Here is a 57,671-nt window from a genome sequence, read left to right as displayed (position 1 = left end):
CGAGCGGGATGTCCTCGCCCTGCGGCTCGGGATCCTCCGGCTCGGGCATGGTCAGGCTCAGGCGGTCGCCCTCATGCACCTTGTGCTTGGGCTCTTCGACGGTCTTGCCGTTGACCTGCACCTCGCCACCCTTGATAAGGGCCTGTACCCGGTTGCGGCTGAGGCCTTCCAGCCTTGCGGCCATGACGGCATCGAGGCGCTTGCCTGCATCTTCTTCAGAAGCGATAAAGCCGGATGCCCCATCCAGCCCCTGCGGCGCCTGAGGAGAAGTATCGTTCATGACCAATTCCGCCTTCAAAGACCGGGATGTGGAGACCAGCACACATGAGGAGGAAGCTCCTCTGGACCCTGCCGTGCTGCGGGTTCAGACGCGCCTGCGCCGCCTCATGGCGGGCTCCACGCTGATCATGTTCGCCGGATTTGCCGCTCTCTTCGCAGTAATCGTGTACAAGGTCAATTCCGTGGGCAAGGAAAACAGCGGCGTTGCCCTGCCGGAGACGGTGAAACTGGGGGCAGGGGCCGAGGTGCTGGGCCTTTCGCCGGGGGCGGATGGCAGCCTCATCCTGCTGGTTCAGCAGGAGGGCGCGTCCCAGTTGGTGCATCTGGACGCCTCATCCGGCGAAATCCTGGGCCGCACGAAGCTGCTGGCGGAGTGAATGCTCCGGTCCGGAAGCCGGGGAAGGTGTTTTTCCCCGGCGGATCAGAACTTTGCCCTTGCATGGCTCTGCTGTTGAGCCTATATGAGCGGCCTCGCAGCACGATTGCTGCTGGCGCTCCCATCGTCTAGCGGTCAGGACGCCGCCCTCTCACGGCGGAAACAGGGGTTCGATTCCCCTTGGGAGTACCAAACTCTTCCCTCACATGATGGATATGAGACCACACAGCGTTACGCGCTGCGTGCGGGCTTTGGCGTGTTTCATCCGGGGATGTCAGTTTCCAGATCTGAACAGCAAGGCAGGCCAGAGGCTTGCGGCATGCTGCCTTCGCCTCAGGCGACCACCTTCTTTTGCGGGTCTGCCGGGGCAGATGCAGGCGTTGCCGTGACGGCTGACGGTGCTGCTGCCGCTGCCGCCTGTGCTGCCTGCTGCTGGCTGGCGGCAGCGGCGGCGCTGGCACGCACGATCTTGCCGGCCAGCTGCGCCGGGCTGAGCTGCGTTGGCTGTGCCGGCTTGGCGGCTGCCTTCTTGCGCGTCTTGGCCGGCTGGGGAGCGGCCGGGGCTGGGGCTGGGGCTGGGGCTGAGGTTGGCCGCGCTGCGGGCGCCGCAGCCGTGCCGCCCGTCATGGCCTTGGTGATGGACTTAAGCTCGCTGCGAAGATCCTGGACCGTCGTGCTGGACGCCAGTTCGCTGCGCAGCCGCAGGTTCTCGCCGCGCACGCGGGTGAGTGCGCGCTCCTGCGCCGCCGTGCGGGCCGCCAGCCTGGCTTTCTCCGTCTCTGCCGCCTGAAGTTCGCTGTCGAGCCGTGTCATCAGCGTCTCGGGCTTTGCGCCGGCCATGTCCAGATGCAGGCTCAGGCGCGCAATGTCGGCCTGGGCGGCGATCAGATCGGCTTCCTTGTCGAGAAGGCGGGCTTCCAGCTGGGCAATCGTCTTGCGCAATGCACTGCCGTCGGCATCCGGTTCCATCTGGCTGGCGAGTGCGCCGCCCCGGAAGGCCTCAAGCTGGCGCTTCATCGTGGCAATCTGCGCTTCCAGCGAGGTGATGGTGGCGAGCGCTGCTGTATCTGCCGTGCCGGTCAGTTCGGGCGCTTCGGCCTCGAAGGTCTTTTCCAGAAGGGCGGAGTAACGGGCGCCCAGTTCGGAGAGGGTGTCCTTCAGGCGGGCTGAATCGCGGCGTTCGGCCTCAAGCTGCTCCTCCAGCGCCTTGTCCTGGCGCAGCTGGGCGTGATGCTCGCGCTCCAGCGCCAGCTGGGCGGGCAGTGCGCGTCCGGCCTCGGCTCGGAGCCGGGTGCTTTCTTCCTTGAGCCTTGAAAGTTCCCGCTCCAGGCGGCGCAGCTCCACGGCATGTTCGGCGCGCAGCGTGTCGCGGGCGGCCATGATCTCGCGGTAGCTGGTTGGCGTGGTGGCCAGCACCGCTTCACGTGTCAGGCGCACGGCGCGTTTCCACACGGCAGACAGAACAGCAAGGCCCAGCAGACTGGCTGCCAGGAACCCCAGAAGTCCATACATTGCCGCTTCGATCACACGCCGTCTCGCTGGTTCTGAAGTCTGTTCTGCTGCCAGTTACCTTCATCAATACCGCAGCAGAAAGGGCAGGCCAAGAGGCCCGCCCTGAAAAGCTGCCGTTCAGATAACTTCCGCAGATCAGAAAGGATTCCAGGTCGGGCGCTGGGTGAATTTGAGGTAGCCCATGTTGACGCCGAGGCGGGCGCCGACGCCGGCCCGCACGGGCACGACATAGATGTTGTTATAGGCAAGCACCGTCATGCCGAAGCCGCCGACGAGATAGGCCGAGCCATTGACGCCGACATAGCGGCGGTAAATGTCCTCCACCACCGGCAGATTGTAGATCAGCATCATGACGCGGGCGCCGTCGCCGCCGAAGTCCCAGCCGATCGACGGGCCCTGCCAGAAGATCTTGTGATTGCCTGCATTGCGGGTGTAGAGGTCGCCCTCGCCGTAACGCGCACCGGCAACGATCGCGCCAGACCCTTCCTCGCCTAGAATGTAGCCGTTGGGCTCGCCATACTGGCTGATGGCCTTCTCAATGACCGAGGCAAGGCCGCCAGAGATTTCACCGAAGAAGCGATGGCCGGCGTCCAGAATTTCCTGCTGGTTATAGCTGCCGCCCGGAGGTGAACCCTGGGCCAAAGCGGCCCCTGAGCGGCCCATGAGGGCAGCACTCGCGACCGAGCCGAGCATGAAGCCCATCAACGCGCGCCGGCTGATCGGGCGGCCTTCGCTGGAGCTGGTTCCGGAAGCCTTGTTGTCTGCCATCTTGGTGTTTCTCCAAACTTAAAATTCACAGCCATGCGGCTGAAGCTATTCTCTCTTCAAAGCCTGACCTGACGCTTGCGCCGCACACGGCATGCGCGGGGGGAGAGGGGCAGGCGCCATACCGGACAAACGCGCAATCACCTTTGCAGTTCCAGGTTCATTGTCCGTGCCGCCCGTCACTGTTTTCACTTTGCCTCACCCCGGACGTGTCCCGGTTGGAACGGAACAGGCATTTCGTAGTATGAAGACCAAGCGCTCGAATCATGGCAGCAGGACCCGAATCAATGTCAGAATTTACCTTGAATCTGACAAGGTTATGGCTTCCGGCCAAGCAATTCGCCATGGCGGCCGTTTTCTTTGCGCTCAGTGCCGGTGGTGCTCCTGCCCGCCCGGATTTCTATCTGGCCGATCCGGTCACGGCCTATGCCATTGGCGGCTATGATCCTGTCGCATTTTTTGTCGACGGCTATCCGCGGCTTGGCGACCGCCGGATCGAATTGTCCTGGCGCGGCGTGCGGTGGCTGTTCGTCAACGAGGGCAACAAGGCTGCCTTCGAGCGCGATCCGGAGGTCTATGCCCCGCAATATGGCGGCTGCGGCGCCTATGCGCTGGTGGAGGGCTATGCGACGGCAGGCAATCCGGCCATCTTTGCGGTGGTTGAGAGCCGGCTTTATTTCTTTCATACGGCGGTGAACCGCTACCTGTTCCTGACCTCTCTCGAGACCTCCGTCGAGGCAGCGGCGGCAAATGCCCTTAAAACTGGCTGTTTGCTGCCCTGAAAGGACTGCATTCCCTTGGCAGGGCCTGCCTGCCTGTGTAACGCTTTGGTACATTTTCTCGAATCATGTCTGCAGCTGGCCAGATCTGGAGCTTTGTCCGTCCATGTCCGAAATGAAAGATCTCACCTCCCTCGACCTCTCGGCCTTGGTGTCCAGCCGTATCTGTCACGACATCATCTCGCCGGTGGGGGCTATCATCAACGGGCTTGAGGTGCTGGACGAGGACGGCTCCGGCGACATGCGCGAATTCGCCATGGAACTGATCCGCAAGAGTGCGCGTCAGGCCTCCGCAAAGCTGCAGTTTGCCCGCCTTGCCTTTGGCGCGGCTGGCTCTGCCGGGGCAGAAATTGATCTGGGCGATGCCCAGTCCGTGGCGGGCGCGCTCATGGAGAACGAGAAGTCAAATCTCAACTGGCAGATTGACCGGCAGCTGATGCCGAAGAACTTGGTTAAGCTTTTGCTAAACTTGCTTCTGATCGCCAATCAATGCGTGCCGCGCGGGGGCGAGATCACCGTTTCGATGACCGGCCAGCCTGCCAGCCCGTCCTTCGAATTGACCGCAAAGGGCGTGAATCCGCGGATTCCGCTGGGCATGCAGGCGACACTGTCGGGCGAAGAGCCCGAGCGCGTCGATGCGCACTCCGTGCAGCCGATTTATACTGTTCTGCTGGCGCGTGAATGCGGCATGAAGATTGATATTGTCAAAGACGACGAGGGCGTAAGGCTTACCGCAACTCAGGTATAGAAATCACTGGCAGGAAGCTGAACCCGCTTCAGTCTATCTTAACTGTTTAGGGCCAACCTCACGACATGGACATCCCGGTCCAGCCGTCCCTTCGGGGGCGCGGAACCAGTAACTAGTCGGGTGAGTGCAGGCCATGGACGACCTCCTCAGGGAATTTCTGACCGAGACCAGTGAGAGTCTCGATGTTGTGGACGTTGAGCTCGTCAAGTTCGAGCAAGAGCCAAACAACGCGACCATCCTGGACAACATTTTCCGGCTGGTTCACACCATCAAGGGCACGTGCGGCTTCCTCGGGCTGCCGCGCCTTGAAGGGATTGCCCATGCTGCCGAAACCCTCATGGGCAAGTTCCGTGACGGCGTTCCGGTGACGCCTGAAGCGGTGTCGCTCATTCTCAGCTCGATCGACCGGATCAAGGAGATCCTGGCCGACCTGGAAGCTGCAGAAGGCGAAGAGCCGCAGGGCGATGACAGCGATCTGATATCCGAGCTGGAGCGGATGTCGATGAGCGCGCAGACACCTGCGGCCGCGGCAGCTCCGGAGCCGGAGCCGGAACCAGCTGCCGAAGACATGCCGCTGCAGATCCTTGAGCGCCCCCTGCGCCCCGGTGAAGTTTCCCTTGATGAACTTGAGCGCGCATTCCGCGAGACCGAGACCGAGGTCGAGGTTGCTGCGGTTGAACCCGAGCCCGCCCCCGCACCCAAGGCCCCGGCTGCTGCTGCACCGGCTGCCGCCGAAGCCAAGCCTGCCAAGGCCCCGCGTGCGCCTGTTGCCCGTGATGACGACGGCGAGGACAAGGCTGACAAGAAGGCTGCTGCCGGCGGCGGTGTCTCCAACCAGTCCATCCGTGTCGCGGTTGAAACTCTTGAACACCTGATGACGATGGTGTCCGAGCTGGTGCTGACCCGTAACCAGCTGCTGGAAATCGTCCGCCGTCACGAAGACAGCGAATTCAAGGTGCCGCTGCAGCGTCTGTCCAACGTGACGGCCGAGCTGCAGGAAGGCGTCATGAAGACCCGCATGCAGCCGATCGGCAACGCCTGGCAGAAGCTGCCGCGCATCGTGCGCGACCTGAGCCAGGAACTGGAAAAGCCGATCGAACTGGAAATGATCGGCGCCGAGACGGAACTCGACCGTCAGGTCCTTGAGATGATCAAGGACCCGCTGACCCACATGGTCCGCAACTCCGCCGACCATGGCCTCGAAATGCCTGCGGCCCGCCGTGCAGCCGGAAAGCCGGAAAAGGGTATCATCACCCTGTCCGCTTACCATGAAGGCGGCCACATCATCATCGAGGTCAAGGACGACGGCCGCGGTCTCGATGTCGACAAGATCAAGGCAAAGGCAATCGAGCGCGGTATTTCGACCGAAGCCGAACTCGACAAGATGACCGATGCGCAGATCCATCGCTTCATCTTTGCCGCCGGCTTCTCCACGGCCGCTGCCGTCACCAGCGTCTCCGGCCGTGGCGTCGGCATGGACGTGGTGCGCAACAACATCGAGCTGATCGGTGGTACGGTTGACCTTCGCTCCACCCCGGGCAAGGGCTCCAGCTTCATCATCAAGATCCCGCTGACGCTCGCCATCGTCTCGACCCTGATCGTCGAGGCCAGCGGTGACCGTTTCGCGATCCCGCAGCTCTCCGTGGTCGAACTGGTCCGCGTGCAGACCAACTCCGAGCACCGTATCGAACGCATCAAGGACACGCCGGTTCTGCGCCTGCGCAACAAGCTGCTGCCGCTGCTGCATCTGTCGCAGCTGCTGGGCATCTACGAGGGCGAAAACGCAGAGAAGGCCATCGACGAGGACAACGGCTTCATCGTTGTCATGCAGGTCGGCAGCCAGACCTTCGGCGTCGTGGTGGATGGCGTCTTCCACACCGAGGAAATCGTGGTCAAGCCCATGTCCTCGATGCTGCGCAACCTCAACATGTTCTCCGGCAACACCATTCTGGGTGACGGCTCGGTGATCATGATCATCGATCCGAACGGCATCGCTTCGGCCATGGCCAGCCACGCTTCCAGCGCGGTTGCCGAGCAGAACGAAGAGCAGGAAGACGCACGGAGCCGTCTCGGCGAAGGCCAGAAGCCGATCTCGCTGCTGCTGTTCCGTGCAGGGGCTCCCGAGCCGAAGGCCGTGCCGCTGTCGCTGGTCACGCGTCTGGAAGAGTTCGAGGTCTCCAAGATCGAGCGTTCCAACGGCCGCGATCTGGTTCAGTACCGCGGTGCCCTCATGCCGCTCGTCTATGTCAACGAAGGCGACCACCACAAGACGGAAGGCACCCAGCCGATGCTGGTGTTCTCCGACAGCGGCCGCTCCATGGGCCTCGTCGTCGACGAGATCGTGGACATCGTTGAAGACCGCCTGAACATCGAGGTTGGCTCGGAGCGTCCGGGCATCCTGGGCTCGGCCGTCATCAAGGACCGCGCAACCGAAATCCTCGACCTCGGCTACTACCTGCCGCAGGCCTTCGAGGACTGGTTCATGCGCAAGGAGATGGACATCCGGTCGCTGACCAAAAAGATCCTCTTCGTCGACGACTCGGCCTTCTTCCGGAACATGCTGACGCCTGTCCTCAAGGCCGCCGGCTATGACGTCACCACCTGCACCGGTCCGGACGAAGCGTTCGAACTGCTGGAGAGCGGCGTCGAGTTCCAGGCCATTGTCAGCGACATCGAGATGCCGCGCGTCAACGGCTTCGAGTTCTGCGAAGCCCTGCGCCGCGATCCGCGCTTCCGCAAGATCCCGATCCTGGCCCTGTCGGCCATGGTCACGCCGGCATCCATCGAGCGCGGCCGTCAGGCAGGCTTTGATGACTATGTGGCAAAGTTCGACCGTCCGGGCCTGATCGCGGCCCTCAAGGATGTGTTCTCTGGTGAAATGGGAGTGGCCGCATGAGTGCCGTTGACCACAATCTCGCCGGTTCCGGCAGCGACATGATCCAGTACGTCACCGTGGTGATCGGTGGCCAGCTGTTCGGCCTGCCGATTTCCCAGGTGCATGACGTGTTCGTGCCGGAAAGCGTCACCCGCGTGCCGCTGTCTGCTCCGGAAGTGGCCGGTGTGCTGAACCTGCGCGGCCGGATCGTCACCGCCATCGACATGCGCCGCCGCCTGCATCTGCCGCCCCGTCAGGACGGCCAGATGATGGCTGTCGGCATCGAATACAAGCACGAATCCTACGGGCTTGTGATCGATACGGTGGGTGAGGTGCTGACCCTGTCGGCCAAGACGGCGGAGCCGAACCCGCAGAACCTCGACAAGCGCTGGTCGGAAATCTCGGGCGGTGTGCACCGCCTGGATGGCCAGCTGATGGTGATCCTTGATGTAGAGCGCCTGCTCGGGGCGATGATGAGTGAGCCCATGGCCGCTTGAGGCCATGGATGCTCAGAACCCGGGTACTATGGAGAACAGGCAGATGAAACAGTGTCTTGTAGTGGACGACTCCAGCGTGATCCGCAAGGTCGCACGCCGGATTCTTGAGGACCTCCATTTCGAGATCACCGAAGCCGAGGATGGGCAGCAGGCGCTGGACGCCTGCCGCAACCAGATGCCTGACGCCATCCTGCTCGACTGGAACATGCCGGTCATGGATGGCCTCGAGTTTCTGACCAGCCTTCGCCGCGAGCCCGGCGGCGACAAGCCTGTCGTGGTCTTCTGCACGACGGAAAACGATGTAGCGCACATTGCCCGTGCCATCCGGGCCGGTGCGAACGAATACATCATGAAACCCTTCGACCGGGAAATCGTCGAGGCGAAATTCCAGGAAGTCGGTCTGATCTAACCCTTTCACAGGGCAGCCAGGATGGCATTTGCACAGACAAATCTTACCACGGGATCGACACCAAACACCGACCCCATCCGCGTGATGGTGGTTGATGATGCGGTGGTCATCCGTGGACTTCTCGGCCGTTGGCTGGATGCGGACCCGGCACTCGCCGTCGTCGCATCGCACCGGAACGGCAAGCTGGCTGTTGATGATATTCTGCGCAGCAACCCGGACGTTGTTGTGCTTGATATTGAAATGCCGGAAATGGACGGTCTGACGGCGCTGCCGCTCATGCTGGCCAAGAAGCGTGATCTTATCGTGGTCATGGCCTCAACGCTGACGCGCCGCAACGCCGAGATCTCTCTCAAGGCGCTGTCGCTGGGTGCTGCGGACTATGTGCCCAAACCGGAAAGCACTTCGGAGCTGACCACTTCGGTCGACTTCCGCCGGGAGCTTCTGGACAAGGTCAAGGCGCTCGGAGAGCGTGCCCGCCGTATCAACAGCCGCGCCCGCGTCATGCGTGCAGAAACGGCCGCTGGACGTACGGCTTCGCAGGCGCCCGTGGGCGCGCTGGCGACCCGCCCGGCACTGGCAACCCGTGCTGAAGCACCGAAGCAGGGCCTGCAGACCAAGCCCTATTCGTCGGCCCGCCCGCGCATTCTGGCGATCGGCAGCTCGACCGGCGGCCCGCAGGCGCTGCAGCAGGTCATGCGCGATATCGGCCCGGTGATTGGCGACATTCCGGTGGTCGTGACGCAGCACATGCCGCCGACCTTCACGGCCATTCTCGCCGAACACATCGGCAAGGCCGCGATGCGCCCCTCCAAGGAAGGGCAGACAGGTGATGTGCTGCAGCCGGGCCATATTTATGTGGCGCCGGGTGGCAAGCACATGATCCTGGAAAAGGACGGGGGTGCGGTAAAGATCCGCCTGACGGATGATCCTCCGGTGAATTTCTGCAAACCTGCCGTCGATCCGATGTTTGACAGCGTTGCCAAGGCCTATGGCTCGGCAACACTGGCGCTCATCCTGACGGGTATGGGCTCGGACGGCGCGAATGGCGTGAAGACCATTTCCGCCGGTGGCGGCAGCATTATTACTCAGGACGAGGCTTCCAGCGTTGTCTGGGGCATGCCTGGGGCAGCTGCCAACACGGGCCTGTGCAGCGACATTCTGCCGCTCATGGAAATTGGACCCAAAATTGTGCGCGTGTTGAAGGGGACTATCCGATGACACCGGCCGAATATGAATTCCTCAAGCGCTTCCTGAAAGAGCGGTCCGGTCTGGTCTTGTCTGATGACAAGCAGTATCTGGTCGAGAGCCGTCTGGTGCCGGTGGCGCGCAAGAATGGCATTGACGGCCTGTCCGCGCTGGTGGGCTCGCTGCAGCGCGGCGGCAACGCCATGCTGGCCAATGCCGTGGTGGAAGCGATGACGACCAACGAGTCGTTCTTCTTCCGCGACAAGACGCCGTTCGATCATTTCACCAACATCATGCTGCCGGCGATGCTTCAAAACCGTGCCAGCAGCCGCAGCGTGCGCATCTGGTGTGCGGCTGCCTCCACCGGTCAGGAACCCTATTCCCTGGGGATCTGCCTGAAGGAGAACGCGGCCAAGGTTGCCGGCTGGCGGTTCCGCATCCTCGGCACCGATCTGTCCACGGAAGTGCTGGAGAAGGCCAAGACCGGCATCTACAGCCAGTTCGAGGTGCAGCGCGGCCTGCCGATCCAGATGCTGCTGAAGTATTTCTCGCAGCAGGGTGACCTGCGGCAGATCAACCCGGATCTGCGTGCCATGATCGAGTGGCGCAAGCTGAACCTTCTGGAGAATTTCAGCCACCTCGGCGAATTCGACATCGTGTTCTGCCGCAACGTGCTGATCTATTTCGACCAGCAGACCAAGGTGGATATCCTGCACCGCATCGCCAAGATGATGCCGGATGACGGATATCTGGTGCTTGGCGCCGCCGAAACCGTGGTGGGCCTGACCGATGCCTTCCAGCCGGTGCCGGGCCAGCGTGGCCTCTACCAGCTCAAGCAGGCAGCCGCAAAGCCTGCGTCCCGCTTCGCCGCCGCTGGTGCAACGTCTGCCTTTGGCCTGAAGTAATACCAATGCTCGATGAGCTTGACTCATCGAGCATTGGGTAAGCCCGTGCGGCGCTTGAGCATTTTCAAGGCGTGATGCGTCAGCATCTCAGCGCCTTGGTATAAGCTGCCCGGATATCTCTTGTGCTGATGGCCGCCCAACCAGGGCGGCCATTGGCTTTTCGTCTTCACGATCGCGTCAGATCACGGCGTTCTGCTTGATCTCAACCTGTGGTGCTCCAGTTTGTCAGGCGAGGCTTGGCACATTCAGTCTCAGGCCATGAACGACTGATCATTTGGAGAACCGGGATGATGGATCAGCCAGTTTCATTCAATCGCCGCCATATTCTGGCCGGAGGCGCCGCGGGGCTGACGGCCGCAGGCGCAGCGGGCCTCGGTCTGGGTCTTGCGCCGCTTCGCGCGCAGGCCGCAGCACCCATGCAGACGGAAGCCCTTCTTTCCGTCTCCCGCTTCAAGGTGGGCGCCTTCGAGGTGACGGCCCTTCTGGACGGGGCTGCGGTGAGCGAGGAGCCGCAGAAGACCTTCGGCATGAATGTGCCTGCCGAAGAGTTCAACGCGGTGTCCGAGGCCAATTTTCTGCCGGTGGACAAGTTCCGCAATTCCTTCACCCCGGTGCTTGTGAATACCGGTGACAAGCTGGTGCTGTTCGATACCGGTGTGGGTGAGGGCGGACGCCCGGACCGTGGCAACATGCGGGCGGCACTGCAGGCCGCAGGCTACAGCCCCGAGCAGGTGGATATTGTGGTGCTGACCCATATGCACCCGGACCACATCGGCGGCATGCTGGAGGGCGGCAATCCCGCTTTCCCGAATGCGGTCTATGTTGCGGGTCAGGCCGAGTATGATTTCTGGGCCGCGCAGGATCCGGCCAGCAATGGCGTGGCCAAGCTGATGGAAACCCACGTCAAGCCTTTCGCCGAAAAGATGACCTTCATTGGTGACGGTGGCGCCGTGGTTTCCGGCATCACCGGCATGGATGCTGCCGGGCATACGCCGGGCCACATGATCTACAATCTGGAATCGGAAGGCCGGCGCCTGGTGCTGACCGCCGACATGACCAATCATTTCGTCTGGTCACTGGCCCATCCGGACTGGGAAGTCCGCTTCGACATGGACAAGGCCGCCGCAGCGGAAACGCGCCGCAAGGTGCTGGGCATGATTGCTGCCGACCGGGTGGCCTTCGCCGGTTATCACATGCCGTTCCCCACCGTCGGCTTTGTCGAGGCCAATGGCGATGGGTTCCGGTACGTGCCGGCCGCCTATCAGTTCAGTCTCTGAACCTTCGGCTTCTTTGCGCAATGCAAGAAACCCGCATCCGGTTGCCGGATGCGGGTTTCTTGCAATTTGCGGCTCAGATTGCAAAAAAACCCCCGGCCTTGCGGACGGAGGTTCTCCTGAAGCGGATGAAGCGGGGTGGCTGTCTCAGGCAGCCACTTCCATGTCGGGTTCACGCAGCACATAGCCACGGCCCCAGACCGTTTCGATGTAGTTCTTGCCGGAGGTGGCCGATGCGAGCTTCTTGCGCAGCTTGCAGATGAACACGTCGATGATCTTCAGTTCCGGCTCGTCCATGCCGCCATAGAGGTGGTTCAGGAACATTTCCTTGGTCAGGGTCGTGCCCTTGCGCAGGGACAGGAGTTCCAGCATCTGGTACTCCTTGCCGGTCAGGTGGACGCGCTGGCCAGCGACTTCCACCGTCTTGGTGTCGAGGTTGACGCGCAGGTCGCCGGTAACGATCACGGACTGTGCGTGACCCTTCGAGCGACGGACGATGGCGTGGATACGGGCAACCAGTTCGTCCTTGTGGAACGGCTTGGTCATGTAGTCGTCGGCGCCGAAGCCGAGGCCACGCACCTTGTCCTCAATGCCGGCAAGGCCGGAGAGGATCAGGATCGGTGTCTTGACCTTGGAAACGCGCAGTGTCCGCAGGACTTCGTAACCTGACATGTCCGGCAGGTTAAGATCCAGCATAATGATGTCGTAGTCGTACAGCTTGCCGAGGTCGATGCCTTCCTCGCCAAGATCTGTCGTGTAGACGTTGAAATTCTCGGACTTCAGCATCAGCTCGATGCTCTGCGCAGTGGCGCTATCGTCCTCAATCAACAATACACGCATGTCAATCCCCTTGTGCTGCCTATTCTGGGCAAATCGCAACAGTTCAGCCGGTGCGCGCGCTACGTAGGACTGATTGTCAACCCCGACTCACTTCGTGAATTATGGTTAACAAATTCTGATTCCCCGCAGCAAGCACCAATAGTCTGAAACTGTGAAAAAACGCCCAGTCATGTGAGAGCCCGGGCAATCGGGGCTTCCATATGCGTTAACGTTTCACATCAGGAAATCAGGCTAGCTGATTCCAATCAGACTCGTTTGACCTTACCATCACGCCCTGAAATGGCTTTCGCCTCTCAACGCTTCGTTCATTAACATTAAGCAGAGATGTAAACGTTCGGTTACCAGCGGCCCACGGATCGAGAGGAAGTTTGGTGTGAAGGCACTTTTTGCAGAGATCGAATCGTTGATGCCCGCTCAGATATGGGGCCGGGTTGTGGCGGTGCAGGGTCTGCTTGTCGAAATTGCCGGTCCCATTCACGAGATGAGCGTTGGTGCCCGGCTGGCCATCGACATTGGCGATGGCATCCCGCCCGTCTATGCCGAGGTGGTGGGCTTCCGCTCCGGTCATGCGCTGTGCATGCCGTTTTCGGGCCTCGAAGGTGTACGCATGGGGTGCCGGGCGCTTGTCGCTTCGCGTGACAGTGTCGTGCATCCGGCGGCCCGCTGGCTGGGCCGCGTCATCAACGCCATGGGCGAGCCGATCGATGGGAAGGGACCTCTGCCCGGCGGCGAGGCGGCGAAACGTTTGCGCACCGCGCCGCCCCCGGCCGCCGACCGGGCCCGCGTCGGCCCGCCGCTGGATCTGGGGGTGAGGGCGCTCAACACCTTTATCACCTGTTGCGAAGGCCAGCGTATCGGCATCTTCGCCGGTTCCGGCGTGGGCAAGTCGGTGCTCATGTCGATGCTGGCACGCAATACGGATTGTGATGTGTCGGTGATCGGGCTCATCGGCGAGCGCGGGCGCGAGGTGCAGGAATTCATCGAGGATGACCTGGGCGAGGAGGGGCTCGCCCGCTCGGTCGTCGTGGTGGCCACGTCGGATGAAAGCGTGCTGATGCGCCGTCAGGCGGCCTATCTGGCCATGACGGTTGCGGAATATTTCCGTGACGAGGGCAAGAAGGTGCTCTGCATGATGGATTCGATCACCCGCTTTGCCATGGCACAGCGCGAGATCGGCCTGTCCATCGGGGAGCCGCCGACCTCCAAGGGCTATACGCCGACCGTCTTCACCGAATTGCCGCGCCTCCTGGAGCGGGCCGGTCCCGGCAAGGTCGACAGCGGTTCGATCACCGGCCTGTTCACCGTGCTGGTGGAAGGCGACAACCACAATGAGCCCGTGGCCGATGCGGTGCGCGGCATTCTGGATGGGCACGTGGTGATGGAACGGTCGATTGCCGAAAGAGGGCGGTATCCGGCCATCAATGTGCTAAAGTCAGTTTCGCGAACCATGCCGCGCTGCGTTCCGCAGGACTATCTCCCGGTGCTGCGCAAGGCCAAGGCGCTGATGGCGACTTTTGCGGACATGGAAGAACTCATTCGCCTTGGTGCCTACCGGCGCGGGTCGGACCCCTTGGTGGACGAGGCGATTTCACGTCATGATGCGCTTGAGACATTTCTGACACAGGGCAAGGGCGAGGCGACGCCTCTGGATGAGGGCTACATGCAGCTTGCCAACCTTTTGGAAATGACTCCGGGTTAGAGTGCGCCTTGTAAGGGGAGTACCGAGTAATGAAGTCCCGAGAAAGCCTCATTCGTCTGAAGCGGTTCCAGGTGGACGAGAAGCGCCGCCAGGTTACCCAGATTGAATCGATGATCGCCGAATTCCACCGCATGGCGGATGAACTCGACGACCAGATCCGGACCGAGCAGGAGCGTGTCGGCATCACCGACGTCACGCATTTTGCCTATCCGACCTTTGCAAAGGCCGCGGCAACGCGGCGCGACAATCTGCGCAACTCCGCGCATGAGCTGGATGACCAGCTGGAAAAGGCCCGCGACGAGCTGAGCGAAGCGATTGAAGAGCTGAAGAAATTCGAGCAGCTCGAAGAGCGCGACCATCAGCGGGAACGGGAAGCGCAGGAGCAGGCAGAGCAGGATCAGCTGGATGAAGTTGCAGGACGCGTACGCGCCCGCTGATCGGAATTTTCAGAACGGACACGGGGCTCGCGTGGATGCGCGGGCCTCGTGCCGTTTCAGCATGCACTGATGTGCTGTCCGCAGGTCATGATGATGGGGTTTCGGAAGGCGGTCGGCGCGGACGGTGTGCTGCAAAGTCGCTGCGGGCACGCTTGCGTTCCAGCTCGCTGGGGGTCTCGCTCGCAAAGCGTTCGATGAGGGCTTCTGCATGATCTGGCTGGATATGCATGTGCTTGGAGCGCGCGCGGACAAGATGGGCGAAGCTAGAGACGGACAGCCCGGCGAGGCGGGCGAAGTGCAGCAGCCTGTCACCTTCGACGCTGAACACGGCGGAGCGTACATGCGCTTTGTGGGTGTTGCAGGCCAGGGCGATGAGATCGGCTGCATTGGTCAACCGGTCATCTTCGAGCATGAGCAGAATGACATCGTCCAGCAGGGCAGAGCCGAGGGTGATGGCGCGCCAGAGCCGACCGGTGTTGGATGTATCCAGAAGCGTTCCCAGCTTGCGCCGGATCTTGCGCCGGCGGGCGATTCCCTCCAGATCTTCGGCTGTCAGCTTGCCGGCTGCCAGTTCTTTCAGGCGCTCCTGGGTTTCCTTGCCGACGAAAGGGATCAGGCTGCGGCAGATGCGGGGTGTCAGGTCGGCGCGCAGCGTCATTTCTTCCCTCAGCGCAGCATCATCCTGGGCTGCTTTTGCGAGGCTCGCCAGTGCGCCTTCCGAGAGCCTGATGCGGCGGTTGCCCGCAAGGCGGCGCCAGACCCGGACCTGACCGCGCCGGACCAATGTGTCTGACACGTCCGCCGGCAGATCACCGCGCCGGGTCATGCATTCAAGGTGATCTTCCCCGAGATCCTCTGCAAGGGCGGCCAGTTCCTGCGGGCCAAGGGCCGGAGAGTGTTCCAGAACCGGGCGGGCGACCTGAAGCTCGTCCTGCGCCAGCCGGACGGCAAGCCCGGTGGGTGTTCCTGCAAAGGGACCGATCTTTTCAGCAAGGCGCACCCGGTCGTCCAGCGGGCTGTCGTCGAGCAGGCGCTGAATCACCTGGTCGAACAGCTGCAGTTCCTCGACGGAGTTTTGGTCTGCCCGAAGCAGTAAAATGTCTGCCAGCTTCTGCATCAGCTCGCTGCGAGCATCCGCGGAAGGGTTCATGGCTAGACTAATCAGCTCTTCGGCCATGATTTTTCCGTCTGTTTCCAAGGGCAATTTAGTGTTCTTACTGTTAGCAAAGGGTTATCAGCCTGCCTTGAAGGTTCTGACCTTTTCTGTACGGGAGATCGTCTCAGTCAAGGGAATTCCGGGATTGCCTAATTTGGTTGCCTGCACGGAAAAACTCCATCTGCTATCTCTGTCATGCTGCCAGTCTGGATATTGCCGTATTGTTTGCTATGACTTAGCGCATGAGATGCACAACCGCCCGACTCACAGCTTCGCTCGGCCGCTTTTGCGGTCCCCTGTTGGCCGTTCTGCTGGCGGCTGCGGCGCTTAGCCCGGTTGCTGCACAAAATGGCGCTCCGCTGAGCGTGCCTGCGGCCCAGCAGGATCAGCCGCAACTGCAATCCCGGCCAGCTTCCGAGGCTTCGAGGCCGGGGCAAACTCCAGCCCAGACATCAGCGCAGTCCAGTCAGGCTTCCGGATCGCAGGGTGCGCCTCAGACCCAGGCACAAGGGGCGCAGCAGGCGGGCGCGGCCGCCGTCACCACGGCCGCCGGTGAGCGGCAATCCATGGCCGAGGCCCGTGATGCACTGGTCAAGGTGCTGCAGGATCCCGCTGGCCGGGCCGCGCTGATCGGGCTTCTGGAAGGGCTGGGGCAGGCGGAACAGGCAGGCGGCGCAGCTTCCGGTGCTTCGAATGGTGCTGCCGCACCTGCGGCGCCTGCTGCAGCCGAGCCGCAGGATGACACCTTTGCGGTCAGGGTAGGGGCCTACACCAAATATGTGATCGACGACTTCATCAATGTTGCCGAGCGCATGACGATTTCCCTGCGGGGGTTTCACTTGCTCGCGACCGGAGAAGTGACGGTCAAATGGGACCGGATCCGCCACACCGCGCTTGAGTTGCTGGTTGTTTTTGCCTGCGCTTTCGCCGTTTACTGGCTGCTGCGGCAGTTTGGCCGCCCGGTGGCCGACAGGCTCGAGAAGCAGGCAGGGCAGCGCGGCTGGCTCTGGCGCGCAGGTCTGCTGCTGTTGCTGGCATTGGCAGACGTGGTGGCCCTTCTGCTGGGGGCCGTGGCTGGTTATGCGGCGGCGCTGATCCGGCTTGGGCCGTTGCAGAGCGGTCTTTCCCTGTTTGAGACGCTGGCGCTCAATGCCTTTGTGATCACCGGGCTTGCCCGGCTGGCTCTTCGCATCACCTTTTCACCTGCGCGCGAAAAGCTGCGCCTGCTGCCGATGTCCAATACGCATGCGCGCTACTGGTCGCGGCGGCTGGGGTTTGTGGTGTCATTCCTTGGCTATGGGGTGATGCTGGCGGTGCCTGTGGCAAACCTGACGATTTCGATCGCAGTGGGCAATGCCTTGCGGGTTCTGGTCGTGCTGCTGGCAACGGCGATTGCGGCCATCATCGTCCTGGTCAACCGCAATGATGTCAAAACCTCCATGGCGGCCTATGCCCATTCGCTGGAAGGGGAAATCGGGCGCCATGCCTTGCTCGCGCTCTCCCGTGTGTGGGCGCCGCTGGCCCTGCTCTACATCCTCGTGGTGTTCGGTATCTGGATCACCCGTCCGTTCGAGGCGACCCGTGTGGTGGTGACCGGCACCGGCCTGACCATGCTGACGGTGCTTGGCGCCATGCTGCTGTCGCTGATGATGACAAGGGCCATTTCCGGAGGCATCCGCCTGCCGGAGGACCTGAAGGAGACGTTGCCCGAGCTGGAGGGCCGGGTGAACCGGTTCATTCCTCATGTGCTGCAGGTGCTGCGGGTGCTGGTTGGCCTGCTGGCGGGTGCCATCCTGCTGCAGGTCTGGTCGGTGCTGGATGTGACCGGCTGGCTCTTTGAAGGGGCCGGCGGCGGACTGATGGGCCGTCTTACTTCGGCCTTGGTGATTGTGCTCATCTGCTTCGGTATCTGGCTGGCGGTCATGTCCTGGACGGATCTGCGCCTCAAGGGGCGGAATGATTCCATCATTTCGTCGCGCGAGCGGACCTTGTTCCAGCTGTTCCGCAATGCCTTCACGGTGATCGTGATCATCATGGCTGCCCTGCTGGCCTTGTCGGAACTGGGCGTCGACATCGGCCCGCTGATCGCTGGTGCCGGTGTTCTGGGCCTTGCTGTTTCCTTCGGTGCGCAGACCCTGGTGAAGGACATCATCACCGGTGCCTTCATCCAGATCGAGAATGCCATCAATGAGGGCGATGTGGTTACCGTCGCCGGGATTACGGGTTCGGTGGAACGGCTGACCGTGCGCTCCGTGCGCATGCGCGATGTGAACGGCACCACACATATCATCCCGTTCTCGTCGGTCGACATGGTGTCGAACTTCATGCGCGACTTCTCCTTCCATGTGGCGGAGATCGGCGTTGCCTACAACACGGATATTGCCAAGGCGAAGGCGGCGATGAAGGAGGCGTTCGACCGGCTGAAAGGTCTGCCGGCCGGCGGCAGCATCATCGGCGATCTCGACATGCACGGTGTCACGGCCTTCGGTGATTCCGCCATCACATTGCGTGCCCGCATCAAGACCTTCCCCGGCGCCCAGTGGGCTACGGGACGCGCCTATAACGAGCAGCTCAAGATCGCCTTCGACGAGCATGGCATCGAGATTCCGTTCCCGCAGGTCACCTATCATGTGGCCGAGGGACGCCCGCCGATGCTGACGCAAGAGGATCAGTCCAAGGGTAGCGGGCCCGGATCTGCCTCTGCGACGTAGCGCCTTCGCACAAGATTGCCCCGGCCTGCCGGGCTGTGCCGGGTGCAAAACCGGCTGGCCATAATTTTTGTACAAATGGTCAAAGTCTTCTATATGCGGTCAACCGTGGTCTGTCAGACTAACGAATAATACGACTTATTCGTGTGGCTTGATGTTGGTGTGTGTTCGATTTTTTTCTTTTTTGACTCTTGGCTGCCCTCCGGATCCGAAAGGAACTCGGGATCGTTTTTCATATATTGGCTTCAGTTTAGCTTTGTCTTTTTGTTCTGCGGAGAGAATTGGAAAAATCCTTCCAGATCCGCGGAGAAGAAGAAATAATTTGGCGGTTGATTTCAGGCCAAAAAGCGGCCTTATTTCGCTCAAGGCCGTGTTCCAGCCCGCCAAACATTAACGGCGGGGTCGCGGCCCTTTCATCAAAGGGGAGAACAGTTTGATGATGATGCGTAAAACCCTCAAGGCTGCGCTTCTGGGTGCAACCCTCATTGGCGTTGCTGCAACCGGCGCGCAGGCAAAGACGCTGGTCTATTGCTCCGAGGGCTCTCCGGAAGGCTTCGACCCGGCACTCTACACGTCCGGCACCACGTTCGATGCGTCCTCCAAGACCGTCTACAACCGTCTCGTCCAGTTCAAGCCGGGCACCACGGAAGTTGTTCCGGGCCTCGCCGAAAGCTGGTCCGTATCCGACGACGGGCTGGAATACACGTTCAACCTGCGCAAGGGCGTGAAGTTCCACACCACCGACTATTTCACCCCGACGCGTGAGTTCAACGCTGACGACGTTCTGTTCTCCTTCAACCGTCAGGGCCAGAAGGACAACCCCTGGAACCAGTACACCGCTGGCGCTTCCTGGGAATATTATGACGGCATGTCCATGCCGGAGCTGGTGAAGGAAATCGTCAAGGTCGACGATTACACCGTGAAGTTCGTCCTGACCCGTCCGGAAGCGCCGATGATGGCGAATCTGGCCATGGACTTTGCCTCGATCCTCTCCGCCGAATATGCCGACCAGCTCGACAAGGCCGGCACCCGGGATCAGCTGAACCAGCAGCCGATCGGCACCGGCCCGTTCGCCTTCGTCGGCTACCAGAAGGATGCGGTGATCCGCTATCAGGCTTTCGCCGACTACTGGGACGGCAAGCAGCCGGCCGATAACCTCGTCTTCGCCATCACCACGGATGCGGCCGTGCGCCTGCAGAAGCTGAAGGCCGGCGAGTGCCATGTGATGCCTTATCCGGCCCCGGCCGACATTGAGGCCATCAAGGCAGATGCCAACCTGCAGCTGATGGAACAGGAAGGCCTGAACATCGGCTACCTGGCCTACAACACCCAGCTGGCGCCGTTCGACAAGCCGGAAGTGCGCAAGGCCCTCAACATGGCGATCAACAAGGACGCCATCATCTACGGTGTGTTCCAGGGCTCCGGCCAGAAGGCCACCAACCCGATCCCGCCGACCATGTGGTCCTACAACACCTCCATCCAGGACGATCCGTACGATCCGGAAGCGGCCAAGAAGATGCTTGAAGAAGCAGGTGTGACGGATCTGAGCATGAAGGTCTGGGCGATGCCGGTGCAGCGTCCCTACAACCCGAATGCCCGCCGTATGGCCGAGCTGATCCAGGCTGACTTCGACAAGATCGGCGTCAAGGTCGAGATCGTTTCCTACGAATGGGCCGAGTACCTGAAGCGCTCGAGCGATGTGCAGCGCGATGGCGCCGTGCTCCTCGGCTGGACCGGTGACAACGGCGACCCGGACAACTTCCTGGCCGTTCTGCTGGGCTGTGACGCTGTGGGCGGTGCAAACCGTGCCCAGTGGTGCAACCAGGACTTCGACGCGCTCGTGAAGAAGGCCAAGACTGTCTCCACCAAGGAAGAGCGCACCAAGCTTTATGAAGAAGCTCAGGTCGTCTTCAAGGAGCAGGCTCCGTGGGCAACCATCGCTCACTCCGTCGTGTTCATGCCGATGTCGAAGAATGTCTCCGGCTACGTCATGGATCCGCTCGGCGGCCATTCCTTCGTTGGTGTCGACATCGCTGAATAATCGATGACACTCGCGGGGCAGCGGAGCCAACTGGCGCCGCTGCCCTTTGCTGTTCCCGGGTGGCGGCGCGCTGGCTCAGTCAGGCGTGCCGCTGCCCCTCATCCGGAACCGGACCATGATACGATTTCTCCTGAGCCGTCTCGGCCTGCTCATTCCGACCTTTCTCGGTGTGACGCTGATCTCCTTCAGCTTCATCCGCCTGCTCCCGGGTGATCCGGTTGAGCTTCTGGCGGGGGAGCGCGGCATTGATCCCGAGCGCAAGGCGCTGATTTTCCAGCAGCTGGGCTTCGACAAGCCACTGTGGGAGCAATATCTCGACTTCCTCGTCAAGATTTTTCACGGCGATCTGGGCGTCTCTTTCGCCACGAAGAAGCCGATCCTGACCGAGTTTCTGCAACTCTTCCCTGCGACGGTGGAACTTGCCTTCTGCGCCATTCTCATTGCCGTGCTGCTGGGCATCCCGCTTGGCATCTTCGCGGCAGTCAAGCGCGGCACGGTGGCCGATCAGACCATCATGGGCACCGCGCTCGTCGGCTATTCCATGCCGATCTTCTGGTGGGGTCTGCTGCTGATCATCCTGTTCTCGGTGACACTGCAGTGGACACCGGTTTCGGGCCGCATCTCGCTGATGTATTTCTTCCCGCAGGTGACCGGCTTCATGCTGATCGACAGCCTGCTGTCCGGACAGAAGGGCGCGTTCCTGTCTGCCGTCCGCCATCTGATTCTTCCCTCGATTGTGCTGGCGACCATTCCGCTGGCCGTTATTGCCCGGCAGACCCGCTCGGCCATGCTGGAAGTCATGGGTGAGGATTATGTGCGCACGGCCCGGGCCAAGGGGCTGCCGCCGCTGCGGGTGATTGGCCTGCATGCGCTGCGCAACGCGCTGATCCCCGTCATCACCACCATCGGCCTGCAGGTAGGTGTCCTGCTGGCAGGCGCGATCCTGACCGAGACGATCTTCTCCTGGCCCGGCATTGGCAAGTGGCTCCTCGATAGCGTTCTTCGAAGAGACTACTTCGCCGTACAGGGAGGGCTGCTGCTGGTTTCTGGCATCATCATGCTGGTGAACCTGATCGTTGACGTGCTTTACGGGCTCATCAACCCGCGTATCCGGCACAACTGAGCGCGGAGGAAAAACCATGACAAAAACCTCAGAGGCCGCACCCGTTTCGGCCGAAAAGCTCGCCCAGGAAAGCCGCAACGCCACCCGCGCCATGCTGGCCGAATTCTGGTACTATTTCTCCCAGAGCCGCGGTGCCGTTATCGGCCTGGCTGTGTTCGCACTCGTGGTGCTGATGGCCATTTTCGCACCGCTCATCGCCCCGCATGCGCCGCAGGTGCAGTACCGTGACAGCTTCCTCGTCCCGCCGGCCTGGGTTGAAGGCGGCGATTGGCGCTTCCTGCTCGGTACAGATGCTGTGGGGCGTGACATCCTTTCAAGGCTTATCTTTGGTGCGCGGTATTCTCTGTTTATTGGCGCGCTGGTGGTGACCATCGCGTCCTCTGGCGGGATCGTGCTTGGCCTTGTCGCCGGCTATGCCCGTGGTGCCGTCGATACGTTCATCATGCGCGTGATGGATATCATTCTGGCGTTTCCGTCCCTGCTGCTGGCGCTGGTTCTGGTCGCGATCCTTGGGCCCAGCTTGACCAATGCGATGATCGCCATTGCACTGGTGCTGCAGCCGCATTTCGTCCGCCTCACCCGTGCGGCGGTCATGGCCGAGCGCAACCGCGATTATGTGGTGGCGGCGCGCGTGGCCGGTGCAGGGCACTTGCGGCTGATGTTCAAGACCATCCTGCCGAATTGCGTTGCGCCGCTGATCGTGCAGGCAACGCTCTCCTTCTCCAACGCCATTCTCGATGCGGCCGCTCTCGGCTTCCTCGGCATGGGCGCTCAGGCTCCCACCCCGGAATGGGGCACGATGCTGGCGGAGGCGCGGGAATTCGTCACGCGCGCCTGGTGGGTCGTCACCTTCCCCGGTCTTGCCATCCTCATCACGGTTCTGGCCATCAACCTGGTCGGCGACGGCCTGCGTGATGCGCTCGATCCCAAGCTGAAGCGGAGCTAAGCCCATGGCGCTACTTGAAATCCGCAACCTCCGGGTCGAGTTCGACACCGCCAAGGGCCCGTTCCGCGCGCTGGACGGCGTGGACTATACGGTCGAGGCCGGTGAAGTGCTGGCCATCGTCGGCGAGTCCGGTTCGGGCAAGTCGGTTGCCATGCTGGCCACCATGGGCCTTCTGCCCGATACGGCCACCATCACGGCGGACAAGATGGAGTTTGAAGGCCGCGACATGCGCAAGCTCTCGGCTGTTGAGCGGCGCAAGGTCATCGGCAAGGACATCTCCATGATCTTCCAGGAGCCGATTGCCAGCCTCAACCCGTGCTTCACCGTCGGCTTCCAGCTCAATGAAGCGCTGAAGGTGCATACCGATCTTTCCGGCAGCGCCCGCAAGGCCCGCGTGCTGGAACTGATGAAGGCGGTGGGCATTCCCGAGCCGGAGCGCCGGGTCAATTCCTTCCCGCACCAGATGTCGGGTGGCCAGTGCCAGCGCGTGATGATCGCCATGGCCATCGCCTGCGCCCCGAAGCTGCTGATCGCCGACGAGCCGACGACGGCGCTCGACGTGACGATCCAGAAGCAGATCCTCGACCTGCTGATGAAATTGCAGAAGGACAGCGGCATGGCGCTGATCATGATCACCCATGACATGGGTGTCGTGGCTGAAACCGCCGACCGGGTGATCGTGCAGTATCAGGGCCGGAAGATGGAGGAGTCCGATGTGCTCTCCCTCTTCGAGGCGCCCAAGCACCCCTACACCCGTGCGCTGCTGTCGGCGCTGCCGGAAAACGCCACCGGCGACCGGCTGCCGACCGTGAGCGACTTTGCCAAGACCTTTGCAGCGCAGGAGGCCGGCGCATGAGTGACGCAATCCTCAAGGTGCGCGATGTCACGCGCGAATATGTCATCGGCGGCGGCCTGTTTGCCAAGCCTCGCGTGCTGAAGGCGGTGAAGGGCGTCAGCTTCGATGTGGAGCGCGGCTCCACCCTTGCCATCGTCGGCGAGAGCGGCTGCGGCAAGTCCACCCTTGCCCGCATTCTCACCATGATCGACCCGCAGACCTCCGGCTCCATCGAGATCGACGGCCTGTCCATCGACATCGCCAGGACCGGCATCTCCCGCGAAATGCGCCGCAAGGTGCAGATCGTGTTCCAGAACCCCTATGGCTCGCTGAACCCGCGCCAGAAGATCGGTCACGTTCTGGAAGAACCGCTGCTGCTCAACACGGATATGTCCGCTGCCGAGCGGCGCGATGCGGCGCTGTCCATGCTGGAAAAGGTGGGGCTGAAGCCGGAGCATTACGGCCGTTATCCGCACATGTTCTCCGGCGGCCAGCGCCAGCGCGTGGCCATTGCCCGGGCGATCATGCTGAAGCCGAAGCTCCTGGTGCTGGACGAGCCGGTCTCCGCGCTCGACCTCTCGGTTCAGGCGCAGATCCTCAACCTGCTGAAGGACCTGCAGGACGAGATGGGCCTCACCTATGTGTTCATCAGCCACGACCTGTCGGTGGTGCGTTACCTCGCCGACAAGGTGATGGTGATGTATTACGGCGAAGTGGTGGAATACGGCACCCGTGAAGAGGTGTTCGACAACCCGCAGCACGAGTATACCCGCACCCTCTTCGGGGCGACGCCGAAGGCCGATGTGGACAGCATCCGTGCCCGCCTCGCGGCCAAGGCTGCGGCGGCCTGAAGCCGAACTCATTGAGGATATGCCCCGCGAGGCCGCCAGCCGGTCTCGCGGGGTTTTTGTTTTCGAGCCTTGGTGATGCGGTAAAAACCCGCTATTGCCTTGAGCGAACGAAACGGGAATCGCACGGATGCTCTGGTCGCCCCAGCAGGAAAAGGCCTTGTCGGATGCCGCGCGCTGGCTGAAGCGCGGCGACAAGCAGGTGTTCCGCCTTTTCGGCTTTGCCGGAACGGGCAAGACGACGCTGGCCCGCCATCTGGCGGAAGGGATTGATGGCGACGTGTGCTTCGGCGCCTTCACCGGCAAGGCCGCGCATGTGCTGCGCCAGAAGGGCTGCACGGATGCCGGCACCATCCACTCGCTGATCTACCGGCCGCGCGCGGCCAAGGAAGAGGAGATCGTCGAGGAGGGCGAGGACAGCGGTCCGCAGTTTGCTCTGAAGCGCGACAGCGATGCAGCGCGGGCGTCCCTCATCGTCATCGACGAATGTTCCATGGTGGATGAGGATCTGGGCCGCGATCTTCTGTCCTTTGGCACGCCGGTGCTGGTGCTGGGAGATCCGGCGCAGCTGCCGCCGGTGAAGGGCGGTGGCTATTTCACCGAGGCCGAGCCGGACGTGATGCTGACCGAGGTGCACCGGCAGGCGCAGGACAATCCGATCGTGCGCATGTCCATGACGATCCGCGAGGGTGGCAGCCTTGATTACGGCACCTTCGGCGCCAGCCGCATCATCTCCCGCCGGGAGATCGACAAGGAACAGATCCTGGCCGCCGATCAGGTGCTGGTCGGCACCAACCGCACCCGCCGCCTTTACAACAACCGCATCCGCGAGCTGAAGGGCTTCCTCTCTCCCATGCCCGCCGTGGGCGACAAGCTGGTGTGCCTCAGAAACGACAAGACCCGCGGCCTGCTCAACGGCGGGTTGTGGCAGGTGAAGCGGCAGAAACAGTCCAAGGGCAACACCCTGCGCTATGACATCATGCCCGAGGACGAGCCGGGCAAGCAGTCGGTGGAAATCAAGGTCATGCCGGCGCTGTTCGAGGAAGGCGCGGAGCAGATCCCCTACGCCCTGCGGCGCAAGTCCGACGAATTCGATTTCGGCTATGCCCTCACCGTGCACAAGGCCCAGGGCTCGCAATGGGACCGCGTCGTCCTCTTCGACGAAAGCTTCGCCTTCCGCGAACACCGCGACCGCTGGCTCTACACCGCCGTCACCCGTGCAGCGGAGAGCATTACCGTGGTGCGGTGAAGGGGCGGCAATCCGTAAGTGCCACTCCCTGTGTGAAACCCTGCATTTCCGTGGACTGTGGCGGGGTGTCTCTTTATCGCCGCCTTTGCGGGCTCTATCGTCCGCGCTCCCTTGCCGGCCTGCGGAAGGCAGGGGCTATCCGATCAATTTGCGATGGAACGACCCCATGTCCGATCTTTCCGACCTGAGCCCCGAGACCCCCGGCTTTGCCGCGACGCCCGCCACCGGCAAGAAGGCGCAGGTCTCCCCCGAAGTGGCGCTCAGGATTGCGCGGCGGATTGCGGAGGAGATCGGCTGTCAGCCGAACCAGGTCAATGCCACGGTGCAGATGCTGGATGAGGGTTCGACGGTGCCCTTCATCGCCCGCTACCGCAAGGAAGCAACCGGCGGGCTGGATGACACCCAGCTGCGCAAGCTGGAAGAGCGGCTGATCTATCTGCGCGAGATGGAAGACCGGCGTGCGGCCATCGTGCGGTCGATCGACGAGCAGGGCAAGCTGACGGACGAGTTGGCGCTGAAGATCGCGCAGGCCGACACCAAGGCGGTGCTGGAAGACCTTTATCTGCCCTTCAAGAAGAAGCGCCGCACCAAGGCGCAGATTGCCCGCGAGGCAGGGCTGGAGCCGCTGGCCGATGCGCTGCTCACCGATCCGCGCAAGGTGCCGGAAACGGAAGCTGCCGCCTTTGTCAGCGAGGAAAAGGGCGTGGCCACGGTGAAGGACGCGCTGGATGGCGCACGCCAGATCCTGATGGAGCGCTTCTCCGAAAACGCCGAACTGGTCGGCCGCCTGCGTGAGTATCTGACCGCCAAGGGCGTGGTCGTCTCCAAGGTCATCGACGGCCAGCAGGAGCCGGGCGCCAAGTTCGCCGATTATTTCGATTATTCCGAGACCTGGGCCAAGATCCCCAGCCACCGGGCGCTGGCGCTGTTCCGTGGCCGTAACGAGGGTGTGCTCTCCGTCGAGCTGACGGTGGACACGGATGTGACCGAGGGGCTGAAGCCCGTCGAGCGCATGGTGGCACATGCGGCCGGTATCTCCGAGCAGGGCCGCCCGGCTGACAAGTGGCTGATGGATGTGGCCCGCTGGGCCTGGAAGGTGAAGCTGGCGCTGCACCTTGAGCTTGACCTGATGGGTGACCTGCGCGACCGGGCCGAGGAAGAGGCCATTCAGGTGTTCGCCCGCAACCTCAAGGACCTGCTGCTCGCCGCCCCCGCTGGTGCCCGCGCCACGCTGGGGCTGGATCCGGGCATCCGCACGGGCGTGAAGGTGGCGGTGGTGGATGCCACCGGCAAGCTGGTGGAGACGGCGACCGTCTATCCCTTCCAGCCGAAGAACGACATGGCCGGTGCCCGCAACACGCTGCTGGCGCTGATCGCCCGCCACAAGGTGGGGCTGATCGCCATCGGCAACGGCACGGCAAGCCGCGAGACCGACCGTCTGGCCGCAGAGGTTCTGGCCGGCATTCCGGTCGCGGCGCGGCCCATCAAGGTCATCGTCAACGAGGCGGGGGCTTCGGTCTATTCGGCCTCGGAACTCGCGGCCAAGGAAATGCCGGATGTGGACGTGTCCCTGCGCGGGGCGGCCTCCATCGCCCGCCGCCTGCAGGACCCGTTGGCCGAACTCGTCAAGATCGAGCCCAAGTCCATCGGCGTCGGCCAGTATCAGCATGACGTGAACCAGACCCGCCTGGCCCGTGCACTCGATGCCGTGGTGGAAGATGCGGTGAACGCGGTGGGCGTGGATCTCAACACCGCCTCGCCCGCGCTGCTCGCCCGTATTTCGGGCTTGGGCGAAAGTCTTGCCAAGGCCGTGGTGGAACACCGCGACAGCATTGGCCGCTTCACCAGCCGCAAGCAGCTGATGGATGTGCCGCGCCTTGGCGCCAAGGCCTTCGAGCTTTGCGCCGGTTTCCTGCGCATCCGCGATGGCAGCAATCCGCTGGATTCGTCCTCCGTGCATCCGGAAGCCTATCCGCTGGCCGAGCGCATCGTGAAGGCCTGTGGCCGGGACGTGCGCCAGATCATGGGCGACAGCGCCTTCCTGAAGACGCTGAATGCGGCCCAGTTCACCGACGAGCGGTTCGGCCTGCCGACGGTGCGCGATATCATCGCCGAGCTGGAAAAGCCGGGCCGCGACCCGCGCCCGGAATTCAAGACCGCAACGCTGCTGGATGGCGTGGAAGAGATTTCAGACCTGCGCGTGGGCATGAAGCTGGAAGGCACGGTCACCAACGTCACCAATTTCGGCGCTTTCGTCGATATCGGCGTGCATCAGGACGGCCTTGTCCACGTGTCGCAGCTGGCCGACAAGTTCGTCGATGATCCGCACAAGGTGGTCAAGGCCGGTGATATCGTCTCGGTGACGGTGCTGGAGGTGGATGCCAAGCGCAAGCGCATCTCCCTGACCATGAAGAAGGCCGCCGATTATCAGGCCGCGCGCGAGCGGACCAGCCAAGATGGCCCTCGTGACCCGCGTGGCCCCCGTCCCGGCGGCGGTGCCCCGCGTGGTGGCGGTGCACCCCGTGGCGGTGGCGCTCCGGCCCCGGCCAGCGGCGGCAACAGCGCCATGGCCGCAGCTCTCGCTGCTGCCATGAACCGCAAGGGCAAGTGAGCGGGGGCTGATTTTCCGAGGGGGAGCTACTGCATGCACACATCGTGCCTGAGGCCGAAGGCAGCTTGGGTAAAGCCTGCAGTTTGGTCACTTGGGCACGGTCTTTCAGCCCCCCTCCCCCTGGTGGGGAGGGGTGAGGGGTGGGGGAAAGTCTTTCCGGCTGGCAGAGTGTTCATTGGTTCCGGACAGCCGTTCTTCTTGATGTCTCTTCAGGCATCTATCTGTCTTTCATATAGTTTTCGCCTCAGAGCCCCCCACCCCTTACCCCTCCCCACCAGGGGGAGGGGGCGGCAGGCGTCCTCCCGAAACGCAAACGCCTCATTGCGGGCAGTTTCCGAACCTGATGTGTGAATCCGTTAGCTCAAGGGGGGAGAGGGGGCGCTGCGGCAAAAGGAGAGTGCCCTCCGCCCGAGCTCTCACGCAAAACGGGGCGGAGGGATAGGGTCAGTGGCTGATGCCGCTGCCGCCGGTGATGGCGATGGTGTAGGGCTGGCCTTCCACCGGGATTTCGCCGGTCTGCTTCAGGTCAGCGGTGCTGATGAGGCGCAGGAGGCCCTTGTTCGGATCGGTCATCACCACTGTATCCCCAGCCACGGCAAGGCGCGGGCGCGGGTCGCGCCAGTGGCCGTCCATGCTGTAGGGCTCGCTCACCTTGCCGGACACCTCGATTTCGCCCGACAGGATGTTCAGGCGGTGCAGCGTGCCGTCTTCGGTCAGCACATAGGCTGCCTGCGGCTTGGCCGGATCCAGCACGAAGTCCACCCGGCGGAAGGGCAGGGTGACGCGGGTGAAATGCGGCGCATCGGCCGGATCCACCACAACAAGGCCGTCAGCGCCATAGTTGCCGAGGAAGGCCTGCATGCCCTTCACGCCCAGCAGCGTGCCGGTCTTGCCCTTCGGGAAGTCGGCAGGATAGGGCAGGAGCGAGAACTCGGGCTTTGCCTTGTCCGTCTTCACCGTCAGGATGCCGTCTTCGCAGCCCGCCGCCAGATAGGCGCCGGAGAAAGCCTCGCCATGAATAGCGGGGCAGGAGGCCAGGTCCGACACCGGCTTACCATCGGCCGAGAAGGCCTGCAGCCCGAGGCGCGGCAGGCTGGAGGCGCCTTCCGGCTTTTCCTTGGCAGACACGGTCGAAAGCACGTAGTCACCAAAAACGGCGACGAAGCCATGGTGCGCAATCTCCTGCGGGAAGTCACGCATCTGCGGATCGCCGCCAAGAAGGCCCTTCACATCGGCAAGTGTGGCCTTGGCATCCTTGTCGAAGTTGATGGCCAGCACGCCGGAGTGCTCCACCACATGCACCGGATTGCCGCCCTCCATGGAGGCGCTGAGCAGGGCCGGGTCGCTGACCTCAAGGTCGGCATGGTCGCCGTGGCTTTCCAGGATGATGCCGCTCTTCAGGAAATCGGCACGGTCCGCTTCAGCCTGCACCACGGCAATGCCTGCGCCATCACCGAAGGGATAAAGCCTTGCGTGGCTCTTCACCTCGAAGGACCAGCGCTGGTCCGGCTTGTCCAGATCGATCGCCGTGATCTTGCCGGTGGAATGATCGCCAACGAAAACACGCCAGTGGCTCTGGGCTTCGTCCGCCCGCACCATTGTTCCGCCTGCGGCCAGCGCCATCATCGCCAGCGCAAGGGCCGTCGTCTGCCTGAGCATCTCAAACTCCTGTAATGTTATCTTATAACATTGCTACTTAAGCTAGGCCACGCCTGTCTGGCAAGCCTTTTTGGACCTGAATCTCAGCCTGCCCCCCGCGGAATTTTGTCAAAATGCATGGCCGGTAAGAACTCATTAACCATTGCCAGATGACGTAAGGGGATCAGAGGGGGCTGCTATGGATGAGATTCTGGCGCCGGAAGGCACTGTTTCCCGGCAAGGGAGCACGTTGCGCGGTGCTGGCTGTTCCAAAATCCATCCAGTGGGGCGCGTTGAGGCCGGTTCCTGCAAATGGCGGAAGCCCCTGAGACTGGATCTTGCCATTCCCGCTGCGGTTCTTCCCGTGTTGCTGTTGCCTCTGGCTGCTACATCCGCAAGCGGGCAGGGGGCCTTTTTCCCGGTGGTGACGGTTGCCGGATGTGATGCGCCGTCCATGGCGGCCCTCGGTGTCTTTGCCACGGTTGCTGATTGTTATGGAGACACATCGGGCAACCCCGGGCTTGGCGTCACTTCAACTGGCTTTGACGGACAGCACGGGGGCGGTGCCGGCTGGGGCGGAGCTTCAGGTGGCGGGGCTGGCGGCGGCGGGCTTTCGCTGCGGATCTCCAGTGCTTTCGACTATGTCCAGTACAATGGCGGGCCAGCAGCCTTCTCGCTTCTGAGCATGGGCGGCAGGGGCGGTCATGGCGGCGATGGCAACATCATTCATGACGGGGCGTCCGGCGGCCAAGGAGGTGATGGCGGATCGGTGATCTTCATGCTGGAGCCCTCCGGCAGCATCGAAACCGGGACCATGGGAACCATCGGCATCCTTGCGGTCAGCAAGGGTGGCCAGGGCGGTGACGGTGGCGAGGGCCATGGCGCGTCAGATGGCGGCACCGGTGGCCTCGGCGGCAATGGCGGTTCTGTCTCTGTCATCACCAGTGCCGGCTCGAGCATCTCAACCGCCGGCAACTATGCAGCTGCGGTGTCTGCTCTCAGTGAAGGGGGCTATGGCGGAGCGGGTGGGAGCGGCGGCTTCTTCTTCGGCCGTGGCGGCTCGGGCGGACAGGCCGGAAACTCCGGGTCATCGGTCAGTGTTGGCAATTCGGGCACGCTTTCAACGCTTGGCGTCATGTCGCATGGCGCTCTCGCCCGCAGTGTCGGCGGCAATGGCGGAGAAGGCGGGGTCACCACCGGCACAATCCTCGTCCTTGGCGGCAATGGCGGCGCAGGCGGCAACGGAGAGCGTGTCGCGATGATGAACCTGGGCCGTATTACAACGGCCGGGGATCATGCGCGTGGCCTGTCGGGCCTGAGCATTGGCGGCGGTGGCGGCGATGGCGGGCAGGCCTTCGACTACAGCTCCTTTTACGGCGTTGCAATCGGTGGAAATGCCGGCGGCGGCGGCGACGCCGGCATGGTGACGATCGACAACTCCGGAACCATTCTCACAGCTGGGCGCTACGCAACTGGCATGGTTGGGCGGTCGATTGGCGGCGGTGGCGGTGAGGGCGGCTCTGCTCAAAGCGTGGTTCTGGGATATCAGGCCGCGGTGTCGCTGACGATGGGCGGTCTGGGCGGTTCGGGCGGCGATGGCGGCATGGTAACGCTCACCAGCTCCGGACGGGTTGCCACCGGATATATCGATCCCCTGGACGCGGTTGAGCCGCGCAATGTGCAATTGCCGGGCGATCATGCAGCAGGCATGCTGGCACAATCCGTTGGTGGCGGTGGAGGCAACGGCGGGGCGGTGATCTCGGTCACGGCAGCTGCCAGCGGCAGTGGTGCCGTTGATGTTTCGGTCGCGCTGGGCGGTAGTGGCGGCTCGGGCGGCGACGGTTCGGATGCCGCCGTATTTGTCCTGAGCGGTGGCTCCGTCGTCACTTATGGACGGCTGGCTCCTGCAGTCTATGCTCAGTCTGTCGGCGGTGGCGGCGGCACCGGCGGCCATGCGATCGGCGTCGGCGCTGCGGTGGGAGAAGCAGCCGTCAGCCTTTCGGCCGTGGTGGGTGGCACGGGCGGCAGTGGCGGCAATGGCGGAACGGCTTCGGTCTACAATGAAGGATCTGCCGCCACAGCATCTTCCAGGTCGCCCGCAGTGTTCGCCCAGTCCGTGGGCGGCGGCGGCGGCAGTGGAGGCAGCGTTGTCGCGGTTGATACGGACATTGGCAAGAACGCGCTCAGTTTGAATGTTGCCCTCGGCATGACCGGCGGCAGCGGCGGGCAGGGCGGTGCGGCCAATGCGACAACCTCCATCTCCAGCACCATTCAGACACTGGGGCATCAGTCGCACGGACTTCTCGCACAATCAGTGGGCGGAGGTGGCGGGCATGGCGGCGACGTTCACACCTATGCGATCTCTGCCATTTACGGAAACGGTCATGCTGTGGCAGTGCCCATCGCCGTTGGCGGTCACGGGGGCAGCGGCGGTACCGGGGGCAGTGTGACGGTCAGCCATGCCGGCAGCATCCTGACATTTGGCGATCAGGCCCATGGCCTGTTTGGCCAGTCTGTCGGCGGCGGCGGCGGGGATGGCGGCTCCGTGCTGGCCTTGTCGATTGCCGCAACGCTGGACAGCCAGAGCGGAGAAAACAAGGACAAGGGCGGCAGGGCTGTCAGTACGGCGGTGACCGTTGGCGGGCATGGTGGCGTGGGGAACCATGGCGGCAGCGTTGTGGTCAATGCGGCGGCAGGCAGCACCATTGCCACCTCGGGCGTCATGGCCACGGGCGTGAAACTCCAGTCGGTTGGTGGCGGTGGCGGCACCGGCGGCGTGGCGCACAGCTTTGCCGTGTCGACATCGGTGCCAAGCTGGAACCGTTTCTTTCCACCGCAGCCGCTTCTGCTCAGACTGGTCAACAAGGTGAGGGGGCTGCCCTCGCGCGAGACAGACAAGAAGAACGGTGCCGACATTGCCGTTTCCGTCGGTGGCTGGGGCGGTGCAGGCGGTAATGGTGGCAGCGTCACCTTCACTGCGGGGGCGGGCGCAACCGTCGCAACATCCGGCGTCATGGCCTATGGTGTCCATGGCCAGTCGGTTGGCGGCGGCGGCGGCTCCGGCGGTCACGCCATTTCCAACGGATTCATCGGCTTTGATACCTACGCCCTTGGGGTGTCCGTCGGTGGTTCCGGTTCTTCTGCCGGGGACGGCGGATCCGTCAGCCTGGCCGGCAGCGCAGCGGGTCCTGAAACCAGCTGGAGCCTCATTTCGACGCAGGGTGCCAACGCACATGGCATCTTCGCCCAGTCCATTGGCGGCGGCGGCGGTGATGGCGGAGCGGCTGCTTCCGCCATCAAGAGCATCCCCGTTCTGAGCGGTCAGGGTTTTGAGATGGCGATCGGCGGCGCGAGCGGCAGCTCCGGCGCGGGTGGCAGAGTTCTGGTGAGCAATCCCGGGCGTGTGCAAACCGCTGGAGCGGGCGCCCATGGCATCTTTGCCCAGTCCGTGGGTGGCGGTGGCGGCTACGGGGGCGATACGACCGCCGGAGGCCTTATGAAGCTGGCCATCGGGCGTGCGGGGTCAGGCGGCGGCAGCGGCGGCGGCGTGGCCGTTGAAGGGCAGGGCGCCATTGTCACGCTGGGGGCTGGCGCTGCCGGCATCTTTGCCCAGTCGGTCGGCGGCGGCGGCGGGGCAGGTTCTCTGGCGCATGAAGGCTCCCTTCCGTTTCTGCCGGACACCAACTACGGGCTTGCGCTCACCATTGGCGGCGGTGGCGGCAACGGGGGCTGGGGCGGCGATGTGTCGGTGAACTTCGGCGGCGGCATCGGCACCTATGGTGCCGTCGCCCCTGCCATCCTGGCCCAGTCGATCGGCGGCAGCGGCGGTGCCTTGGGCGTTGTTCGAGGCACAATTGCCGGTGGCGCCTTTCCGATCACGGTGACCTCCAGAGGGGCGTTCGGGTTCGCAGGGCAGGTTGCTATTGACGACACCCAGGCACCCGCTCCGCTTCTTGTTGAAACCCGGGGCGACGGCTCGGCGGGCATCATTGCCCACGTGGCAAGCGGTGGAGGCGGCCTGGTGCTGATGGACACCGCTGTTCTGCCTCTCGATATTACGGCAGATCCCATTCTGCCATCCTCGCTGCCTTTGGAGTTCGGCGGCATCGACGTCAATCTGCGTGGCGGCATCTACACTTTGGGTGCCTCCGCTTATGGCATTCTGGCGATGGACCTTCCGCAAACCGTCGCGCTGCTGGGCACGGATGGCCTTCGGATACCGCAATCGGCCGCCAGCTCCGGTTCTGGGACCGGGATCAATATCTGGCTTCACCGCACCAGCACCGTCAGCACCTGGGGACGCGGGGCGCATGGCATCTACGTGGTGAGCAATGCGGACTATAACGGCAGCACTGCGCTTACCGCCCGCCTCGACGGCATGCTTGCCGTGCAAGGTCCCGATGCCTGGGCGGTGAACATTTCCGACGGCTTGACCAGCGGCAGCACGGCTATTGGGCAGATTGCGCAGCTTGAGATCGGCCGGACCGGTACCGTAAGTGCTGCAAAGGGCAGTGCGGGCGGTATCCGGGTGGGGGCGCAGGTGAGCAACCTGATGCTTGATGTGGAAGGCGCTCTGCGGGCGCCCGGCGGAACTGCCCTTTGGTCCGAGGCTGGCGGTGCGCTGAACGTGCGGAGCGGCGGTATTCTGGAAGGGGATATCTCAGGTCCAGCCACCCGGGACCTGCTGATCAGCAATGCTGGACTGATCTTTGGCTCGATCCTCAATGGCGGCAGTTATACGATTGTCGATGGGGGAAAGCATTTCCTGGCACTTGATCCTGCGGGGCTTGCCAGTGACCGCCTCGACCTGCTGTCACTCGAGACGGGCCGGGATCAGATCATTCCGCAGCTGACCGCATTTGCGTCTGCATTTGCGCAACCGAGCACCGTCCTGAGCTTTGCGGGGGCGACCGACACGTCGCCCATCGTTCAGAGCCCGGGGGAGCCTTTGCCGTTCGGGTTCGCCTCCGGCACCGTGGCAACCCGTTTCGTCTATGATTTCTACCATGACCGGGCGCTTGTCACCGGGGCCTCCGTCGACTTCGGACGGGCCGGGCTTAGCGGCAATTCCGGCAGGGCCGCCACCTTCGCCAATGACATGGTCACAGCGCTCGGCAGCAATGTGCCCGGCGCCTATCCCGAGCTGGAGGCCCTGCTGCTGTCTGCAGCCAATGCGATTGATCCGAAGGCTCTGGAGTCCAGTCTGGCCGTTTTTGACGCGGCTGATTTCAGCAAGGCCAGCGAGACAACGCTTGCCTCTTCCGGGACGCACTTGTCGAACATGCAGAGCTGCGGCGGCACGGTGGGGCCCTATGCGGCCATTGCCGAGGAGGCGTGCAACTGGGCCAAGGTGACCGGCAGCACCACGCGCTATGACTGGTCAAGTGATGTTGACACGGTCATGGTCAGCCTCGGCCGTCAGCAGCGCGTGAGCGATGAGCTGGTCATTGGTCTCAGCACTGCTTATGAGGGCTCCCGGTTCCGCGCCAGCGGCAGATCTGCCTCGGGCTACCGGCTGTATCTTGGTGCTATTGCCAAGGTGTCACAGGGACCGGTCTATGGCTCTGTGTCGCTCAACGGCAGCTATGGCAGCGGCAAGGCGGAACGGCTCATTTCGTCTACGGGGACAGCCTATGTTGCCAGGTCGCGTCCTTCCACGCTGGCGCTTGCCTCGCGGTTGCGGGCTGGTGTGCTGGCCAAGGCCGGGCAGATCGATGTGATCCCCAGCGTTGAACTGGATCTGGCAGTCCTGCAGGACGGAGGCTTCACGGAGTCGGGCGCGGGCTCGCTCAATCTGAAGATCCACCGCGCGACCCATTTCCTTGCCGATGTCCGCCCGGTCTTGCGCCTGTCCACCGACCATCCTTTTGCGGGTGGGATTGTGCGCGGCTATGTGGAAGCGGGTGCCCGGATTGCGCTCAATGGCCTGCGGCACACTGTCTCGCTGCCGGGCTCTCCTGCGCCGGGTGAGCGGCTGCGTCTTGAGCTCAAACGGGATCCGGCCGTTGCGACACTCGGGCTTGGCGGCTCTCTTCTGTGGGGCAGCAACATGGAGGCCCGGATGCATTATGAGGCAACGGCAGGGCGCAACACGCTTGGCCATTCGGCAAGCCTGAAACTTGGCCTGAAATTCTGACGGGGTCCTGAACAGACATGTTGTGAGGGTGCCCGCCAGACGGGCACCCTCCGGGATCACCCCTCACTGAGCATCAGCTTCGGGTCCACCAGCCGGTCGAAGTCTTCGGCGGAGATGTAGCCGAGGTCGAGGCAGGCGGCTTTCAGGGTCATGTCGTGCTCATAGGCGTGATGTGCGGCTTTGGACGCCTTGTCGTAGCCGATGTGCGGGCTGAGGGCGGTCACCAGCATCAGCGAGTTTTCGACATAGCCGGCGATGCGAGCTTCGTTCGCCTCCATGCCGTCCACCATGAACTTGCGGAAGCTGGTGCAGCCATCGGCCAGCATGCGGGCGGACTGGAGCACGGCGTTGATCATCAGCGGCTTGTAGACATTCATTTCCAAATAGCCGCTGGCCCCGCCCATGCCCACCGCCACGTCATTGGCCATCACCTGAATGCAGAGCATGGCCATGGCCTCGCACTGGGTGGGGTTGACCTTGCCCGGCATGATCGAAGAGCCCGGCTCGTTGGCCGGCAGGATCAGCTCGAACAACCCGCAGCGCGGGCCGCAGGCGAGCAGGCGGATGTCGTTGGCGATCTTGAAGAGCGAGCCGGCCGTGGTCTTCAGCGCGCCATGCAGCATCACCAGCCCGTCATGGGCGCCTTGCGCGGCAAACTTGTTGGGTGCGGTGATGAAGGGCAGGCCGGTCAGTGCCGCGATGCGGGCTGCTGCCCCTTCGGCAAAGCCCTTGGGTGCGTTGAGACCGGTGCCCACAGCCGTGCCGCCAAGCGCCAGCTTGTAGACATCGGGCAGGGCGCCGGCGATGCGGTCGAGGTTCTCGTCCAGCATCTCCACATAGCCGGAGAATTCCTGGCCAAGGGTCAGCGGCACCGCGTCCTGCAGATGGGTACGGCCGATCTTGATGATGTGGTCCCAGGCCTTGGCCTTCTTGTCCAGCGCATCGCGCAGCGCCTTCACGGCGGGCAGAACACGGGTCTTCACCGCGATGGCCGCAGCCATATGCATGGCGGCGGGGAAGGTGTCGTTGGAGGACTGCGACATGTTGACGTGGTCATTGGGGTGCACCGGCTTCTTGGAGCCGAGCGCCCCGCCTGCCACCTCGATGGCGCGGTTCGAGATGACCTCGTTGACATTCATGTTGGTCTGGGTGCCGCTGCCGGTCATCCAGACATGCAAGGGGAAATGCTCGTCCAGCTTGCCTTCGCTCACTTCCCGCGCTGCGGCAATGATGAGGGCGGCAAGGTCCGGGCTGAGGTGGCCCAGATCCCGGTTTGTCTCGGCGGCAGCCTGCTTGAGGATGCCATAGGCGTGGATGATCTCGATGGGCATCAGCTCGGAGCTGATATTGAAATAGGTCAGCGATCTCTGCGTCTGCGCGCCCCAGTAGCGGTCGCTCTCGACGCTGATCTCGCCCATGCTGTCAGTTTCCCGGCGCATTCTCTGCTCCATCCAAGGGGTTTCGCGTCCCGCACCAGTCCTGCGCCAGGCTGCCTGCTTTGGCAACCGGAAAAGCCTGCGTTGTTTTTGCACTTGCAACTCATTCGCAAGTGTCTATGTTAAATGCAAATCGTTCTTAAAAGCATTTGCCTTTTGCGGTGCGGTGCGTAGGCTGGAGAGGAAAGGAAACCCGATGCTTCTGACAAGACGTGGATTTATACGGCAGGCGGCGCTGGCAGCGGGCGGCGTGATGGCCGGTGCTTCCGGATTAACGGGCTTCTCCGGCACCGCACGGGCGGCCTCGCAGCTGATTGTCAGTGCCACAACGGGTATGATTGCCGACACCGCATCCGTGATCGGTGGCAATCTTGTTTCCGTCTCTGCACTGATGGGGCCGGGGGTGGACCCGCACGGCTACCGCCAGACGCGCAGCGACATTGTCGCCATGGCCCGGGCGGATCTGGTGCTGCGCCACGGGCTCTATCTGGAAGCGCAGATGGAGGCTTTCTTCGAAGATCTTTCCCGCAAGGGCAAGGTGGTGGCGGTTGCCGATACCATCGACCCGTCGCTGCTGCTGTCGCATGAAGACTATCCCGGCCGCTATGACCCGCATGTCTGGATGGACCCGGAACTCTGGAAGACCGTGTCTACCACCATCGCTTCGGCGCTGAAGACGGCGCAGCCGGATCAGGCGGAGGGCATCGAGGAGCGGCTTGCGGCCTTCACGGGCGAACTGGATGCGCTGGATGCCTATTCCAGGCAGGTGCTGGGCAGCGTGCCGGAAAATGCCCGGGTGCTGGTGACGGCGCATGATGCCTTCAGCTATTTCGGCCGGGCCTATGGTTTCGAGGTGCTGGGCATTCAGGGCATCTCCACGGAGAGCGAAGCAGGCCTTGCCCGCATTGCCGAACTGGTCGACACGCTGGTCGAACGCAAGATCGGTGCCGTCTTTGTGGAAAGCTCCGTGCCCGACCGCAACATGAAGGCGCTCATCGAGGGCGCTGCAGCGAAGGGGCACAAGGTGGCCATCGGCGGTGAACTCTTCTCCGATGCCATGGGTCAATCCGGCACCTACGAAGGCACGTATCTGGGCATGATCGACCACAACGTGACCACCATCGCCGCCGCCCTCGGTGGCACGGTGCCGGACCGGGGCCGTCTTGGGCAATTGCAGGCTGCGGGCTGAGTAGAAGGGCAATATCAGGATGATCCCGGTGCATTTCAAACAGACGGCAAGCAGCGTCCTGCAACAGCGGGAGCAACCGGCTGTGGCGATCCGGGATCTCTCGGTCTCCTATGGCGGCAAGCCTGCCCTTCTGGGCATTGCGGCGGATGTCGGGGCCGCGTCCATGACGGCCATCATCGGCCCCAACGGGGCGGGCAAGTCGACCTTGCTCAAGGCGGCGCTGGGCATCGTGCCACGCTTGTCCGGCACGGTGGACATGTTCGGTCAGCCCTTTGCGAGGGTCCGCCAGCGTGTCGCCTATGTTCCGCAGCGGGCGTCCGTCGACTGGGACTTTCCGGCCCGTGCCGAAGATGTGGTGATGATGGGGCTCTCGCGGGAACTGGGTCTTCTCGGCCGCATCCGCCAGCATCACCGGGAGTTCGTCATGCACTGCCTCGAACGGGTGGGCATGGCCGGCTTTGCGGACCGGCAGATCGGCCAGCTCTCCGGCGGCCAGCAGCAGCGCGTGTTTCTGGCCCGGGCGCTGGCGCAGAAGGCGGATCTCTATCTGCTGGATGAGCCCTTTGCCGGCGTTGATGCCGCGACGGAGCGGGCGATCATCGGGGTGCTGAAGGCGCTCCGGGACGAGGGCCGGACGGTGGTCTGCGTGCATCACGACCTCTCCACCGTCCCGGCCTATTTCTCCCACGTGCTCGTCATCAACATGCGCCTCATCGCGCAAGGCCCGGTGGACGAAGCCTTCACCCCCGCCATCCTCCAGCGCGCCTACGGCGGGCGCCTCGACACCGCATCCCTTGCCCCCGCCGGTCCCTCCACTGCGCTGGAGCTGGACCTTGCACTGGAAACGGGGAGGTGAGGGTGGCCACCTGCTCCAGTCTTTCAGCATATGGCGCAACCTCTCAGCTCCGCTCCCCTTGGTGGTTGCCGGATTTGCAGATCTTGTTTGAAGCCGGTGAAGGCTTGGGAAAGGTCTGTGATCTGGTCATCCTGGCACGGCCTTTCAGCCCCCCTCCCCCTCGTGGGGAGGGGTTAGGGGTGGGGGGGGAAACCTCCCCGTCTGGCATGGTGTCCATTGGTTTGGGCCGGGCGTTCCTCCCGATTTCGCTTCAGAAAAATATCCGTCCTTCAGATGATTGCAGGCTCAGAGCCCCCCACCCCTCACCCCTCCCCACGAGGGGGAGGGGGGCGGAGAGGCCCCGCTGTTGTGACTCTGTCAGTCTTCGCAATGTCTTCTGGCCGGCGGAACGGCTATGTGTCCGGGGGGACGGTATAGCCGAGCCATTGGAGCCCGGCCATGACTGAGGTCCTGTCTGCCTTCCTCTCTGCGCTGATGATGCAGGCGGGATATAACGCCGCTTTGGTGGCGGTTGGTGCGAGCCTGCTGGGGGCGGCAGCGGGGAGTACGGGGACGTTCCTGTTCCTGCGCAAGCGCTCGCTGATCAGCGATGCCAGCGCCCATGCGACGCTGCCGGGCATTGCGCTGGCTTTCATGGTGATGGTGTCGCTGGGCGGCGATGGCCGTTCCCTGCCGGGGCTGCTGCTGGGCTCGGCCCTGTCTGCCGGGCTGGGGCTGCTGGCGGTGACCCTGCTCACCCGTTACACCCGGCTGGCCGAGGACACGGCAATTGGCGCTGTGCTGTCGGTGTTCTTCGGCTTCGGCATCGTGCTGCTGACGGTCATCCAGGTGATGGGCACCGGACGGCAGGCGGGGCTGGAAGGCTTTCTGCTTGGCTCCACGGCGGGCATGCTGTTCAGCGATGCGGTGCTGATTGCCTGCGGCGGGGCTATCTGCGTGCTGGTGATGCTGATTTTCCGCAGGCCCATGCTGCATGTCTGCTTTGATCCGGGGCATGCGGAAACCATCGGCATCCGCACCGGCCTTGCCGACGGCGTGATGCTGGGGTTGATGCTGGCCGTCACCGTCACCGGGCTGAAGCTGGTCGGGCTGGTACTTATCGTCGCGCTGCTGATCATTCCCGCCGCGACCGCCCGGTTCTGGAGCGAACGTGCCACCGTCATCCTTGCGCTTGCGGCCCTGTTCGGCGCGCTGGCCGGATATGTTGGCTCGGCGCTGTCGGCGGCGGCGCCCAATGTGCCTGCCGGGCCGGTGATCGTGCTGACGGCCGCGGTCTTCTTCACGGCTTCCCTGCTTGCCGCGCCGCGCCGGGGACTGGTGGCGGCCGTTCTGGCGCGGGCGCGGCAGCGCCGCCGCCTGCTGCTGCGGCAAGGGGTTCTGACGCTGGCACAGCAGGGCGTCATCCATGATCCGCGTCTTCTGCAGGCGCTGTCCCGCGCAGGTCTTCTGGCGGCTGACCGCAACCTCAATGACGAGGGCCGGGCGCTGGCGCAGATGCTGGCTCAGGACGAAGCGCGCTGGGCCGCGTTGCAGGCAGGTGGTGCCAGTGAGGATGTCATGTCGCGCTATGACGGTGTGCGTCTGATCAGCAGTCTTTTGTCCGCAGGCGAACTCGCGCAGCTGGACAGGCACGCCGCCGCCTCATCCGGGGAGCTGCGCCATGGGGTCTGAGATGTTCGGTGCGGAGTTCGTGCAATTCAGCCTGACGCCGCTGCTCATAGGCACGCTGGCCGCGTTGGCCTGTGCCCTGCCGGGCAATTTCCTCATCCTGCGGCGCGAAGCGATGATCGGCGATGCCATTTCGCATGTGGTGCTGCCGGGCATCGTCGTTGCCTTTCTGATCACCGGCCATATCTCTACCTGGCCGATGATGCTGGGGGCGGGCAGCGCGGCGCTTGTGGCCGTGGTGCTGATCGAGCTGCTGCGCCGCTATGCCAGGATGGAACCGGGCGCGGCGATGGGCGTGGTCTTCACCACGCTTTTTGCCGCCGGTGTGCTGCTGCTGGAGCAGAGCAACACCAGCACGGTGCATCTGGATGTGGAGCACGCGCTCTATGGCAATCTGGAAAGCCTGATCTGGCTGGATGCGGACGGCTGGGGCTCGCTCACCGATCCGCAGGCTTTGGCCGGGCTGCCGCCGGAACTCCCGCGCATGGCGGGTGTCACGGTGGCTGTGTTCCTGCTGATGGGGCTGTTCTGGCGGCCACTGGTGCTGATGACCTTCGACGAAGGCTATGCCGCCGCGCGCGGGCTGCCGGTGACGCTGCTCAGCCTCGGGTTGGTCACGCTTTCGGCCGTGGCGGCTGTTGCGGCCTTTGATGCGGTGGGCTCGATCATCGTCATTGCCATGTTCATCTGCCCACCCGCGACGGCACGGCTGATGACGAACCGGCTCGCAACCCAGGTGGGACTGAGCCTTGTGATCGCGGCGCTGGCTGCCATCACCGGCTATGTTCTGGCCGGCTATGGCCCGCTGTGGCTGGGGGCTGCCAATTCGGTCAGCGCGGCCGGGATGATCGCCACGGTCAGCGGTCTTTTTCTTGCGGTGGCCGCCGTGTCGGGCCGCCACCGCAAGGGGCTTGCGCAGGGGTGAATGCGTGCCTCAGCCCGGCGACACCATGGCCGCGATCATGTCATGCAGCTGGATGGTACCGAGTTTCCGGCCATCGGCGCGCGTCACGATGGCGGCCGTCTCGCTCGTCTGTGAGAACAGTCTTGCGGCATCTTCCAGCAGGCTGCCGCTGGGGATCGTCAGCTCCGTTTCGGCCAGTTCGCCCTTGCGCATGATGGTGTTGACCTTCAGCACCCGGCCGCGGTTCACCTCGCGCACGAAATCGGCGATGTAGCTGTCCGCCGGGCGCAGCACGATCTCCTGGCCCGTGCCATCCTGCACGATCTCGCCATCACGCAGGATGGCGATGCGGTCGCCAAGGCGCAGGGCCTCGTCCAGATCGTGGGTGATGAAGACGATGGTCTTCTTCAGCTCCTGCTGCAGGTCCAGAAGCACCTTCTGCATGTCCATGCGGATCAGCGGGTCGAGAGCCGAGTAGGCTTCATCCATCAGCAGGATGCCCGCGTCATTGGCCAGCGCCCGCGCAAGGCCGACACGCTGCTGCATGCCGCCGGAAAGCTGGTTGGGATAGTAATCCTCATAGCCTTCCAGCCCGACGCGGGTCAGCCAGCGGGCGGCGCGCTCCTTGGCCTCGCGTTCGGGAATGCCTTGAATTTCGAGGCCATAGATGGTGTTGCGCAGCACGGTCCGGTGCGGCAGCAGGGCGAATTTCTGGAACACCATCGCCGTCTTGTGGCGGCGGAAATCGCGCAGCTGCTGGGCAGACATGGAGCACACATCCTGCCCCTCGAACAGCACCTCGCCTGCCGTCGGCTCGATCAGCCGGTTGATGTGGCGGATGAGGGTGGATTTGCCCGAGCCGGACAGGCCCATCACCACCTGAATGCGCCCGGCTGGCATGGTGAGGTTGATGTCCTTGAGGCCCAGAATGTGGCTGTGCTTGTCGTTCAGCTCCGTCTTGGAGATGCCCTCGCGCACGAGATCCATGACGCCGGCCGGATTGGGGCCGAAGACCTTGTAGAGGCCGCGCAGCTCGATGCCGGCAACGCTTGCCTCTTCGTCCGGATCGTCTGCGGGAGCGGGGGCGTTGGTCAGATGATCAGCCATGGGCGGCCTCCGAATGTTTCTGCATGCGCTTGCCATAGGCCTGGGTGGACCGGTCGAAGATGATGGCGATGGCGACAATGGCGAGGCCGTTGAGAATGCCCATTGTGAAGAACTGGTTGTTGATCGCCTGAAGCACCGGCTGGCCAAGGCCGCGCACGCCGATCATGGAGGCGACGACAACCATGGACAGGGACATCATGATGCACTGGTTGATGCCGGCCATGATGGTGGGCAGCGCCAGCGGCAGCTGCACGTCTTTCAGCTTCTGCCAGGAGGAGGAGCCGAAGGCATCGGCCGCTTCCAGCACATCGGCGCTGACCAGGCGGATGCCGAGATTGGTGAGGCGGATCATCGGGGGAATGGCATAGATGACCACGGCAATGACGCCCGGCACCTTGCCGAGGCCGAAGATCATCACCACCGGGATCAGGTAGACGAAGACCGGCATGGTCTGCATCAGGTCGAGCACCGGATTGATAGCGCCCTGAAGCCTGTCGGACCGGGCCATGGCGATGCCGATGGGAATGCCGAGCACGACCGCTGTGAGGGTACACACTGCCACCATCGCAATGGTGCGCATGGTGTCATCCCACATGCCGAGCACGCCGATCAGCACAAGTGCCACGAGACTGCCTGCCGTGATGCGCCAGCTGCGGCTGATGAGGAAGACAATGGCGAGAATGCCGGCCAGAACCAGCGGCCAGGGGGAGTTGAGCAGCAGGTTCTCGATACCGTTCAGCAGCAGGCGCAGCGGTTCGAAGGCCCGGGACAGCGCGTCGCCATAGGCGCGGGTAAACTCAAGAAACCCCGCATCGATCGTCTGCCGCATGGCACGCAACGTGCCGCGGCTGAGCGAGGGAAAGTCGAAAAGATCCATTGAAGTGTCCTTGTTGCGCCTGCCCGCTGCTTTGCGTGGAGGCGGGCGCCTGAGGATGAAAAGCGCAAGCCGGAAGGGGGCGGGCCGGCCGCGCTCCGCAGGCTGTGCTGCCAAGCGCGTCCGGCCGCCTGTCAATCACCGGCTCAGAGGGCGGATTTCACCTTTTGCGCCACTTCCGGGGAGACCCAGGCCTCCCAGACTTCCGGCTTGTTCTCGAGGAACCAGAAGGCGCCATCCTCATTGGAGGCCTGATTGTCCGTCATCCACGCCAGCACTTCGCCAGCGGTTGCGTTGTCCCAGGAGCGGCCCTTGACGTAATCCATGGCAACGCCCGCCTTCTCCGCGAATTCCTTGGTCACGACGGTGTAGACCGGCGACTTGTCCCAGTCGTTGGGCTTGGGGTCGAGGCAGCCGGAGACGGCGGTGCAGCGCTCCCATTCGGCCGCATCATGCTCGACGCCCAGGTCAAGCCGGGTCATCTCGTATTTGCCAAGGATGGGCGTCGGCGCCCAGTAGTAGCCGAGCCAGCCTTCATTGCGGGAAAAGGCGCGGGAGATGGAGCCATCGAGCCCGGCCGCCGAGCCGGTGTCGACCAGTTCAAAGCCTTTGCTTTCCACATCGAAGGCTGCAAACAGATTGGTGGTCAGGGTCTGGCAGGCCCAGCCCGAGGGACAGTTGAAGAAGGCGCCCTTGCTGCGGTCTTCCGCACCGGGGAACAGCTCCGGCTTTGCCAGCGCGTCGGCCAGCGTCTTCAGGCCATGTTCTTCAGCGAGAAAGGTGGGGACCCAGAAGCCCTCCACGCCGCCTTCCGACAGGACCTCGCTGCCGATGATCAGCTTGTCTTCTGCAACGGCCTTGTCGAGCGGATCCTGGATGGTGTTCACCCACAACTCGGGAGCCATGTCCGGCTCGGCCTTCTCGGTCATGGAGGTGAAGGTCGGCACCGTGTCGCCAATCACCAGTTCCACCTCGCAGCCGAAGCCCTCCTCGAGAATGATCTTGTCGATATGGGCAATGGCACCCGCTGAGGGCCAGTTCATTTCGGCCAGCGTCACCCGCCCGCATTCCTCGGCAGCCGAAGCGCCGGACATGCCAAGGCCAATCAGGGCGGCGCCCGTCAGCAGAAGTGTCTTTGTCATTGTCAGTCTCCTGTTGGTCGTCATCCGCTGGCGAGGCCTACGGAGCGAAAGCCAGCACGATCCAGGATCACGTGGTGGCAAAATGTAATGCCGGACGGAGGGAGCCCCCCCCCCTGCGATCGAAAGTCGCCGGCATTTTGAAATATCTACCCTGCATTCAGGGTGATCGCGCTAAACATAGTCTGCTGGATATTTATGTCAAGGTTTTGACATATTTTAAAATATGCCAGTTCTGAGGGTGATTGCCAGATTTGTATTCGGTGTACTTTTTCTCATTTATATTTTTGATTAGAAAAGGAATTTTTTGCCTTTTTATTTTCACTATATACTATTCGAGGTCGAACTGTTTGGGTTCTGAAGTTTTTATTTCTTTGTAGTGGTGTTATTTTTAGGGTTTCTGAAATTTTATTCCGTCCTGGATGTTTTATCCCGCCCATGCACCGCTTGCCTTGCCTTTTCAGGGCGGCAAGCGGCTGGTGTGCTGTGCGATCTGCTTCAATATCCGGTTGTCCGGATCAAGGAATTGGTGACGTTAAATGCGGAATTCCCGCCGCGTTAGGAGACTTTACGCGGCTGCTACGTATTTTCCCCTGTGAAGGGGTGCAATGCATGCTGAACGTCTTGTCCTGTATCGCGGTCGAACATGACCTGCGTTACGTCGCGCTTGCCGCAAGCGTCTGTGTCTTCGGGTCTTTCCTGTCGATGCGCATCTATACGCGCATGCGCAGGAGCGATGGCTCGCGCCAATGGCTTTGGCTGTTCCTGGGTGCGCTCGTTGCGACCAGCACGATCTGGACCACCCATTTTGCGGCCATGCTGGGCTATCTCGTCCCGTTCGACCGTTCATTTGCACCCGGCTTGACCGCCGCCAGCTTTGCGATCCTGTTTCTCTGCACCTGCTTTGCCTTCGGCGTGTCCTTGCGCTCACCCGCGGGGCTGACGATCGAACTGGGCGGAGTGCTCTTTGGATTTGGCATCGCGATCATGCATTACACAGGCATGGCCGCATTTCTGGTGCCGGGCATCATCACCTGGACGCCGTCCTACGTGCTGGCATCCGTGCTGCTCGGTGCCTTGTTCGGAGGGCTTGCCTTCAACCGTGCATCCAGGCCGGTCACGCGGTTCTGCCGCTTCGGGTCGATGGTGGCGATGATCCTGGCGATTGTCTCCATGCATTTCACCGGTATGGAGGCGATGACAATCACGCCGCTGGCAGGCATCGATATTCCGCCTCAGGCGATGCCGGACGAGTATATGCTGGCTGCGGTGACCGGCATCACCACCGTCCTGCTGGTGACCGTCGGGTCGTCCTACACCATCGACCGCTTCTCCTTGCAGGAGGCAACGGAGCGCTATCAGCAGCTGACCCTGTTTGATGCTCTCACCGGTCTGCCGAACAAGGCCTGGGCGGAAGGCAAGCTCGCCGAGCTTCTGGGCAGCGCCATCCGGAGCAACGACAGGGTGGCGGTCTACACCATTGATCTGGAAGAATTCGCCATGATCAACGCCGCCCATGGTGATGTCACCGGAGATGCGGTGCTGCGGGAAGTGGGCTTGCATCTCAACGATGCCCTGATGGCTGATGAATATACCGCCCGTCTGCCGGGGGCGCAGTTCATGCTGATCAAGACGCGGGTCTTTGGCCGTCATGAAACCAGCGCCGCTGCAGCCCGGCTGCAGAAGCTGGTGGCCGGACCACACATGACACCGGCAGGCACGCTCACCCTGCGCAGTGCTGTCGGCTATGCCGTTTTTCCGGACGACGGGCTGGATGCCTCAACCCTGATCACAAGGGCGAGCCTTGCCGCGCAGGATGCCCGGCGTGGCGGCAGCGGGGAGGTCCGCCGCTATCAGGCCGGTCTTGATGACGATGTGCGCCATCAGGCCCGGCTGGCCATTGATCTGCGGAGCGCCGTTTCGGGCAACCAGCTGGAGCTTTACTACCAGCCCCAGAACTGCACCAGCACCCGGTCCCTCGTCGGCTTCGAGGCGCTGGTGCGCTGGCACCATCCCACCCTTGGCATGGTGTCTCCGGGTGAATTCATTCCGGTTGCCGAGCGCACCGGGCTGATTGCGGAAATCGGCGAATATGTCCTGCGCCGTGCCTGTGCCGATGCGGCCGCCTGGCCGGGGGGCTACAAGGTTGCGGTCAATGTCGCGGCCTATCAGCTGACGCGTATCGATCTGCCGGCCCTGGTGGATGAAGTGCTGAAGGAGACGGGGCTTGCGCCGGAGCGTCTCGAAATCGAGCTGACCGAAAGCGGTCTGATCGCCGATCACGCCCGGGCGCTGGCGACCATCACCCGGCTCAAGACGCTGGGTGTTTCCATCGCCATGGATGACTTCGGCACGGGCTATTCCTCGCTGGCGCTGCTGCAGCATTTCCCCTTCGACAAGATCAAGATCGACCGCAGCTTCATCACCGATGTGGCCAACCGGCCCCGGGCTGCCGCCATCGTGCGTGCCGCCCTGCTGATTGCTGAAAGCATGAATATCCCGGTGCTGGCCGAAGGCGTGGAGAGCGAGGAGGAGTTTGCCTATCTGCGGGAGGCGGGATGCCCCGCCGTGCAGGGCTTCCTTTTCGGGCGGCCCATGCCGCTGTCTTCGGTGCAGACGCTCATGCTGCGCGAGCAGTTGCGTGCGGCGTCTCCGGGCGGGGCTGCCGGTGACACTGATGGCGCGGCGCAAGCGCCGGACACCGGGCGGCTGGCGAGCTGATTTTTGCGGCCGGCGGGCACTTTCCACTTTGCGGCAGCATTGTGGCAAGGCATGATCCGGCGCAAATCTGAAAGCGCAAGGTGCCACCGTCATGAAACCCGTCGTTCCCTTCATTGCCCGGATGTCTGCCGAGGAACGTGCGGAGTGGATGGCGCAGTTTGAAAGGCTGATGCCGCAGATCGATGTGCGGCCGCTGGCCACCATGGACGCCGCAGAGCGCCTGTCGGCACGCGTGGCCATTGTCGCCAATCCGGATCCGGCGCATCTGCATGAGCTGCCGGGCCTTGTCTGGGTGCAGAGCCTGTGGGCCGGGGTGGAGCGGCTGCTGGGCGAGCTGATCGATACGGACTTTGCCATCGTCCGCATGACCGATCCGCAGCTGGCGGAAACCATGGCCGAGGCGGTGCTGGCCTTCTCGCTGTATCTCCACCGGGACATTCCGCTCTATCTGGCGCAGCAGCGCGAGAAAATCTGGGCCGAAGCCCTGCCGCGCCTTGCCGCTGACCGGCACATCGGCATTCTCGGGCTGGGGAACCTCGGCAAGGCTGCGGCGCGGCGTCTGCTGGCCAATGGTTTTCCGGTCAGCGGCTGGAGCCGCACGCCTGCCGAAGTGGAGGGGGTTGAGTGTTTCAGCGGCGAGGAGGGCCTGGAGCGGGTGTTGTCGCGCTCGGATATCGCCGTGGTGCTGCTGCCGCTGACGCCGGACACGCGCGGCCTGCTCAACACCGCCCGGCTTGCCATGCTGCCGCGCGGCGCTGGGCTCATCAATTTTGGCCGGGGACCGATTGTGGACCAGCCTGCGCTGCTGGCAGCCCTTGACGAGGGGCAGGTGTCCCATGCGGTGCTGGATGTCTTTGCGCAGGAGCCGCTGCCGGCGGACAATCCCTGCTGGAGCCATCCGTCGATCACCGTGCTGCCGCACATCAGCGCCCCGACAACACCGGCGACGGCCGCACGGATCGTGGCGGCCAATCTGTCGGCCTATTTCGAGCGGGGAGAAATCCCGCCGGCGGTGGACCGCCAGCGGGGCTACTGATCAGCCGTTCAGCAGAGCTTCCAGGTCTGCGAAGTCGCTGAAGGCGGCTTCATGCGGCAGGGCCGTCACCGGGCTCTTGCGGTAGCCTTCGGTAAAGAGGAAGAAGCGCGCCTTGGCCGCCACGGCGGTTTCCGCATCCACTTCGCTGTCGCCCACATAGGCAAAGCCCGGATCTTCCGGCGAAAGGGCCAGCACCTTGGCCGCATAGGCGAGCGGGGCCGGATCCGGCTTGCGGGTGTTCAGGGTGTCACCCGTCACCACCACGTCGAAGAAGTCGCTCCAGCCGAGGGCCGCGACCAGATTGTGCGTTGGTGCACCGGGCTTGTTGGTGCAAAGCCCCAGACGGATGCCGCGCGCCTTCAGCGCGTGAAGGGCCGCTTCCACGCCGGGGAAAGGCGGGTTGGCGCTGCCGGGAGCCTGCGCATAAAGCTCTTCAAAGCGCTCCACCCGCGCCGCCAGCAGGCTTGCATCGCCGCTGATGCCTCGGGCGGCCAGCGCCCGTTCGATGAAGCGCGCTGCGCCGTTGCCGATGTAGCTGCGCGTCTCGGTAACGGAGAGGGGGGCGAGATCCAGTTCGGCCATCAGCGCATTGCCGATGTCCGTGACGGCCTGCACACTGTCGACCAGCGTGCCGTCCAGATCGAAGATGACCGCCTTCATGCCTTGGCTGCCGCGTTGCCCGCACTGCGGATGGCCTCGATCTGTGCTGCATAATGGGCGGCTGTCTCCGGCGTGCCGCCCTTGAACACGGCGGAACCGGCCACCAGCACGTTGGCGCCGGCCGCCGTCACCAGCGGAGCGGTCTCCGGGGTGACGCCGCCATCCACCTCGATGTCAATCGGGCGGCTGCCGATCATCGCTTTGATCCGGGCGATCTTGTCCACCACGGCAGGAATGAATTTCTGCCCGCCAAAGCCAGGGTTGACGCTCATGACCAGCACCAGATCCAGCCGGTCGAGCACATATTCGATGACGCTTTCGGGCGTTGCCGGGTTCAGCGATACGCCGGCCTTCTTGCCCAGATTGCGGATGGCCTGCAGTGAGCGGTCGAGATGGGGCCCGGCTTCTGCATGCACGGTGATGATATCGGAGCCTGCCTTGGCGAAGGCTTCCAGATAGGCATCGCAAGGGGCGATCATCAGGTGGGTGTCGAACACCTTGGTGGTATGCGGGCGCATGGCGGCAATGATGTCCGGGCCAAAGGTGATGTTGGGCACGAAATGGCCATCCATCACGTCCAGGTGGATCCAGTCGGCACCGGCGCCGTCGATGGCGCGGATCTCGTCACGCAGGCGCGAGAAATCGCTGGCCAGCATGGACGGTGCAATCAGGGTGTGGCTCATGGTGTCACTCCACAAGGATGGCCGGCACTTCTGCCGGCCTGTTCCGGGGCTGATGCCCTTTGGCGAAAGGATTGCCGCACCGCGGCATAAGCGAGGAGGTAGCCTCAGCAGCGGCGCCTGTCACCCTCTTTCTTGCGAAAAGCCGTAGCGGCGGTTTATCCGCCGCAGATCACCGTCTTCGTGCCCCATTCCCGGCAGCGTGTGCTGAGGGCAGGAGAGAGCGGCCGGTCGGTAAAAAAGGTATCGATCTCGCTCAGCGAGGCAATGCGCACCGGGGCGCCGCGCAGGAATTTGGAGTGATCGCTGACCAGAAATGTCTTGCGCGCCTGCTGGATGATGGTCTGGCTGACGCCGACTTCCTGAATGTCGAAGTCCAGCAGGTCGCCGTCCTCGTCCAGTGCCGAGCAGCCGATGACGGCAAAGTCGAAGCGGAACTGTTCGATGGTGCGCATGGTCAGGGTGCCGACCAGACCGCCATCGGTGCGCCGCAGGGCCCCGCCCGCCACAATGACCTGACAGTCCGGGTTGGCGGCCAGGATATTGGCGACATTCATGTTGTTGGTCACCGCCATGAGATTGCGGTGGTGCAGCAGGGCGCGGGCGACGGCTTCCGTGCTGGTGCCGATGTTGAGAAACACGGACGCGTTTTCCGGAATGGCTTTCGCGCAGGCCTCTGCAATGGCGGCCTTCGCCTCACGGTTCAGGCTGCGCCGGTCCTCATAGCCGATGTTGGAGACGCCGGAGGGCAGGATCGCGCCGCCATGCACCCGCTCCAGCCGGCCGCTGTCGGCGAGATCGGCCAGATCCCGGCGGATGGTCTGCACGGTCACGCCGAAATGGGCGGCAAGCCCTTCGACGGTGACTTTCCCCTGCTGGCGGGCGAGTTCGAGAATCTCGGGCTGGCGGAAGCTCTGGGACACGGCATATTCCTTTTTGGATGCGCAATATGTTCGGTTTGGTTCCCTTTTTCAAGTTTCAGACGCGGGGGCGAATGCTTGCCGGAGATGTACGGGGCTTTCTGCGGTGCGGGAGCGGGTGTGCAATGCACAAGAAATTCATGCTGTTCTGCAGCATGGCTCTTCCGCGGGGCGTTTCGGCTGACCGGCGCCGGTCAAGTGTTTGCCGCAACGTGAGAAAACAAAAACGAACAGAAACGAAAATCAGCGATTGACGAAAGCCCACGTCTTGTGGTTCGTTTGTTTTCACAAATGTCCGGTTTCAGGAGGCCCGTGCCCGTGACGTCGCAGCAAGACCAGGTGGTCGATCTCTTTATCATCGGCGGCGGCATCAATGGCTGCGGCATCGCCCGTGATGCGGCGGGACGCGGTCTGTCCGTGGCGCTGGCCGAGATGAACGACCTGGCATCTGCCACCTCTTCGGCCTCCACCAAGCTGTTCCATGGCGGGTTGCGCTATCTCGAATATTTCGAGGTCCGGCTGGTGCGCGAGGCGCTGATCGAGCGGGAAACGCTGCTGGAGGCAATGCCGCACATCAGCTGGCCGATGCGTTTCGTGCTGCCCTATCACAAGGACATGCGCTTTGAGGGCGAAACGCCGACCTCGAAGCTGCTGAACATGGTGATGCCCTGGATGAAGGGCCGCCGCCCGGCATGGCTGATCCGCTTCGGCCTGTTCCTTTACGACAATCTGGGCGGCCGCAAGATCCTGCCCGGCACCACGACGGTCGATCTGAAATCCGGCCCCGAGGGCGAGCCGCTTCAGGACCGCTTTGCCAAGGCCTATGAATATTCCGACTGCTGGATCGAGGACTCGCGCCTTGTGGTGCTGAATGCCCGGGACGCTGAGGCGCGCGGCGCCGAGGTGATGGTGCGCACCCGTGTGGTCTCCGCCGAGCGCGTGGATGGCCTGTGGTCGATCGTGCTGGAGGACTGCGGCACCGGCGCCCGCACCAGCCGCAAGGCGAAGATGCTGATCAATGCGGGTGGCCCCTGGGTCGGGGACGTGATCCGCAACACCGTTCGCTCCAATTCGCAGGAAAGCGTGCGCCTCGTGCGCGGCAGCCACATCGTCACGAAGAAGCTCTTCGACCACGGCAAGTGCTACTTCTTCCAGGGCGAAGATGGCCGCATCATTTTCGCCATTCCCTACGAGACGGATTTCACGCTGATCGGCACCACGGATGCCGACCATCCGGAGCCGGGCGTCAAGCCGGTCTGTACGGAGAAGGAGCGCGACTATCTGCTGAAATTCGCTTCCGGCTATTTCAAGCGCCCGGTGACGGTTGATGATATCGTCTGGAGCTATTCCGGTGTGCGCCCGCTCTACAATGACGGCGCCAAGTCGGCGACGGCGGCGACCCGCGATTACGTGCTGAAGGTGGAAGAGACTGGCGGTGCGCCGCTGCTCAATGTCTTCGGCGGCAAGATCACCACCTACCGCAAGCTCGCCGAGCATGCGCTGGAAAAGATCGTGCCCTATTTCCCCGGCACGGCCGGGGCCTGGACAGCCCGTGTGCCGCTTCCGGGCGGTGACTTTCCGGTGCTGGGCGTTGCGAAGCTGATTGCGGACCTGCGCGCCGCGTATCCGTTCCTCGACGAGCGCTGGGCCACGCGCCTGGTGAAGGCATATGGCACCGAGGCGGCAGGTATTCTGGCTGGAGCGGCAAAGGTGGAGGACCTTGGCCGTCACTTCGGGTGGAACCTGACCGAGCGGGAAGTCAACTGGCTGATTGAAAAGGAATATGCGCGCACCGCCGAGGACGTGGTGTGGCGCCGGTCGAAACTGGGCCTGCGTCTGAGTACTGCCGAGGTGGCGGCACTGGATGCGTGGATGAAGAGTACCTGCGCGCTGCGGCTTGGGGAGGCTGCAGCTCAGTAGGAGGAATTGGGAGGAGGGAATACATGACCCTGGTCCTGGAGAATGTCTCCAAGGTCGTGGGTGGGCAGACGCACATCCACACAACGAACCTTACCTTGCGTGAGGGCAGCATGAACGTCCTGCTTGGACCGACTTCGGCTGGCAAGACGTCACTCATGCGCCTGATGGCCGGCCTTGATCAGCCGTCTTCGGGCAAGATCCTCTGGAACGGCACGGACGTGACCGGTGTGCGGGTGCAGGATCGCGCCATCGCCATGGTCTATCAGCAGTTCATCAACTATCCGGCAATGACCGTCTATGACAACATTGCCAGTCCGCTGCGGCTGATGGGCAAGCCCGCTGCGGACATCGACAGGGCGGTGCGTCAGACCGCCGAGATGATGAAGCTCACCCCGATGCTGCAGCGCAAGCCGCTCGAGCTCTCGGGCGGCCAGCAGCAGCGCTGTGCGCTGGCACGTGCGCTTGTGAAGAATGCAGGTCTGGTGCTGCTCGATGAGCCGCTCGCCAACCTCGACTACAAGCTGCGTGAGGAACTGCGCGTCGAAATCCCGAAGATCTTCGAGGCCTCGGGTTCGATTTTCGTCTATGCGACGACGGAGCCGGAAGAGGCACTGCTGCTCGGCGGCAACACGGCGACGCTCTGGCAGGGCCGTGTGACCCAGTTCGGCCCGACGCCGGAGGTCTACCGGCGCCCGGTTGACGCCACGACGGCGCGCGTTTTCTCCGATCCTCCGATGAACTTCCTTCAGATCGCCAAGGCCGGTGCCCGGCTGATGTTCGGCGACGGGCAGTCGATCCCGGCCGCCGGCAAGCTGTCGGATTTGGGCGACGGCCGCTATATCGCGGGCTTCCGCCCCAATCATCTGGAACTGCACCGGCACAGCGCCGATGCCATGGAATTCACGGCGCATCTGATGGTCACGGAGATCACCGGGTCGGAGACTTTCGTGCATCTGGAACACCATGGCGAGCGCTGGGTGGGGCTTGTGCATGGCGTGCATGACCTGGCCCTGGGAACGGCGCTCAAGGTCTATCTCGATCCTTCCCATGTCTATGTCTTCGGACAGGACGGTTCGCTGGTGGCTCCGGCCGCCTATGCGCTGGCGGCGTGAGGAGGGACCCATGGCCAAGATCACGCTCGACAATCTCGCCCATTCCTACAATCCGCGCCCGAAGAACGAGGACGACTTTGCGCTCAAGGAACTGAACCACGTCTGGAACGATGGTGAGGCCTATGCGCTGCTCGGCTCGTCCGGCTGCGGCAAGTCTACGCTTCTCAACATCATCTCCGGCCTGCTGGTGCCGAGCCAGGGCCGCATCCTGTTCAATGACACCGATGTCACCGAGAAGGCGACGGCGGAACGCAACATTGCGCAGGTGTTCCAGTTTCCGGTTGTCTACGACACGATGACGGTGCGCGGGAACCTTGCGTTTCCGCTGAAGAACCGGGGAGCGAGCGCTGCCTATGTCGCCGAGCGCGTGCAGAAGATTGCCCGGATGATCGGCATGGAAGAGGTGCTGGACCGCAAGGCCCGCGGGCTGACCGCAGATGCCAAGCAGAAGATCTCGCTCGGCCGCGGCATGGTGCGGGAGGACGTCAACGCGCTGCTCTTCGATGAGCCGCTGACCGTGATCGACCCGCACATGAAGTGGGAACTCAGAACGCAGCTGAAGTCGCTGCATCACGAGTTCGGCCACACGATGATCTATGTGACGCATGACCAGACCGAGGCGCTGACTTTCGCCGACAAGGTGGTGGTGATGTATGACGGCCGGGTGGTGCAGATCGGCACGCCGCAGGAACTGTTCGAACGGCCGGCCCACACATTCGTCGGCTATTTCATCGGCTCGCCGGGCATGAACCTGATGGATGCCAAGGTCGAGGGCAACTCGGCCTATGTGAACGGGGCAACCATTCCGCTCGGCCACGGCTACTCAGGCCTGGACGGCAAGATCCAGATCGGTGTGCGGCCCGAGTTCGTGCGCCTGTCGGAAAGCGAAGGCCTGCCGGTGAAGGTGCGCCGCGTCGAGGATGTGGGGCGGCACAAGATCGTCCGGGCCGAGTTCTTCGGTGCTGACATCAACATCATTGCGGGCGAAAGCGACCCCGTCACATCCGGCATGACCCGCGTGGTGTTCGATCCCGCGCATGTCAATGTCTATGCCAACAGCTGGCGCGTTACGGGGGAGGCGGCCTGATGGAAAAGACAGTCAATCACAAGGCCTGGTTCCTGGTCCTTCCCGTGCTTCTGCTCGTCGCCTTCTCGGCGGTGATCCCGCTCATGACGGTGGTCAACTATTCGGTGCAGGACACGTTCGGCAACAACAAGTTCTTCTGGGCCGGCGTCGAATGGTTCGATGACATGCTGCATTCCAAGCGCCTCTGGGATGCGCTTGGCCGCCAGATGATCTTCTCGGCCGTGATCCTCGCCATCGAAATCCCGCTCGGCATCTTCATCGCTCTCAACATGCCCAAGCGGGGCTTCTGGGCCTCTTTCTGCCTCGTCCTCATGGCGCTGCCGCTGCTCATTCCGTGGAATGTGGTGGGCACGATCTGGCAGATTTTTGCTCGTGTCGATATCGGCCTGCTGGGCGCGACGCTTCATGGCCTGGGCATCTCCTACAATTATACGCAGGATGCCGTCGCCGCCTGGGCCACAGTGATCGTCATGGACGTCTGGCACTGGACGTCGCTGGTGGCGCTGCTGGCCTATGCCGGTCTGCAGTCGATCCCCGATGCCTATTATCAGGCGGCAAAGATCGATCAGGCGAGCCGCTGGAGCGTGTTCCGCTACATCGAGCTGCCCAAGATGCAGGGCGTCCTGATGATCGCCATACTGCTGCGGTTCATGGACAGCTTCATGATCTACACCGAGCCCTTCGTGGTGACGGGAGGCGGGCCGGGCAACTCGACGACGTTCCTGTCCATCGACCTCGTCAAGATGGCGCTTGGCCAGTTTGACTTGGGACCGGCCGCTGCCTTCTCGATCATGTACTTCCTCGTGATCCTGCTGATTTCCTGGGTGTTCTACACCGTGATGACCAACCTCGACAAAAGGGAGGGCTTCTGATGGGTGCCGCAACCATGACCGCTGCCATTCCGGCCCGGCGCCGCAGCTCTGCCCGCATCGGCATCAGCTCGCGTGCCGTGGTGATGGCTCTCTATCTGATCTTCCTGCTGCTGCCGATCTACTGGCTCGTCAACATGAGCCTGAAGACCAACACGGAGATCCTGTCCACCTTCTCGATGTGGCCGCAGAACCCGACGCTGGCCAATTACATCACGATCCTCACGGATCCGAGCTGGTACATGGGCTATGTCAATTCGCTGATCTACGTGGTGATGAACACGGTGATCTCGATCACCGTGGCGCTGCCGGCAGCCTATGCCTTCTCGCGCTACACGTTTCTCGGCGACAAGCACCTGTTCTTCTGGCTGCTGACCAACCGCATGGCCCCGCCGGCCGTGTTCGCGCTGCCCTTCTTCCAGCTTTATTCCTCGGTCGGACTGTTCGACACGCATATCGCCGTCGCCCTGGCGCATTGCCTGTTCAACGTGCCGCTGGCGGTCTGGATCCTGGAAGGCTTCATGCGCGGTGTGCCGAAGGAAATCGACGAGACTGCCTATATTGACGGCTATTCCTTCGGCCGCTTCTTTGTGAAGATCTTCATGCCGCTGATCGCGAGCGGCATCGGCGTGGCCGCCTTCTTCTGCTTCATGTTCTCCTGGGTCGAACTGCTGCTGTCGCGCACGCTCACCTCGGTGAATGCCAAGCCGATCGCGGCCACCATGACCCGTACGGTCTCGGCGTCGGGAATGGACTGGGGCGTGCTGGCAGCTGCCGGTGTGCTGACCATCATCCCCGGTGCGCTGGTGATCTACTTCGTCCGCAACTACATCGCCAAGGGCTTTGCCCTGGGCCGCGTCTGATCTGAGGGAGAACAGATATGGACTGGATGGCCTGGACTGCTCCGACCGCGATTTTCTTTGCGACGATAGCGGCGCTGCTGGTGATCTTCACCGTGCTGGCGATCCGCTTTCCGGAGACGCCGCGCACCGGTGTGCTGCGGATCGAGACGACCCGGGGGGACCGTCTCTTCATAACCCTTCTGGGCTCAGCCTTCATCACGCTTGGCTGGCTCGCCGCCTTCGGCGCTCCCCTGTGGGGGGCTCTGATCGCCTGTCTCGTTTATGCCCTTGCGGTTTTCCGCTGGGTCTGACGGGCAGGTAACCTGATCTCACGATCATGAAACTTCGGGAGGAAATGGAATGAGAGTGTTTTACACCTCCACCGCCATGGCGCTCGCCATGCTGGTTGGAAGCGGAAGCGCCTTTGCTGACATGGAGGCAGCAAAGAAGTTCCTCGACGCGGAAATCGGCGACATGTCGGCGCTGTCACGCGCCGATCAGGAAGCCGAGATGCAGTGGTTCATTGACGCTGCCGCTCCGTTCAAGGGTATGGACATCAAGGTCGTTTCCGAAACGATTACCACCCATGAATACGAAGCCAAGGTGCTGGCCCCGGCCTTCACTGCGATCACCGGCATCAAGATCACCCACGATCTGATCGGTGAAGGCGATGTGGTGGAGAAGCTGCAGACCCAGATGCAGTCGGGCGAGAACATCTACGACGCCTACATCAATGACTCGGATCTGATCGGCACCCACTGGCGCTACCAGCAGGCCCGC

46 protein-coding genes and 1 tRNA gene (2 of these 47 running past the window's edge) are annotated in these 57,671 nt (G+C 63.0%); 34 read left to right on the top strand and 13 right to left on the bottom strand.

The window, feature by feature from the left end:
- Nucleotides 1–280, bottom strand: the 5' end (the start) of a protein-coding gene (locus ACVNHC_RS17615; protein ID WP_457168375.1) for an RluA family pseudouridine synthase. The gene continues 746 nt to the left of window position 1, outside the view; the window shows 280 of its 1,026 coding nt (coding positions 1–280); its start codon is at nucleotides 278–280; its stop codon lies beyond the left edge, outside the window.
- Between ACVNHC_RS17615 and ACVNHC_RS17610 the strand changes: the two genes are divergently transcribed.
- Both ACVNHC_RS17610 and ACVNHC_RS17605 read left to right on the top strand, forming a co-directional pair.
- The gene (locus ACVNHC_RS17610; protein ID WP_374631063.1) at nucleotides 279–656 is read left to right on the top strand and encodes a DUF6476 family protein; all 378 of its coding nucleotides are present in this window, start codon (nucleotides 279–281) and stop codon (nucleotides 654–656) included. The genes ACVNHC_RS17615 and ACVNHC_RS17610 overlap by 2 nt on opposite strands.
- Nucleotides 657–772: 116 nt before the next feature.
- Nucleotides 773–847 (top strand) — tRNA-Glu (locus ACVNHC_RS17605).
- A gap of 141 nt (nucleotides 848–988) precedes the next feature.
- Here the strand turns inward: ACVNHC_RS17605 and ACVNHC_RS17600 are convergent.
- Both ACVNHC_RS17600 and ACVNHC_RS17595 read right to left on the bottom strand, forming a co-directional pair.
- Nucleotides 989–2,182: a hypothetical protein gene (locus ACVNHC_RS17600; RefSeq protein ID WP_457168373.1), complete on the bottom strand. Its 1,194-nt coding sequence runs from the start codon at nucleotides 2,180–2,182 to the stop codon at nucleotides 989–991.
- 120 nt (nucleotides 2,183–2,302) lie between these two features.
- Nucleotides 2,303–2,935: a DUF1134 domain-containing protein gene (locus ACVNHC_RS17595; RefSeq protein WP_050472495.1), complete on the bottom strand. Its 633-nt coding sequence runs from the start codon at nucleotides 2,933–2,935 to the stop codon at nucleotides 2,303–2,305.
- Nucleotides 2,936–3,276: 341 nt separating this feature from the next.
- Between ACVNHC_RS17595 and ACVNHC_RS17590 the strand changes: the two genes are divergently transcribed.
- The 8 genes from ACVNHC_RS17590 (at nucleotide 3,277) to ACVNHC_RS17555 (ending at nucleotide 11,607) form a co-directional block, all read left to right on the top strand.
- Nucleotides 3,277–3,714: a YHS domain-containing (seleno)protein gene (locus ACVNHC_RS17590; RefSeq protein WP_050472562.1), complete on the top strand. Its 438-nt coding sequence runs from the start codon at nucleotides 3,277–3,279 to the stop codon at nucleotides 3,712–3,714.
- 103 nt (nucleotides 3,715–3,817) lie between these two features.
- The gene (chpT, locus tag ACVNHC_RS17585; protein WP_050472496.1) at nucleotides 3,818–4,459 is read left to right on the top strand and encodes a histidine phosphotransferase ChpT; all 642 of its coding nucleotides are present in this window, start codon (nucleotides 3,818–3,820) and stop codon (nucleotides 4,457–4,459) included.
- Between the two features lie 133 nt (nucleotides 4,460–4,592).
- A complete protein-coding gene (locus tag ACVNHC_RS17580; RefSeq protein ID WP_050472497.1) occupies nucleotides 4,593–7,355 on the top strand; it encodes a hybrid sensor histidine kinase/response regulator in 2,763 nt (920 codons plus the stop codon).
- Complete coding sequence (locus ACVNHC_RS17575; protein WP_050472498.1) at nucleotides 7,352–7,831, top strand: chemotaxis protein CheW; 480 nt, start codon at nucleotides 7,352–7,354, stop codon at nucleotides 7,829–7,831. Before ACVNHC_RS17580 ends, ACVNHC_RS17575 begins: the two co-directional genes overlap by 4 nt.
- 43 nt (nucleotides 7,832–7,874) lie before the next feature.
- Nucleotides 7,875–8,240, top strand: a complete 366-nt coding sequence (locus ACVNHC_RS17570) for a response regulator (RefSeq protein WP_026355815.1) — start codon at nucleotides 7,875–7,877, stop codon at nucleotides 8,238–8,240.
- 21 nt (nucleotides 8,241–8,261) lie between these two features.
- Nucleotides 8,262–9,458 carry a protein-glutamate methylesterase/protein-glutamine glutaminase gene (locus ACVNHC_RS17565; RefSeq protein ID WP_050472499.1) on the top strand — a complete coding sequence of 399 codons (1,197 nt, stop codon included), beginning with the start codon at nucleotides 8,262–8,264 and terminating at the stop codon, nucleotides 9,456–9,458.
- On the top strand, nucleotides 9,455–10,330 hold the full coding sequence (locus ACVNHC_RS17560) for a CheR family methyltransferase (protein WP_457168369.1): 876 nt from the start codon (nucleotides 9,455–9,457) through the stop codon (nucleotides 10,328–10,330). Before ACVNHC_RS17565 ends, ACVNHC_RS17560 begins: the two co-directional genes overlap by 4 nt.
- Nucleotides 10,331–10,620: 290 nt before the next feature.
- On the top strand, nucleotides 10,621–11,607 hold the full coding sequence (locus ACVNHC_RS17555; RefSeq protein ID WP_457168588.1) for an MBL fold metallo-hydrolase: 987 nt from the start codon (nucleotides 10,621–10,623) through the stop codon (nucleotides 11,605–11,607).
- 144 nt (nucleotides 11,608–11,751) lie between these two features.
- Here the strand turns inward: ACVNHC_RS17555 and ctrA are convergent, their stop codons facing one another.
- On the bottom strand, nucleotides 11,752–12,444 hold the full coding sequence (ctrA, locus tag ACVNHC_RS17550; protein WP_019965068.1) for a response regulator transcription factor CtrA: 693 nt from the start codon (nucleotides 12,442–12,444) through the stop codon (nucleotides 11,752–11,754).
- A 373-nt stretch (nucleotides 12,445–12,817) separates the two neighbouring features.
- On the opposite strand from ctrA, the gene fliI reads away from it, so the two are divergent.
- Nucleotides 12,818–14,143, top strand: a complete 1,326-nt coding sequence (fliI, locus tag ACVNHC_RS17545; RefSeq protein WP_457168367.1) for a flagellar protein export ATPase FliI — start codon at nucleotides 12,818–12,820, stop codon at nucleotides 14,141–14,143.
- Between the two features lie 29 nt (nucleotides 14,144–14,172).
- Complete coding sequence (fliJ, locus tag ACVNHC_RS17540; RefSeq protein WP_019965066.1) at nucleotides 14,173–14,580, top strand: flagellar export protein FliJ; 408 nt, start codon at nucleotides 14,173–14,175, stop codon at nucleotides 14,578–14,580.
- 85 nt (nucleotides 14,581–14,665) lie between these two features.
- On the opposite strand, the gene ACVNHC_RS17535 is transcribed toward fliJ, so the two are convergent.
- A complete protein-coding gene (locus tag ACVNHC_RS17535) occupies nucleotides 14,666–15,757 on the bottom strand; it encodes a DUF2336 domain-containing protein (protein WP_082675940.1) in 1,092 nt (363 codons plus the stop codon).
- A gap of 545 nt (nucleotides 15,758–16,302) precedes the next feature.
- On the opposite strand from ACVNHC_RS17535, the gene ACVNHC_RS17530 reads away from it, so the two are divergent.
- The 8 genes from ACVNHC_RS17530 to ACVNHC_RS17495 all read left to right on the top strand — a co-directional run bounded on the left by ACVNHC_RS17530 (nucleotide 16,303) and on the right by ACVNHC_RS17495 (nucleotide 28,097).
- Nucleotides 16,303–18,447 (top strand): mechanosensitive ion channel domain-containing protein, encoded by a 2,145-nt coding sequence (locus tag ACVNHC_RS17530; RefSeq protein ID WP_457168364.1) that lies wholly within the window; start codon nucleotides 16,303–16,305, stop codon nucleotides 18,445–18,447.
- Nucleotides 18,448–18,880: 433 nt separating this feature from the next.
- Entirely contained in the window at nucleotides 18,881–20,485 is a 1,605-nt protein-coding gene (locus ACVNHC_RS17525; protein ID WP_457168362.1) for an ABC transporter substrate-binding protein, read from the top strand.
- 115 nt (nucleotides 20,486–20,600) lie between these two features.
- Complete coding sequence (locus tag ACVNHC_RS17520; protein ID WP_050472563.1) at nucleotides 20,601–21,608, top strand: ABC transporter permease subunit; 1,008 nt, start codon at nucleotides 20,601–20,603, stop codon at nucleotides 21,606–21,608.
- Between the two features lie 91 nt (nucleotides 21,609–21,699).
- The gene (locus tag ACVNHC_RS17515) at nucleotides 21,700–22,554 is read left to right on the top strand and encodes an ABC transporter permease subunit (RefSeq protein ID WP_244274473.1); all 855 of its coding nucleotides are present in this window, start codon (nucleotides 21,700–21,702) and stop codon (nucleotides 22,552–22,554) included.
- Between the two features lie 4 nt (nucleotides 22,555–22,558).
- Entirely contained in the window at nucleotides 22,559–23,410 is an 852-nt protein-coding gene (locus ACVNHC_RS17510; RefSeq protein WP_082205889.1) for an ABC transporter ATP-binding protein, read from the top strand.
- On the top strand, nucleotides 23,407–24,240 hold the full coding sequence (locus tag ACVNHC_RS17505) for a dipeptide ABC transporter ATP-binding protein (protein ID WP_050472506.1): 834 nt from the start codon (nucleotides 23,407–23,409) through the stop codon (nucleotides 24,238–24,240). The genes ACVNHC_RS17510 and ACVNHC_RS17505 overlap by 4 nt, the downstream gene beginning before the upstream one ends.
- A gap of 127 nt (nucleotides 24,241–24,367) precedes the next feature.
- Complete coding sequence (locus ACVNHC_RS17500; protein ID WP_050472507.1) at nucleotides 24,368–25,486, top strand: ATP-dependent DNA helicase; 1,119 nt, start codon at nucleotides 24,368–24,370, stop codon at nucleotides 25,484–25,486.
- Between the two features lie 166 nt (nucleotides 25,487–25,652).
- The gene (locus ACVNHC_RS17495; RefSeq protein WP_457168359.1) at nucleotides 25,653–28,097 is read left to right on the top strand and encodes a Tex family protein; all 2,445 of its coding nucleotides are present in this window, start codon (nucleotides 25,653–25,655) and stop codon (nucleotides 28,095–28,097) included.
- Between the two features lie 444 nt (nucleotides 28,098–28,541).
- Here the strand turns inward: ACVNHC_RS17495 and ACVNHC_RS17490 are convergent, their stop codons facing one another.
- Nucleotides 28,542–29,756, bottom strand: a complete 1,215-nt coding sequence (locus tag ACVNHC_RS17490) for a hypothetical protein (protein ID WP_457168357.1) — start codon at nucleotides 29,754–29,756, stop codon at nucleotides 28,542–28,544.
- Nucleotides 29,757–30,189: 433 nt separating this feature from the next.
- On the opposite strand from ACVNHC_RS17490, the gene ACVNHC_RS17485 reads away from it, so the two are divergent.
- Entirely contained in the window at nucleotides 30,190–35,871 is a 5,682-nt protein-coding gene (locus ACVNHC_RS17485) for an autotransporter outer membrane beta-barrel domain-containing protein (protein ID WP_457168355.1), read from the top strand.
- 56 nt (nucleotides 35,872–35,927) lie between these two features.
- On the opposite strand, the gene fumC is transcribed toward ACVNHC_RS17485, so the two are convergent.
- Nucleotides 35,928–37,310, bottom strand: a complete 1,383-nt coding sequence (fumC, locus tag ACVNHC_RS17480) for a class II fumarate hydratase (RefSeq protein ID WP_050472564.1) — start codon at nucleotides 37,308–37,310, stop codon at nucleotides 35,928–35,930.
- A 193-nt stretch (nucleotides 37,311–37,503) separates the two neighbouring features.
- On the opposite strand from fumC, the gene ACVNHC_RS17475 reads away from it, so the two are divergent.
- The 4 genes from ACVNHC_RS17475 to ACVNHC_RS17460 all read left to right on the top strand — a co-directional run bounded on the left by ACVNHC_RS17475 (nucleotide 37,504) and on the right by ACVNHC_RS17460 (nucleotide 41,945).
- Nucleotides 37,504–38,496 carry a metal ABC transporter solute-binding protein, Zn/Mn family gene (locus ACVNHC_RS17475; RefSeq protein WP_457168353.1) on the top strand — a complete coding sequence of 331 codons (993 nt, stop codon included), beginning with the start codon at nucleotides 37,504–37,506 and terminating at the stop codon, nucleotides 38,494–38,496.
- An 82-nt stretch (nucleotides 38,497–38,578) separates the two neighbouring features.
- Entirely contained in the window at nucleotides 38,579–39,352 is a 774-nt protein-coding gene (locus ACVNHC_RS17470) for a metal ABC transporter ATP-binding protein (RefSeq protein ID WP_457168351.1), read from the top strand.
- A 438-nt stretch (nucleotides 39,353–39,790) separates the two neighbouring features.
- Nucleotides 39,791–41,023 carry a metal ABC transporter permease gene (locus ACVNHC_RS17465; RefSeq protein WP_058898810.1) on the top strand — a complete coding sequence of 411 codons (1,233 nt, stop codon included), beginning with the start codon at nucleotides 39,791–39,793 and terminating at the stop codon, nucleotides 41,021–41,023.
- Nucleotides 41,013–41,945 (top strand): metal ABC transporter permease, encoded by a 933-nt coding sequence (locus tag ACVNHC_RS17460; RefSeq protein ID WP_244284621.1) that lies wholly within the window; start codon nucleotides 41,013–41,015, stop codon nucleotides 41,943–41,945. Before ACVNHC_RS17465 ends, ACVNHC_RS17460 begins: the two co-directional genes overlap by 11 nt.
- Nucleotides 41,946–41,954: 9 nt before the next feature.
- Here the strand turns inward: ACVNHC_RS17460 and ACVNHC_RS17455 are convergent, their stop codons facing one another.
- From ACVNHC_RS17455 to ACVNHC_RS17445, 3 genes are all read right to left on the bottom strand, one after another.
- Nucleotides 41,955–43,031: a quaternary amine ABC transporter ATP-binding protein gene (locus ACVNHC_RS17455; RefSeq protein ID WP_123195119.1), complete on the bottom strand. Its 1,077-nt coding sequence runs from the start codon at nucleotides 43,029–43,031 to the stop codon at nucleotides 41,955–41,957.
- Entirely contained in the window at nucleotides 43,024–43,908 is an 885-nt protein-coding gene (locus tag ACVNHC_RS17450; RefSeq protein ID WP_050472515.1) for an ABC transporter permease, read from the bottom strand. Before ACVNHC_RS17450 ends, ACVNHC_RS17455 begins: the two co-directional genes overlap by 8 nt.
- A 143-nt stretch (nucleotides 43,909–44,051) precedes the next feature.
- Nucleotides 44,052–45,047: a glycine betaine ABC transporter substrate-binding protein gene (locus ACVNHC_RS17445; protein ID WP_457168347.1), complete on the bottom strand. Its 996-nt coding sequence runs from the start codon at nucleotides 45,045–45,047 to the stop codon at nucleotides 44,052–44,054.
- 609 nt (nucleotides 45,048–45,656) lie between these two features.
- Between ACVNHC_RS17445 and ACVNHC_RS17440 the strand changes: the two genes are divergently transcribed.
- Both ACVNHC_RS17440 and ACVNHC_RS17435 read left to right on the top strand, forming a co-directional pair.
- The gene (locus ACVNHC_RS17440; protein ID WP_457168345.1) at nucleotides 45,657–47,765 is read left to right on the top strand and encodes a putative bifunctional diguanylate cyclase/phosphodiesterase; all 2,109 of its coding nucleotides are present in this window, start codon (nucleotides 45,657–45,659) and stop codon (nucleotides 47,763–47,765) included.
- A gap of 91 nt (nucleotides 47,766–47,856) precedes the next feature.
- Nucleotides 47,857–48,801, top strand: a complete 945-nt coding sequence (locus ACVNHC_RS17435; protein WP_457168343.1) for a 2-hydroxyacid dehydrogenase — start codon at nucleotides 47,857–47,859, stop codon at nucleotides 48,799–48,801.
- Here the strand turns inward: ACVNHC_RS17435 and gph are convergent, their stop codons facing one another.
- The 3 genes from gph to ACVNHC_RS17420 form a co-directional block, all read right to left on the bottom strand.
- Nucleotides 48,802–49,461: a phosphoglycolate phosphatase gene (gene gph, locus ACVNHC_RS17430; protein WP_050472518.1), complete on the bottom strand. Its 660-nt coding sequence runs from the start codon at nucleotides 49,459–49,461 to the stop codon at nucleotides 48,802–48,804.
- Nucleotides 49,458–50,144, bottom strand: a complete 687-nt coding sequence (rpe, locus tag ACVNHC_RS17425; RefSeq protein ID WP_186391799.1) for a ribulose-phosphate 3-epimerase — start codon at nucleotides 50,142–50,144, stop codon at nucleotides 49,458–49,460. The genes gph and rpe overlap by 4 nt, the downstream gene beginning before the upstream one ends.
- Before the next feature lie 155 nt (nucleotides 50,145–50,299).
- Entirely contained in the window at nucleotides 50,300–51,064 is a 765-nt protein-coding gene (locus tag ACVNHC_RS17420; protein ID WP_050472520.1) for a DeoR/GlpR family DNA-binding transcription regulator, read from the bottom strand.
- Between the two features lie 315 nt (nucleotides 51,065–51,379).
- Here ACVNHC_RS17420 and glpD point away from each other — a divergent pair, with 315 nt between their 5' ends.
- From glpD to ACVNHC_RS17385, 7 genes are all read left to right on the top strand, one after another.
- Complete coding sequence (gene glpD / locus ACVNHC_RS17415; protein WP_457168340.1) at nucleotides 51,380–52,981, top strand: glycerol-3-phosphate dehydrogenase; 1,602 nt, start codon at nucleotides 51,380–51,382, stop codon at nucleotides 52,979–52,981.
- 23 nt (nucleotides 52,982–53,004) lie between these two features.
- Nucleotides 53,005–54,093 carry an ABC transporter ATP-binding protein gene (locus ACVNHC_RS17410; RefSeq protein WP_457168338.1) on the top strand — a complete coding sequence of 363 codons (1,089 nt, stop codon included), beginning with the start codon at nucleotides 53,005–53,007 and terminating at the stop codon, nucleotides 54,091–54,093.
- A gap of 10 nt (nucleotides 54,094–54,103) precedes the next feature.
- Nucleotides 54,104–55,180, top strand: a complete 1,077-nt coding sequence (locus tag ACVNHC_RS17405; RefSeq protein ID WP_050472566.1) for an ABC transporter ATP-binding protein — start codon at nucleotides 54,104–54,106, stop codon at nucleotides 55,178–55,180.
- Nucleotides 55,180–56,052 (top strand): carbohydrate ABC transporter permease, encoded by an 873-nt coding sequence (locus tag ACVNHC_RS17400; RefSeq protein ID WP_050472523.1) that lies wholly within the window; start codon nucleotides 55,180–55,182, stop codon nucleotides 56,050–56,052. The genes ACVNHC_RS17405 and ACVNHC_RS17400 overlap by 1 nt, the downstream gene beginning before the upstream one ends.
- A gap of 83 nt (nucleotides 56,053–56,135) precedes the next feature.
- Complete coding sequence (locus ACVNHC_RS17395; RefSeq protein WP_244274474.1) at nucleotides 56,136–56,912, top strand: carbohydrate ABC transporter permease; 777 nt, start codon at nucleotides 56,136–56,138, stop codon at nucleotides 56,910–56,912.
- 17 nt (nucleotides 56,913–56,929) lie between these two features.
- Complete coding sequence (locus ACVNHC_RS17390; protein WP_050472524.1) at nucleotides 56,930–57,202, top strand: DUF2160 domain-containing protein; 273 nt, start codon at nucleotides 56,930–56,932, stop codon at nucleotides 57,200–57,202.
- A gap of 49 nt (nucleotides 57,203–57,251) precedes the next feature.
- Nucleotides 57,252–57,671, top strand: the beginning of a protein-coding gene (locus tag ACVNHC_RS17385) for an ABC transporter substrate-binding protein (RefSeq protein WP_122521958.1). Its footprint extends 1,287 nt past the window's final position; 420 of the gene's 1,707 nt are visible here — the first part of the coding sequence; its start codon is at nucleotides 57,252–57,254; its stop codon lies beyond the right edge, outside the window.

The sequence above is a fragment of the Pannonibacter sp. Q-1 genome (assembly GCF_054073275.1).
Note: the sequence above shows the minus strand (reverse complement) of the source record. Positions and strands in the feature narration are given on the sequence as shown.

Bases quoted from the DNA above. Each gene is read 5' to 3' on its own strand.
- ACVNHC_RS17580 (WP_050472497.1), top strand. From the start codon at position 4,593: ATGGACGACCTCCTCAGGGAATTTCTGACCGAGACCAGTGAGAGTCTC.
- fumC (WP_050472564.1), bottom strand. From the start codon at position 37,310: ATGCGCCGGGAAACTGACAGCATGGGCGAGATCAGCGTCGAGAGCGAC.
- ACVNHC_RS17500 (WP_050472507.1), top strand. From the start codon at position 24,368: ATGCTCTGGTCGCCCCAGCAGGAAAAGGCCTTGTCGGATGCCGCGCGC.
- ACVNHC_RS17595 (WP_050472495.1), bottom strand. From the start codon at position 2,935: ATGGCAGACAACAAGGCTTCCGGAACCAGCTCCAGCGAAGGCCGCCCG.
- ACVNHC_RS17405 (WP_050472566.1), top strand. From the start codon at position 54,104: ATGGCCAAGATCACGCTCGACAATCTCGCCCATTCCTACAATCCGCGC.
- ACVNHC_RS17410 (WP_457168338.1), top strand. From the start codon at position 53,005: ATGACCCTGGTCCTGGAGAATGTCTCCAAGGTCGTGGGTGGGCAGACG.
- ACVNHC_RS17465 (WP_058898810.1), top strand. From the start codon at position 39,791: ATGACTGAGGTCCTGTCTGCCTTCCTCTCTGCGCTGATGATGCAGGCG.
- ACVNHC_RS17495 (WP_457168359.1), top strand. From the start codon at position 25,653: ATGTCCGATCTTTCCGACCTGAGCCCCGAGACCCCCGGCTTTGCCGCG.
- ACVNHC_RS17485 (WP_457168355.1), top strand. From the start codon at position 30,190: ATGGCGGCCCTCGGTGTCTTTGCCACGGTTGCTGATTGTTATGGAGAC.
- ACVNHC_RS17395 (WP_244274474.1), top strand. From the start codon at position 56,136: ATGGCTCTCTATCTGATCTTCCTGCTGCTGCCGATCTACTGGCTCGTC.
- ACVNHC_RS17555 (WP_457168588.1), top strand. From the start codon at position 10,621: ATGGATCAGCCAGTTTCATTCAATCGCCGCCATATTCTGGCCGGAGGC.
- ctrA (WP_019965068.1), bottom strand. From the start codon at position 12,444: ATGCGTGTATTGTTGATTGAGGACGATAGCGCCACTGCGCAGAGCATC.
- ACVNHC_RS17455 (WP_123195119.1), bottom strand. From the start codon at position 43,031: ATGGCTGATCATCTGACCAACGCCCCCGCTCCCGCAGACGATCCGGAC.
- ACVNHC_RS17490 (WP_457168357.1), bottom strand. From the start codon at position 29,756: ATGCTCAGGCAGACGACGGCCCTTGCGCTGGCGATGATGGCGCTGGCC.
- ACVNHC_RS17445 (WP_457168347.1), bottom strand. From the start codon at position 45,047: ATGACAAAGACACTTCTGCTGACGGGCGCCGCCCTGATTGGCCTTGGC.
- ACVNHC_RS17570 (WP_026355815.1), top strand. From the start codon at position 7,875: ATGAAACAGTGTCTTGTAGTGGACGACTCCAGCGTGATCCGCAAGGTC.
- ACVNHC_RS17435 (WP_457168343.1), top strand. From the start codon at position 47,857: ATGAAACCCGTCGTTCCCTTCATTGCCCGGATGTCTGCCGAGGAACGT.
- ACVNHC_RS17565 (WP_050472499.1), top strand. From the start codon at position 8,262: ATGGCATTTGCACAGACAAATCTTACCACGGGATCGACACCAAACACC.
- ACVNHC_RS17590 (WP_050472562.1), top strand. From the start codon at position 3,277: ATGGCGGCCGTTTTCTTTGCGCTCAGTGCCGGTGGTGCTCCTGCCCGC.
- ACVNHC_RS17525 (WP_457168362.1), top strand. From the start codon at position 18,881: ATGATGATGCGTAAAACCCTCAAGGCTGCGCTTCTGGGTGCAACCCTC.
- ACVNHC_RS17610 (WP_374631063.1), top strand. From the start codon at position 279: ATGACCAATTCCGCCTTCAAAGACCGGGATGTGGAGACCAGCACACAT.
- ACVNHC_RS17475 (WP_457168353.1), top strand. From the start codon at position 37,504: ATGCTTCTGACAAGACGTGGATTTATACGGCAGGCGGCGCTGGCAGCG.
- fliJ (WP_019965066.1), top strand. From the start codon at position 14,173: ATGAAGTCCCGAGAAAGCCTCATTCGTCTGAAGCGGTTCCAGGTGGAC.
- ACVNHC_RS17400 (WP_050472523.1), top strand. From the start codon at position 55,180: ATGGAAAAGACAGTCAATCACAAGGCCTGGTTCCTGGTCCTTCCCGTG.
- ACVNHC_RS17530 (WP_457168364.1), top strand. From the start codon at position 16,303: ATGGCCGAGGCCCGTGATGCACTGGTCAAGGTGCTGCAGGATCCCGCT.
- ACVNHC_RS17450 (WP_050472515.1), bottom strand. From the start codon at position 43,908: ATGGATCTTTTCGACTTTCCCTCGCTCAGCCGCGGCACGTTGCGTGCC.
- rpe (WP_186391799.1), bottom strand. From the start codon at position 50,144: ATGAGCCACACCCTGATTGCACCGTCCATGCTGGCCAGCGATTTCTCG.
- gph (WP_050472518.1), bottom strand. From the start codon at position 49,461: ATGAAGGCGGTCATCTTCGATCTGGACGGCACGCTGGTCGACAGTGTG.
- ACVNHC_RS17505 (WP_050472506.1), top strand. From the start codon at position 23,407: ATGAGTGACGCAATCCTCAAGGTGCGCGATGTCACGCGCGAATATGTC.
- ACVNHC_RS17535 (WP_082675940.1), bottom strand. From the start codon at position 15,757: ATGGCCGAAGAGCTGATTAGTCTAGCCATGAACCCTTCCGCGGATGCT.
- ACVNHC_RS17560 (WP_457168369.1), top strand. From the start codon at position 9,455: ATGACACCGGCCGAATATGAATTCCTCAAGCGCTTCCTGAAAGAGCGG.
- ACVNHC_RS17510 (WP_082205889.1), top strand. From the start codon at position 22,559: ATGGCGCTACTTGAAATCCGCAACCTCCGGGTCGAGTTCGACACCGCC.
- ACVNHC_RS17520 (WP_050472563.1), top strand. From the start codon at position 20,601: ATGATACGATTTCTCCTGAGCCGTCTCGGCCTGCTCATTCCGACCTTT.
- chpT (WP_050472496.1), top strand. From the start codon at position 3,818: ATGTCCGAAATGAAAGATCTCACCTCCCTCGACCTCTCGGCCTTGGTG.
- ACVNHC_RS17575 (WP_050472498.1), top strand. From the start codon at position 7,352: ATGAGTGCCGTTGACCACAATCTCGCCGGTTCCGGCAGCGACATGATC.
- ACVNHC_RS17440 (WP_457168345.1), top strand. From the start codon at position 45,657: ATGCTGAACGTCTTGTCCTGTATCGCGGTCGAACATGACCTGCGTTAC.
- ACVNHC_RS17460 (WP_244284621.1), top strand. From the start codon at position 41,013: ATGGGGTCTGAGATGTTCGGTGCGGAGTTCGTGCAATTCAGCCTGACG.
- ACVNHC_RS17390 (WP_050472524.1), top strand. From the start codon at position 56,930: ATGGACTGGATGGCCTGGACTGCTCCGACCGCGATTTTCTTTGCGACG.
- ACVNHC_RS17515 (WP_244274473.1), top strand. From the start codon at position 21,700: ATGCTGGCCGAATTCTGGTACTATTTCTCCCAGAGCCGCGGTGCCGTT.